Annotated in this window: 53 protein-coding genes and 1 tRNA gene (2 of these 54 running past the window's edge); 36 read left to right on the forward strand and 18 right to left on the reverse strand. The window is 68.4% G+C overall.

Going from position 1 to position 56,930, the window contains the following annotated elements:
- The 15 genes from mraY to BIX52_RS09805 all read left to right on the forward strand — a co-directional run.
- Window positions 1–436, forward strand: partial view of a phospho-N-acetylmuramoyl-pentapeptide-transferase gene (mraY, locus tag BIX52_RS09735; protein ID WP_075220884.1) — the end only. It extends 650 nt beyond the left edge of the window; only the last 436 of its 1,086 coding nucleotides appear in the window; its start codon lies off the left edge, out of view; the stop codon is at window positions 434–436.
- Window positions 433–1,827, forward strand: a complete 1,395-nt coding sequence (gene murD / locus BIX52_RS09740) for a UDP-N-acetylmuramoyl-L-alanine--D-glutamate ligase (RefSeq protein ID WP_075220885.1) — start codon at window positions 433–435, stop codon at window positions 1,825–1,827. The genes mraY and murD overlap by 4 nt, the downstream gene beginning before the upstream one ends.
- On the forward strand, window positions 1,827–2,975 hold the full coding sequence (gene ftsW / locus BIX52_RS09745; RefSeq protein ID WP_075220886.1) for a putative lipid II flippase FtsW: 1,149 nt from the start codon (window positions 1,827–1,829) through the stop codon (window positions 2,973–2,975). Before murD ends, ftsW begins: the two co-directional genes overlap by 1 nt.
- Window positions 2,975–4,054, forward strand: coding sequence for an undecaprenyldiphospho-muramoylpentapeptide beta-N-acetylglucosaminyltransferase (murG, locus tag BIX52_RS09750; protein WP_075220887.1), 1,080 nt, complete (start codon window positions 2,975–2,977; stop codon window positions 4,052–4,054). Before ftsW ends, murG begins: the two co-directional genes overlap by 1 nt.
- An 8-nt stretch (window positions 4,055–4,062) precedes the next feature.
- On the forward strand, window positions 4,063–5,457 hold the full coding sequence (murC, locus tag BIX52_RS09755) for a UDP-N-acetylmuramate--L-alanine ligase (RefSeq protein ID WP_075221181.1): 1,395 nt from the start codon (window positions 4,063–4,065) through the stop codon (window positions 5,455–5,457).
- Complete coding sequence (gene murB / locus BIX52_RS09760; RefSeq protein WP_425426672.1) at window positions 5,454–6,419, forward strand: UDP-N-acetylmuramate dehydrogenase; 966 nt, start codon at window positions 5,454–5,456, stop codon at window positions 6,417–6,419. The genes murC and murB overlap by 4 nt, the downstream gene beginning before the upstream one ends.
- A complete protein-coding gene (locus tag BIX52_RS09765; RefSeq protein ID WP_075220889.1) occupies window positions 6,416–7,327 on the forward strand; it encodes a D-alanine--D-alanine ligase in 912 nt (303 codons plus the stop codon). The genes murB and BIX52_RS09765 overlap by 4 nt, the downstream gene beginning before the upstream one ends.
- Window positions 7,315–8,199, forward strand: a complete 885-nt coding sequence (locus tag BIX52_RS09770) for a cell division protein FtsQ/DivIB (RefSeq protein ID WP_083660152.1) — start codon at window positions 7,315–7,317, stop codon at window positions 8,197–8,199. Before BIX52_RS09765 ends, BIX52_RS09770 begins: the two co-directional genes overlap by 13 nt.
- On the forward strand, window positions 8,196–9,506 hold the full coding sequence (ftsA, locus tag BIX52_RS09775) for a cell division protein FtsA (RefSeq protein WP_083548756.1): 1,311 nt from the start codon (window positions 8,196–8,198) through the stop codon (window positions 9,504–9,506). Before BIX52_RS09770 ends, ftsA begins: the two co-directional genes overlap by 4 nt.
- A 135-nt stretch (window positions 9,507–9,641) precedes the next feature.
- Entirely contained in the window at window positions 9,642–11,279 is a 1,638-nt protein-coding gene (gene ftsZ, locus BIX52_RS09780; RefSeq protein ID WP_075220891.1) for a cell division protein FtsZ, read from the forward strand.
- Window positions 11,280–11,332: 53 nt separating this feature from the next.
- Window positions 11,333–12,184, forward strand: a complete 852-nt coding sequence (lpxC, locus tag BIX52_RS09785) for a UDP-3-O-acyl-N-acetylglucosamine deacetylase (RefSeq protein ID WP_075220892.1) — start codon at window positions 11,333–11,335, stop codon at window positions 12,182–12,184.
- A 109-nt stretch (window positions 12,185–12,293) separates the two neighbouring features.
- Window positions 12,294–13,115: an outer membrane protein assembly factor BamD gene (locus tag BIX52_RS09790; RefSeq protein ID WP_075220893.1), complete on the forward strand. Its 822-nt coding sequence runs from the start codon at window positions 12,294–12,296 to the stop codon at window positions 13,113–13,115.
- A gap of 87 nt (window positions 13,116–13,202) precedes the next feature.
- The gene (gene recN, locus BIX52_RS09795; protein ID WP_075220894.1) at window positions 13,203–14,900 is read left to right on the forward strand and encodes a DNA repair protein RecN; all 1,698 of its coding nucleotides are present in this window, start codon (window positions 13,203–13,205) and stop codon (window positions 14,898–14,900) included.
- Between the two features lie 46 nt (window positions 14,901–14,946).
- The gene (ligA, locus tag BIX52_RS09800; RefSeq protein ID WP_075220895.1) at window positions 14,947–17,160 is read left to right on the forward strand and encodes an NAD-dependent DNA ligase LigA; all 2,214 of its coding nucleotides are present in this window, start codon (window positions 14,947–14,949) and stop codon (window positions 17,158–17,160) included.
- A gap of 104 nt (window positions 17,161–17,264) precedes the next feature.
- Window positions 17,265–17,340, forward strand: a tRNA-Lys gene (locus BIX52_RS09805).
- Window positions 17,341–17,501: 161 nt separating this feature from the next.
- Here the strand turns inward: BIX52_RS09805 and BIX52_RS09810 are convergent.
- Complete coding sequence (locus tag BIX52_RS09810; RefSeq protein ID WP_075220896.1) at window positions 17,502–17,990, reverse strand: cytochrome b; 489 nt, start codon at window positions 17,988–17,990, stop codon at window positions 17,502–17,504.
- Window positions 17,991–18,233: 243 nt separating this feature from the next.
- Between BIX52_RS09810 and BIX52_RS09815 the strand changes: the two genes are divergently transcribed.
- A complete protein-coding gene (locus BIX52_RS09815) occupies window positions 18,234–19,133 on the forward strand; it encodes an acyl-CoA thioesterase (RefSeq protein ID WP_075220897.1) in 900 nt (299 codons plus the stop codon).
- 31 nt (window positions 19,134–19,164) lie between these two features.
- On the opposite strand, the gene BIX52_RS09820 is transcribed toward BIX52_RS09815, so the two are convergent.
- Complete coding sequence (locus BIX52_RS09820; protein ID WP_157956239.1) at window positions 19,165–19,842, reverse strand: HAD-IA family hydrolase; 678 nt, start codon at window positions 19,840–19,842, stop codon at window positions 19,165–19,167.
- Window positions 19,843–19,976: 134 nt separating this feature from the next.
- On the opposite strand from BIX52_RS09820, the gene BIX52_RS09825 reads away from it, so the two are divergent.
- The 5 genes from BIX52_RS09825 to BIX52_RS09845 all read left to right on the forward strand — a co-directional run bounded on the left by BIX52_RS09825 (window position 19,977) and on the right by BIX52_RS09845 (window position 24,921).
- Window positions 19,977–20,489, forward strand: coding sequence for a DUF2059 domain-containing protein (locus BIX52_RS09825; protein WP_075220898.1), 513 nt, complete (start codon window positions 19,977–19,979; stop codon window positions 20,487–20,489).
- 4 nt (window positions 20,490–20,493) lie between these two features.
- Window positions 20,494–21,879: a glutathione-disulfide reductase gene (gene gor / locus BIX52_RS09830; RefSeq protein WP_075220899.1), complete on the forward strand. Its 1,386-nt coding sequence runs from the start codon at window positions 20,494–20,496 to the stop codon at window positions 21,877–21,879.
- Window positions 21,876–22,424, forward strand: coding sequence for a gamma-glutamylcyclotransferase family protein (locus tag BIX52_RS09835; RefSeq protein WP_075220900.1), 549 nt, complete (start codon window positions 21,876–21,878; stop codon window positions 22,422–22,424). The genes gor and BIX52_RS09835 overlap by 4 nt, the downstream gene beginning before the upstream one ends.
- 73 nt (window positions 22,425–22,497) lie before the next feature.
- Complete coding sequence (locus tag BIX52_RS09840) at window positions 22,498–23,367, forward strand: hypothetical protein (protein ID WP_139312747.1); 870 nt, start codon at window positions 22,498–22,500, stop codon at window positions 23,365–23,367.
- Window positions 23,368–23,523: 156 nt separating this feature from the next.
- A complete protein-coding gene (locus BIX52_RS09845) occupies window positions 23,524–24,921 on the forward strand; it encodes a class II 3-deoxy-7-phosphoheptulonate synthase (protein ID WP_075220902.1) in 1,398 nt (465 codons plus the stop codon).
- A gap of 397 nt (window positions 24,922–25,318) precedes the next feature.
- Here BIX52_RS09845 and BIX52_RS09850 read toward each other — a convergent pair whose 3' ends face one another.
- The 4 genes from BIX52_RS09850 to BIX52_RS09865 all read right to left on the reverse strand — a co-directional run bounded on the left by BIX52_RS09850 (window position 25,319) and on the right by BIX52_RS09865 (window position 29,595).
- On the reverse strand, window positions 25,319–25,921 hold the full coding sequence (locus BIX52_RS09850; RefSeq protein ID WP_425426673.1) for a PQQ-dependent catabolism-associated CXXCW motif protein: 603 nt from the start codon (window positions 25,919–25,921) through the stop codon (window positions 25,319–25,321).
- 185 nt (window positions 25,922–26,106) lie between these two features.
- Window positions 26,107–27,123: a substrate-binding domain-containing protein gene (locus BIX52_RS09855; RefSeq protein WP_083660153.1), complete on the reverse strand. Its 1,017-nt coding sequence runs from the start codon at window positions 27,121–27,123 to the stop codon at window positions 26,107–26,109.
- Window positions 27,104–27,628 carry a c-type cytochrome, methanol metabolism-related gene (locus BIX52_RS09860; protein WP_083548744.1) on the reverse strand — a complete coding sequence of 175 codons (525 nt, stop codon included), beginning with the start codon at window positions 27,626–27,628 and terminating at the stop codon, window positions 27,104–27,106. The genes BIX52_RS09855 and BIX52_RS09860 overlap by 20 nt, the downstream gene beginning before the upstream one ends.
- 125 nt (window positions 27,629–27,753) lie before the next feature.
- Complete coding sequence (locus BIX52_RS09865) at window positions 27,754–29,595, reverse strand: methanol/ethanol family PQQ-dependent dehydrogenase (protein ID WP_075220903.1); 1,842 nt, start codon at window positions 29,593–29,595, stop codon at window positions 27,754–27,756.
- Window positions 29,596–29,965: 370 nt separating this feature from the next.
- Here BIX52_RS09865 and BIX52_RS09870 point away from each other — a divergent pair, with 370 nt between their 5' ends.
- Both BIX52_RS09870 and BIX52_RS09875 read left to right on the forward strand, forming a co-directional pair.
- The gene (locus BIX52_RS09870; RefSeq protein WP_075220904.1) at window positions 29,966–30,922 is read left to right on the forward strand and encodes a quinoprotein relay system zinc metallohydrolase 2; all 957 of its coding nucleotides are present in this window, start codon (window positions 29,966–29,968) and stop codon (window positions 30,920–30,922) included.
- A 44-nt stretch (window positions 30,923–30,966) separates the two neighbouring features.
- The gene (locus tag BIX52_RS09875; RefSeq protein ID WP_075220905.1) at window positions 30,967–31,782 is read left to right on the forward strand and encodes a quinoprotein dehydrogenase-associated SoxYZ-like carrier; all 816 of its coding nucleotides are present in this window, start codon (window positions 30,967–30,969) and stop codon (window positions 31,780–31,782) included.
- An 18-nt stretch (window positions 31,783–31,800) separates the two neighbouring features.
- Here the strand turns inward: BIX52_RS09875 and BIX52_RS09880 are convergent, their stop codons facing one another.
- The gene (locus BIX52_RS09880) at window positions 31,801–32,184 is read right to left on the reverse strand and encodes a hypothetical protein (RefSeq protein WP_075220906.1); all 384 of its coding nucleotides are present in this window, start codon (window positions 32,182–32,184) and stop codon (window positions 31,801–31,803) included.
- A 112-nt stretch (window positions 32,185–32,296) separates the two neighbouring features.
- On the opposite strand from BIX52_RS09880, the gene BIX52_RS09885 reads away from it, so the two are divergent.
- The 7 genes from BIX52_RS09885 (at window position 32,297) to BIX52_RS23460 (ending at window position 39,769) form a co-directional block, all read left to right on the forward strand.
- Window positions 32,297–33,409 (forward strand): S-(hydroxymethyl)glutathione dehydrogenase/class III alcohol dehydrogenase, encoded by a 1,113-nt coding sequence (locus tag BIX52_RS09885; protein ID WP_075220907.1) that lies wholly within the window; start codon window positions 32,297–32,299, stop codon window positions 33,407–33,409.
- On the forward strand, window positions 33,409–33,813 hold the full coding sequence (locus BIX52_RS09890) for a hypothetical protein (protein ID WP_075220908.1): 405 nt from the start codon (window positions 33,409–33,411) through the stop codon (window positions 33,811–33,813). Before BIX52_RS09885 ends, BIX52_RS09890 begins: the two co-directional genes overlap by 1 nt.
- Entirely contained in the window at window positions 33,810–34,649 is an 840-nt protein-coding gene (gene fghA, locus BIX52_RS09895; RefSeq protein ID WP_075220909.1) for an S-formylglutathione hydrolase, read from the forward strand. The genes BIX52_RS09890 and fghA overlap by 4 nt, the downstream gene beginning before the upstream one ends.
- A 139-nt stretch (window positions 34,650–34,788) precedes the next feature.
- Window positions 34,789–35,169 (forward strand): c-type cytochrome, encoded by a 381-nt coding sequence (locus BIX52_RS09900; protein WP_075220910.1) that lies wholly within the window; start codon window positions 34,789–34,791, stop codon window positions 35,167–35,169.
- 590 nt (window positions 35,170–35,759) lie between these two features.
- Entirely contained in the window at window positions 35,760–36,407 is a 648-nt protein-coding gene (locus BIX52_RS09905; protein ID WP_075220911.1) for a hypothetical protein, read from the forward strand.
- A 309-nt stretch (window positions 36,408–36,716) separates the two neighbouring features.
- A complete protein-coding gene (ilvC, locus tag BIX52_RS09910; protein ID WP_483860499.1) occupies window positions 36,717–37,754 on the forward strand; it encodes a ketol-acid reductoisomerase in 1,038 nt (345 codons plus the stop codon).
- Window positions 37,755–37,960: 206 nt separating this feature from the next.
- Entirely contained in the window at window positions 37,961–39,769 is a 1,809-nt protein-coding gene (locus tag BIX52_RS23460; RefSeq protein WP_139312748.1) for a calcium-binding protein, read from the forward strand.
- A 36-nt stretch (window positions 39,770–39,805) separates the two neighbouring features.
- On the opposite strand, the gene BIX52_RS09920 is transcribed toward BIX52_RS23460, so the two are convergent.
- The 3 genes from BIX52_RS09920 to BIX52_RS09930 all read right to left on the reverse strand — a co-directional run bounded on the left by BIX52_RS09920 (window position 39,806) and on the right by BIX52_RS09930 (window position 42,559).
- Window positions 39,806–40,813 (reverse strand): zinc-dependent alcohol dehydrogenase family protein, encoded by a 1,008-nt coding sequence (locus tag BIX52_RS09920; RefSeq protein ID WP_075220913.1) that lies wholly within the window; start codon window positions 40,811–40,813, stop codon window positions 39,806–39,808.
- A gap of 73 nt (window positions 40,814–40,886) precedes the next feature.
- Window positions 40,887–42,236, reverse strand: a complete 1,350-nt coding sequence (locus BIX52_RS09925; RefSeq protein WP_075220914.1) for a DNA polymerase IV — start codon at window positions 42,234–42,236, stop codon at window positions 40,887–40,889.
- Entirely contained in the window at window positions 42,203–42,559 is a 357-nt protein-coding gene (locus BIX52_RS09930; RefSeq protein WP_075220915.1) for a DUF3572 domain-containing protein, read from the reverse strand. The genes BIX52_RS09925 and BIX52_RS09930 overlap by 34 nt, the downstream gene beginning before the upstream one ends.
- 99 nt (window positions 42,560–42,658) lie before the next feature.
- On the opposite strand from BIX52_RS09930, the gene BIX52_RS09935 reads away from it, so the two are divergent.
- The gene (locus BIX52_RS09935; protein ID WP_075220916.1) at window positions 42,659–43,027 is read left to right on the forward strand and encodes a response regulator; all 369 of its coding nucleotides are present in this window, start codon (window positions 42,659–42,661) and stop codon (window positions 43,025–43,027) included.
- Here the strand turns inward: BIX52_RS09935 and rpmG are convergent, their stop codons facing one another.
- From rpmG to BIX52_RS09970, 7 genes are all read right to left on the reverse strand, one after another.
- Window positions 43,028–43,195, reverse strand: coding sequence for a 50S ribosomal protein L33 (gene rpmG / locus BIX52_RS09940; protein WP_075220917.1), 168 nt, complete (start codon window positions 43,193–43,195; stop codon window positions 43,028–43,030).
- A gap of 102 nt (window positions 43,196–43,297) precedes the next feature.
- Entirely contained in the window at window positions 43,298–44,482 is a 1,185-nt protein-coding gene (locus BIX52_RS09945) for an MFS transporter (RefSeq protein ID WP_205647792.1), read from the reverse strand.
- Window positions 44,483–44,750: 268 nt separating this feature from the next.
- Window positions 44,751–45,494 carry an NUDIX hydrolase gene (locus tag BIX52_RS09950; protein WP_075220919.1) on the reverse strand — a complete coding sequence of 248 codons (744 nt, stop codon included), beginning with the start codon at window positions 45,492–45,494 and terminating at the stop codon, window positions 44,751–44,753.
- Window positions 45,495–45,530: 36 nt separating this feature from the next.
- The gene (locus tag BIX52_RS09955; RefSeq protein ID WP_208990400.1) at window positions 45,531–45,989 is read right to left on the reverse strand and encodes a DUF983 domain-containing protein; all 459 of its coding nucleotides are present in this window, start codon (window positions 45,987–45,989) and stop codon (window positions 45,531–45,533) included.
- Window positions 45,986–46,405, reverse strand: coding sequence for a DUF983 domain-containing protein (locus tag BIX52_RS09960; protein ID WP_075220920.1), 420 nt, complete (start codon window positions 46,403–46,405; stop codon window positions 45,986–45,988). Before BIX52_RS09960 ends, BIX52_RS09955 begins: the two co-directional genes overlap by 4 nt.
- On the reverse strand, window positions 46,402–48,597 hold the full coding sequence (gene rnr / locus BIX52_RS09965) for a ribonuclease R (RefSeq protein WP_075220921.1): 2,196 nt from the start codon (window positions 48,595–48,597) through the stop codon (window positions 46,402–46,404). The genes BIX52_RS09960 and rnr overlap by 4 nt, the downstream gene beginning before the upstream one ends.
- A 185-nt stretch (window positions 48,598–48,782) precedes the next feature.
- Window positions 48,783–49,040 carry a hypothetical protein gene (locus BIX52_RS09970; RefSeq protein ID WP_075220922.1) on the reverse strand — a complete coding sequence of 86 codons (258 nt, stop codon included), beginning with the start codon at window positions 49,038–49,040 and terminating at the stop codon, window positions 48,783–48,785.
- Window positions 49,041–49,248: 208 nt separating this feature from the next.
- Between BIX52_RS09970 and topA the strand changes: the two genes are divergently transcribed.
- From topA to crcB, 5 genes are all read left to right on the forward strand, one after another.
- On the forward strand, window positions 49,249–52,038 hold the full coding sequence (topA, locus tag BIX52_RS09975) for a type I DNA topoisomerase (RefSeq protein ID WP_075220923.1): 2,790 nt from the start codon (window positions 49,249–49,251) through the stop codon (window positions 52,036–52,038).
- A 324-nt stretch (window positions 52,039–52,362) separates the two neighbouring features.
- Complete coding sequence (locus BIX52_RS09980; RefSeq protein WP_075220924.1) at window positions 52,363–53,781, forward strand: Do family serine endopeptidase; 1,419 nt, start codon at window positions 52,363–52,365, stop codon at window positions 53,779–53,781.
- Window positions 53,782–53,819: 38 nt separating this feature from the next.
- On the forward strand, window positions 53,820–55,130 hold the full coding sequence (locus BIX52_RS09985; RefSeq protein ID WP_075220925.1) for a replication-associated recombination protein A: 1,311 nt from the start codon (window positions 53,820–53,822) through the stop codon (window positions 55,128–55,130).
- A gap of 165 nt (window positions 55,131–55,295) precedes the next feature.
- Window positions 55,296–56,123 (forward strand): sterol desaturase family protein, encoded by an 828-nt coding sequence (locus BIX52_RS09990; protein WP_075220926.1) that lies wholly within the window; start codon window positions 55,296–55,298, stop codon window positions 56,121–56,123.
- A complete protein-coding gene (gene crcB / locus BIX52_RS09995) occupies window positions 56,120–56,494 on the forward strand; it encodes a fluoride efflux transporter CrcB (protein WP_075220927.1) in 375 nt (124 codons plus the stop codon). Before BIX52_RS09990 ends, crcB begins: the two co-directional genes overlap by 4 nt.
- A gap of 25 nt (window positions 56,495–56,519) precedes the next feature.
- On the opposite strand, the gene BIX52_RS10000 is transcribed toward crcB, so the two are convergent.
- A protein-coding gene (locus tag BIX52_RS10000; RefSeq protein WP_075220928.1) for a hypothetical protein crosses the window boundary here: on the reverse strand, window positions 56,520–56,930 show its 3' portion. The gene runs 369 nt beyond the window's last position; the window shows 411 of its 780 coding nt (coding positions 370–780); the start codon falls outside the window, past its right edge — the gene reads right to left on this strand; its stop codon occupies window positions 56,520–56,522.

Consider the following 56,930-nt stretch of genomic DNA (forward strand, 5'->3'; position numbering starts at 1 on the left):
CTACCTGTCGGGTAACGCGGTGTTCGCGGACTACCTGCAGATCCACAACGTGGTGGGCGTTGGCGAGATCGCGGTGGTCGCGGGAGCCGTCATCGGCGCCGGGCTCGGGTTCCTGTGGTTCAACGCACCGCCCGCGGCGATCTTCATGGGCGATACCGGCTCGCTCGCGCTGGGCGGCATGATCGGCGCCATCGCCGTGGCGACGAAGCACGAGATCGTGCTCGCCATCATCGGCGGCCTCTTCGTGCTGGAAGCCGTGTCGGTGATCATCCAGGTCGCCTCGTTCAAGCTGACGGGTAAGCGCGTCTTCAAGATGGCGCCCATTCACCACCATTTCGAGCAACTGGGCTGGACCGAGCCGCAGGTGGTCATCCGCTTCTGGATCATCGCCTTCGTGCTGGCGCTGGTCGGCCTGTCGACGTTGAAGCTGAGATGATCCCTGTCACCACATATGCCGGCCGCAAGGTCGCGGTGTTCGGGCTCGGCGGGTCGGGGCTGACGACGGCGCACGCGCTGACGGCGGGTGGCGCGCAGGTCATCTGCTACGACGACAAGCGTGAGCGGGTGGAGGCGGCGGACGCTGCGGGGCTGCCGACCGGCGACCTGCGCGTGGCCGACTTCGCCGGGTTCGATGCGCTGGTGCTGTCGCCGGGCGTGCCGCTGACGCATCCCGCGCCGCACTGGACGGTGGAGCGGGCGCGCGTGGCGGGCATTCCCGTGGTCGGCGATGTGGAGCTGTTCGACGGCGAGAGGCGGGCGGCGAACGCCGGGCTGCGGCTGGCGGCGATCACCGGCACCAACGGCAAATCCACGACCACGGCGCTTCTCGGACACCTCTTGGCCGAACTGGGCGAGGCGGCACAGGTGGGCGGCAATATCGGCCGTCCTGTCCTCGATCTGGATCCGGTGCCGGGCACCGCGGTCGTGGAGTGTTCTTCGTACCAGATCGACCTTGCGCCGGGCTTGGCGCCGGAGGTCGGGTGCCTCCTGAACCTTTCGCCCGACCACATCGACCGGCACGGCACCTTCGAGGGCTATGCGGCGGTCAAGGCGCGGCTCATCGCCGGAAGCCGCCAGGCTGTGATGGGCGTGGACGACGAGACCACGGCGGCCATGGCCGACCGTTTCGCCGCGCACGGCAAGCCGGTCCTGCGCATCGGCGCGTTCGACAACGAGACCGAGCTGCACCGCCTCGGCGGGGCAGGGGTCGGCGCGGTCGGCCCGGTGCTCTACGCGGTGGAGGCGGGGGGCGTGCGCGAGGTCGGCCGGCTCACCGGCATCGCCTCGCTGCGCGGGCGCCACAACGGCGAGAACGCGGCGGCGGCGCTGGCGATGGCGAAAGCGCTCGGCTTCGCGCCGGAGGATGCCGCGCGGCATCTCGCCACCTTCCCTGGCCTTGCCCACAGGATGGAAGAGGTGGGCCGCGCGGGCGACGTCCTGTTCGTGAACGACAGCAAGGCGACGAACGCGGAATCGGCGCGCCAGGCGCTGGCTTCGTTCGACAACATTCACTGGATCGTCGGCGGTGTGGCCAAGGCGGGCGGCGTCGAGAGCCTGACCGGCTTCGCGCCGCGCATCAAGGCGGCCTACCTGATCGGCGAATCCTCCGAGACCTTCGAGCGCCAGCTGAAGCATCACATGCCCACCGTCAGGTGCCGCACTATGGATGCCGCGCTCGACATCGCCGCCCGTTCGGCGGCCTCCGGCGGGGGCGTTGTGCTGCTCTCGCCCGCATGCGCCTCGTTCGACCAGTTCCGGTCGTTCGAGCATCGCGGTGACGTGTTCCGGGACCTCGTTCGGGCCCGATTGTCGAAGGAGACGGCCTAATGGTCAGCAGAGCCGAAACCACGGCCTTCGCACGCTGGTGGTGGACCATCGACAGGACGCTGCTGTTCGCGCTTCTGGGGCTGATCGCGCTGGGGCTGGTCCTCTCCTTCGCCGCATCGCCGCCGGTGGCCGAACGCAACGGCTACGGCACCTATCACTTCGTCATCCGCCACTTCGTGTTCGCGGTGCCGGCGGTGATCACGCTGATCACGGTGTCCTTCTTCACCCCGCGCCAGGTCCGGCGCGCGGCGCTGATCCTGTTCGCCGTGGCGCTGGTGGCGATCATCCTGACGCTGTTCATCGGCCACGAGGTGAAGGGCGCGCGGCGCTGGCTCGGTTTTGCCGGTCTCACCGTGCAGCCGGCCGAGTTCATCAAGCCTGCCTTCGTCGTCATCGTCGCGTTTCTTCTGTCTGAAGGGGCGAAGCGCAACGATCTGCCGGGGCGGCTCTTCTCGGTGTTCCTGCTCGCCGTCGTCATCGCGCCCCTGGTGGCGCAGCCTGACTTCGGTCAGGCGATGCTGGTGTCGATCACCTGGAGCGCGATGATCTTCCTCGCCGGCCTGCAATGGCGCTGGGTGTTCGCGCTGGGGGCGGCCGGCGTCGGCGGTATCGTCTCGGCCGTCACCTTCCTGCCCCACGTGCAGCAGCGCGTGCATTCCTTCCTCAACCCCGACGTCGCCGACAACTACCAGGTGGACCGCTCCATCGAGAGCTTCCTGCGCGGCGGGTGGTTCGGGGCGGGGCCGGGTGAAGGCATCGTCAAACGCTCGCTGCCGGACAGCCATACGGACTTCGTCTTCGCCGTCACGGCGGAGGAGTTCGGCATCGTCATGTGCCTCGTCATCGTGGCGCTGTTCGCGACCATCGTTCTGAAGGGCCTGTCGCGCGCCTTCCGCGAGGAAGACGAGTTCGTGCGGCTGTCGCTCTCTGGTCTCATCCTGCTGTTCGGCGGGCAAGCGTTCATTAACATGGCGGTTAATTTGCAGCTTATGCCGGCGAAAGGAATGACGCTTCCCTTCGTCTCCTATGGCGGCTCGTCGCTGACGGCGGTGGCGATCGGCATGGGATTCGCGCTCGCTCTGTCGCGGCGTCGTCCTGGCCATGTGCGCTTCACCGAGCGGCGCCATGTGGCGGAGGCGTTCGCCTGATGCGGGCACTTCTGGCAGCGGGCGGAACGGGCGGGCATCTGTTCCCGGCGGAGGCGCTGGCGGCGGTGTTGACGGCGCGCGGCCACACGGTCGAGCTCGTCACCGACGACCGGGCGAAGACGCTGGTGGACACCTTCCCCGCGGCGCGGGTGCATTTCGTGCCCTCGGCCACGCTCGCCTCGAAGTCGCCGCTGGCGGTGGCGCGGATGGCGGTGGCGAACGGGCGGGGCTATCTCGCCTCGGCGCGGCTCATCAGGGCGCTGCGGCCGGACGTCGCCGTGGGGTTCGGCGGCTATCCGACCTTGCCGCCCTTGTCGGCGGCGCGGATGGCCAAGGTGCCGTCCATCGTTCACGAGGCGAACGCGGTCATCGGCCGGGCGAACAAGACGCTGGCGCCCCACGCCCATGTGGCGACGAGCTTTCCGGACGTGAAAGGCCTTCCGGCTGCGCTGTCGGTGACGCATGTCGGCATTCCGGTGCGCGCGGCGGTGCTGGCGGCGGTGGCGCCCTTCGCGGCGCCGGACGGCACCGTGCGGCTTCTCGTCTTCGGCGGCAGCCAGGGCGCGCGCGTCTTTTCGGACGTGGTGCCGCCGGCGATCGCGGCGCTCGCCCCCGAGGTGCGGGCGCGCCTTGCCGTGACGCAGCAGGCCCGTCCCGAGGACGCGGCACGCGTGACGGCCGCCTACGAGGCGATGGGCGTCTCCGCCGAGGTGGCGCCGTTCTTCAAGGACCTTCCGGCGCGCATCGCGGCGGCGCACCTCGTCGTGGCGCGCTCGGGCGCGTCGACGGTGGCGGAGCTGTCGGTGATCGGCAGGCCCGCCCTTCTGGTGCCGCTGCCGGGGGCGCTGGACCAGGACCAGGCCCACAATGCCGCCGCGCTCGAAGCACTCGGCGGCGCGGTGATGCGCCTGCAGGCCGACATCACGCCCGAGAGCCTGACCGCGGACCTTTCCGCCCTCGTCACCGACCCCGCACGCCTGGCCGAGATGGCCGAGAAGGCGCGCGGCCTTGCCAAGCCCGACGCCGCAGAGCGCCTCGCCGACCTCGCCGAGCGCATCGCCGCAGGAGACAGACCATGATCGCCCCCCTGAAGATGACCACCGCCATCGGCCCGGTCCACTTCGTGGGGATCGGCGGCATCGGCATGTCGGGGATCGCCGAGGTGCTGCACAATCTCGGCTACGTGGTGCAGGGGTCGGACATCGCAGAGAGCGCCAACGTGCAGCGGCTGCGCGACAAGGGCATCGCCGTGTCCATCGGCCATGCGGCGGAGAATCTGGGCGAGGCGACGGTGATCGTCGTGTCGTCGGCGGTGAAGCGGGACAACCCGGAGCTGATGGCGGCGCGGGCGCGCCTGCTGCCGGTCGTGCGCCGGGCGGAGATGCTCGCCGAGCTGATGCGCCTGAAGCAGGCGATCGCGGTCGGCGGCACCCACGGCAAGACGACGACCACCTCGCTGGTGGCAACGCTCTTGGAGGCGGGCGGCCTCGACCCGACGGTGATCAACGGCGGCATCATCAACGCCTACGGCACCAACGCGCGCCTCGGCGCGGGCGACTGGCTCGTGGCCGAGGCCGACGAGAGCGACGGCACCTTCGTCAAGCTGCCGGCGGACATCGCCATCGTGACGAACATCGACCCCGAACATCTCGACCACTACGGCGATTTCGACGGGGTGAGGGCGGCGTTCCGGCAGTTCGTCGAGAACGTGCCCTTCTACGGCTTCGCGGTGATGTGCATCGACCATCCCGAAGTGCAGGCGATGGTCGGGCGCATCGAGGACCGGCGCATCATCACCTATGGCGAGAACCCGCAGGCGGATGTGCGCTTCATGAACGTGCGGCCCGGCCCGCGCACGGTGTTCGACGTGCGCCTGACCGACCGCGTGACGGGCAAGGTGGGACTCATCGAGGGTCTCAGCCTGCCGATGCCGGGGATCCACAACGTGTCCAACGCTTGCGCGGCGGTGGCGGTGGCGGACCGGCTCGGCATCGGCGCCGACGCCATCAAGGAAGGGCTCGACGCCTTCCGCGGCGTGAAGCGGCGCTTCACCCACGTCGGCGAGTGGAACGGCGTCAACATCTACGACGACTACGGGCACCACCCGGTGGAGATCCGCGCGGTGCTGGCGGCGGCGCGTCAGGCGGCGACAGGCCGCGTCATCGCCGTGGTGCAGCCGCACCGCTACACGCGCCTGCAGTCGCTGTTCGACGATTTCTGCGTCTGCTTCAACGATGCGGACGTGGTGATCGTCGCCGACGTCTATGCGGCGGGCGAGAAGCCGATCCCGGGCGCCGACAGGGACGCGCTGGTGGCCGGGATGGCCGCGCGCGGTCACCGTGACGTGGTGCCGCTGGAGGGCCGCGAGGCGCTGGCCGGGCTGATCGCCGAACGGGCGCAGCCGGGCGACATGGTGGTGTGCCTCGGCGCCGGGTCGATCACCCAGTGGGCGGCGGCGCTGCCGGGGGAGCTCGCCACGTGAGCCTTCCGGACCTTCTGCCCCTCTTTGACGGTGCCGGGATCAGGGGCCGTATGGAGCCGAATCAGCCGCTCGCGGACCTGACGTGGTTTCGTGTCGGCGGTCCGGCGCAGCTTCTGTTTAGCCCGGCGGACGAGGCCGACCTTGCCGCCTTCCTGAAGGTGCTGCCTGCCGAGGTGCCGGTGCACGTGATGGGGCTCGGCTCCAACACGCTCTTCCGCGACGGCGGCGTTCCGGGGGTGGTGATCCGCCTTTCGGCGCGCGGCTTCGGCCAGGTGGCGGAGGTCGGCGGCATGCTGGTCGCCGGTGCCGCGCTGCCGGACGTGAAGCTGGCGCGGGCGGCGGCGGATGCGTCGCTTGCGGGGCTCGCCTTCTACCGCGGCATTCCGGGTGCGCTCGGCGGCGCGCTGCGCATGAACGCGGGCGCCTACGGCACGGAGACGAAGGACGTTCTCGTCTCCGCCCGCGCGGTGGACCGGGCGGGCGAGGTGCACGTCCTGACCAATGCCGACTTCGGCTTCGCCTACCGCCACTCGTCTGTGCCGGCGGACTTCATCTTTACCGAGGCGACCTTCGCCGCGGAACCGGGCGATCGCGAGGCTATCCTGGCCGAGATGGAGGGCATCACCAATCGGCGCGAGGAGACGCAGCCGGTGAAGTCGCGCACCGGCGGGTCCACCTTCAAGAACCCGCCGGGGGCGAAGGCGTGGCAGCTCGTCGACGCCGCCGGGTGCCGCGGCCTCGTCGTCGGCGGGGCGCAGATGTCCGAGCTGCACGCCAACTTCATGCTCAATCTGGGCGAGGCGACCGCGGACGATCTTGAGCGGCTGGGCGAAACGGTGCGCGGGCGCGTGCTCGAAACGTCGGGCATCGCGCTCGAATGGGAAATCAAGCGAATCGGCGTGCCGGCCGGGGCGGCAGTGCCCGCCTTCATGGGGCAGGGCAGCGCGGGAGGCACGGCATGACGCACGTCGCGGTTCTGATGGGCGGGCAGGCGGCCGAGCGGCCGGTGAGTCTGGCGACCGGCAAGGCGTGCGCCGATGCGCTGGAGCGCGCCGGTTACCGCGTGTCGCGAATCGATGCCGGGCCGGATCTGGTCGACCAGCTCACGGGGCTGAAGCCGGACGTGGTGTTCAACGCGCTGCACGGGCCGATGGGCGAGGACGGCGTGGTCCAGGGCATCCTGGAATATCACAAGATCCCGTACACCCATTCGGGCGTGCTCGCCTCGGCGCTGGCGATGAACAAGGACCGCGCCAAGGCGGTGATGGCCCGCGCCGGTGTGCCTGTGGCCGAACATGTCAGCGCCAGCCGATTCGAGGCGGCCGAGAAGCACCTGTTGGAGCCGCCTTATGTGGTGAAGCCGGTGAACGAGGGGTCGTCGTTCGGCATCCTCATCGTGCGCGACGGGGCGAACCGTCCGCCTGCGGAACTCACCGGGCCGGAGTGGACCTTCACCGACCGGGTGATGGTGGAGAAATACGTCGCCGGTCATGAACTGACGTGCGCTGTTTTTGGGGATACGGTCTACGATATTATTGACATCGTTCCGAAGGCCGGAAGCTTTTACGGCTACGATGCCAAGTATCAACCGGGTGGTTCAGAGCACATCCTTCCGGCTCGGCTTAAACCAAATATTTACCAGAATATACAAAAGTTCACTCTGTTGGCTTACCAAGCCTTGGGGTGTCGTGGAGTCGCTCGCGCAGACTTCCGATATGATCCGGATAAAGACGAACTCGTGTGTCTCGAAGTGAACACTCAACCAGGAATGACGGAGACGAGCCTCGTGCCGGAGATGGCCGCGCACGCGGGGGTCTCGTTCGAGGCGTTCGTCTCCGCCCTGGTGGAGGACGCCTCATGCCTAAGGTAGCGGGAACGAGGCGCACGGGTCTCGCCGGGCCGTGGCCGACGCGGCTGATGACGGCGGCGGTGCTCGTCGGCTCCGGCGGTGCTGGCCTTGCCTATTCGCAAGACCCGACCCACGCGATCGACGCGGTGGGCCGCGCATCCGGCTTCGAATTCAAGGGTCTGACGCTGACGGGGCAGAAAGAGACCTCGATCAGCTCCATCGTGGCGAGCGCGGGTCTGGCGCCCGGCGCGTCGATCTTCACTATCGACGGTGAGGACCTGCGTCGCCGTGTCGAAGCGCTGCCGTGGGTCGAGCATGCCACGGTGCGCAAGATCCTGCCGGGCACGGTGCAGCTCAGCATCAGCGAGGCCGCTCCCTTCGCGCGCTGGCGCAGCGAAGAGGGCATCAAGCTGATCGGCGAGGACGGCACGGTGCTGTCGGACACGGTTCCGCCGTCCGCGCTGGAGCTGCCGATGGTGGCCGGTTTCGGTGCCAACGCGCGGGCGAAAGACGCGGTGGCGCTGCTCGACGCGAACCCGCTCTACCAGATCCGCACCCGCGCGGCCGTCCTCGTCGGCGAGCGGCGCTGGGACCTGGTGCTCGACACCGGGGCGACGGTGATGCTGCCGGAGGAGGGCGCGTCCGCCGCGCTCGACCGGCTCGCCGAGCTCGAGATGGCCGGGCCGATCACCATGCAGCCGGTCATCGTCGACATGCGTCTGGCGGACCGCACGGTGATCGAACTCGACCCGAAAGACGCCAACGAACTCTACATCGCCCCCGAAGAGGAAAACGGCTTCGACGAGCCGGCGGACCTCCTGGCGGCGGCGATCGCTGAATCCAAGCGTGCCGACGATCCCTTGGCCGCGGCCATCCGGGAGGCGATGCAATGACCGTCATCGATATGCCGCGCCGTGTCGATCAGAGCCGATGCCACGTGCCGCAGGGGCGCTCGTCGACCGTCTGCGTGCTCGACGTCGGCTCCACCAAGGTGGCGTGCCTCATCGCCAAGCTGCGTCCGGCGCCGGAAGAAGAGCTTCTGACCGGTCGCACGCATGCCATTGAAGTGATCGGTTATGGTTACCAGCAGTCGCGGGGCGTGAAGTCCGGCGCGGTGGTGAATTTGGACAAAGCCGAACATGCTGTGCGCCGAGCGGTGGATTCCGCTGAGCAAATGGCTGGTTTGACTGTCGAATCGCTTATCGTCGCTCAAACCGCGGGTCGACTTTCTTCCGAAAGCTTCGGCGCCAAGGTGGATCTCGACACAGGGACGGTGCGAGAGGCCGACATCCGCAGGGTGCTCGCCGCCTCGGGCCGTCACCAAATCCCAGACGGACGCACCGCTTTGCACGCCCTTCCCATCGGCTACACCCTCGACGGACAGGATGGCATCCGCGATCCGCGCGGGATGGTCGGCGACACGTTGGGCGTGGACGTCAATCTCGTCACCTCCGACCGGGCGGCGCAGGACAACCTCGCCCTCCTGGTCAACCGCTGCCACCTCGACGTGTCGGCGATGGTGGCGACGCCCTACGCCTCCGCGCTCGCCTCTCTGGTGGACGACGAGGGCGAACTGGGCGCGGTGTGTGTCGACATCGGCGGCGGCACCTCGTCGATCGCCATCTTCGCGGACGGCAACCTCGTCCATGTGGATGCGATCGCCGTCGGCGGCCATCACGTGACGATGGACATCGCGCAGGGGCTGTCCATCCGTCTGGAGGAGGCCGAGCGGCTGAAGACGCTGCAGGGCTCGGCCATCGCGTCGGGCATCGACGAGCGGGCGATGCTGACGATCCACCCGGTCGGGGAGGAGGAGGGGACCAACCCGGTCCAGATCCCCCGGCTGCATCTCAACACCATCATCCGCCCCCGCGTGGACGAGATCCTGGAGATGATCCGGGACCGTCTGGTGGCGTCGGGTTTCTCCGGCCGCATCGGCCGGCGGATCGTCCTGACCGGCGGCGGCAGCCAGCTCACGGGCATGACCGAGGTCGCCCGTCACGTGTTCGGGCGGCCGGTGCGGATGGGGCGTCCGCTCGGCGTGAAGGGTCTGCCCATCGCAGCGCGCGGGGCCGCCTTCTCGTCGGTCATCGGCCTGCTCATCTACCCGCAGCTCGCTCCGGCGGCGCTGTTCGAGGCCCCGTCCATGCGGTCGGGCACCTTCGCACGGCTCGGCCGGTGGCTGCGGGAGAGTTTCTGACGCGCCCGCCTCAGAGGCGCGCCAACCATAAACGTCCGGTTCGCCGGGCTTTGTCGAAGAGATCGCGCCGGCCGCATGGCCGGACACACCGAAGCGCCCTGTTTGCGGGCATGGGACGAACGACGGGAGACACACATGTCGTCCATTAACCTTAAGACGCCCGATCTGACCGAGCTGAAGCCGCGCATCATGGTGTTCGGCGTCGGCGGTGCAGGGTGCAACGCCGTCAACAACATGATCGAGTCCGGCCTCGACGGCTGCGACTTCGTGGTGGCCAACACGGACGCGCAGTCGCTGAACCTGTCGAAGTCCGAGCGGGTCATTCAGATGGGCATCGCCGTGACCGAGGGTCTCGGCGCCGGCTCGCAGCCCGACGTCGGCCGCGCGGCCGCCGAAGAGGTCATCGACGAGATCGCCGACCATCTGTCCGGCTCGCACATGGTGTTCATCACCGCGGGCATGGGCGGCGGTACCGGCACGGGTGCGGCGCCGGTCGTTGCCCGTGTGGCGCGCGACCAGGGTATACTGACCGTTGGCGTGGTCACCCGGCCTTTCCAGTTCGAGGGTATGCGCCGTGCCCGTCTCGCCGAAGCAGGCATCGAGGAGCTGGCGCAGCACGTCGACACGCTGATCGTCATCCCGAACCAGAACCTCTTCCGCATCGCCAATGCGCAGACCACCTTCGCCGACGCCTTCGCGATGGCCGACCAGGTGCTCTATTCGGGCGTTGCCTGTATCACCGACCTGATGGTGAAAGAGGGCCTCATCAACCTCGACTTCGCCGACGTGCGCTCCGTCATGCGCAACATGGGCAAGGCGATGATGGGCACCGGCGAGGCGTCGGGCGACAACCGCGCGATGCTGGCCGCCGAGGCCGCGATCTCCAACCCGCTGCTCGACGAGACCTCGATGAAGGGCGCGCGCGGCCTTCTCGTCTCCGTCGTCGGCGGCAAGGACCTCACCCTGTTCGAGGTGGACGAGGCGACGACCCGCATCCGCGAGGAAGTGGACGACGACGCCAACATCATCTTCGGCGCGACCTTCGACGACTCTCTGGAGGGGATCATCCGCGTCTCCGTCGTCGCCACCGGCATCGACCAGGAGCCGGGCGAAGAGGAAGACGACGAGCCGATGGACACGCGCGTTCTCTCCTTCGCCGGCCGCGCTGCGAAAGGCAAAGAGAAGGCGCCGGGTACCGCCGCCGCAGCGCTCGCCGCGCCGGTCGAGGCCCCGCGTGCCGGCCCGGTGGAACTCGACCTCGACGAATTCGAGGCGAGCCTCGAGCCGATCGAGCATGCGGACGTGATCGAGGACGAGGCGATGGACGCCCCGCTCGAGGAGATGGACGACTACGCCGAGCCGGCCCCGGCGCAGCTTCCGGCGCCGCGCGCTCCGGCCCGCGCCGAGGAGGAGCCCTATGAGGGCGGCAAGAACCGCTCGGTCGGGATCCTGCGCAGCCTGATGGGCCGTTCGCGCCGTGACGAGGGTGCGGCCGAGGAGTTCGAGCCGGTCGAGCCGCGCGCACAGCGCCGCCGCCAGCAGCAGCAGGCCCGTGGCCAACGTCCCGAGGCGCCGCGTCTGCCGGCTCCGTCCCAGGCGGAGTACGAGGACGAGGAACCCCGTCAGCGCCGCGCCCGTGGCCGCGCCGCCGATGCTCAGCCGCGCCGTCCGCGCCGCGACGAAGAGCCGGTGTCCCGTCAGCGTCCGGCCCAGCGCCCGGCGGATGACGACCAGCTCGAGATCCCGGCCTTCCTGCGTCGTCAGGCCAACTGAGAAAAGCCGGGCGTGGCTTTCGCCCGCCCTCTCCTCTGGGGTAGGGGGATGCGATGACGACAACCATCGCACCCCCCTTCCGCCGGCTCACCCGTGCGGTGTCTTTTTCTGGCGTCGGTGTCCATTCGGGCGCCGGCGTTTCTTGCGTCGTGGGGCCGGGCGACGACGGCATTCGCTTCCGCCGAACCGATACCGGCGGGGTGGTGAAGGCGTCCTGGCGCGGGGTCGGGGCGACGCGGCTGCAAACGGTGATCGAGGGGGAGGGGACGTCCGTCGCCACCGTCGAGCATCTGATGAGCGCGCTCGCCGCGCTCGGCGTGTGGAATGCCGAGGTGGAGATCGACGGCGCCGAGGTACCGATCCTGGACGGGAGCGCCGCGCCCTTCCTGGCGCCTCTGGCGGAGGCGGTGGAGCCTGCCGAGGCGGGCCCGCACATCGAGGTGCTGCGCCCGGTCTCGGTGCGCGAGGGGCGGGCCTTCGCGGCGCTCCTCCCGTGGCCCGGGCGGCGGTTCGATGTCGGCATCGAGTTCCCGGACGCGATCATCGGCAGCCAGCGCATGGTGTTCGACGTGGAGACGGGAGACTACGGGGCCGAGATCGCCCCGGCACGCACCTTCGGGCGGCTGAAGGACATCAAGCGCCTGCGCCGCCGGGGCTATGGGCGCGGGGCGTCGCTAGACAATGCCGTCGCGGTCGACGGGGCGCGGGTGGCGAACCCGGACGGTCTGCGCTTCGCCGACGAGTTCGCGCGGCACAAGCTGCTCGACGCGATCGGCGATCTGGCGCTGGCGGAGGCGCCCATCCGCGGCCTCTACCGCAGCCACAGGGGCGGGCACCGGCTGAATTATGCGCTGCTGCGCGCTCTGTTCAGCGCGCCGGAAAACTTTCAATTGTTGCTAAATTGAGACAATTGACGCAGGAGAGCAGCGAGGCATGGCCGCCGCCCCGGCAGGCTGTGGCGCTTGTCCGCTCACCTTGGTATCAGGACCGCTGTAGAGGTGTGGAGTTCTACACATGGTGATGCGTTTCGCTCAGGCCGCTTCGGCCCTTGTTCTCGTGATCGGTCTCGGTGCCTGCGGCAACCGGGTGACCGAGTTGGGATTTGACGAGCGTCCCGCCGACGAGCTCTACAACGAGGGCCTCGTCCTGATGAACTCGGGCGACTACCAGACCGCCCAGCTGAAGTTCGAGGAAGTCGACCGGCTTCACCCTTATTCCGAATATGGCCGCAAGGCGCAGGTGATGCAGGCCTTCGCCAGCTACTCCCGCGGACGCTATACGGATGCGGCGGTGTCGGCCAAGCGCTTCCTGGCGCTGCATCCGGGCGATGCGGACGCGGCCTATGCGCAGTACATCCTGGCGATGTCCTACTACAAGCAGATCCCCGACGTGACGCGCGATCAGGACGGGACCGAGCGCGCCATGGAAGCGTTCAAGACGCTGATCGACAAGTATCCCGATTCCGAATACGCGGACGAGGGACGGCGTCGCTATCGTGCCGCGCAAGATCAGATCGCGGGCCACGAGATGGAGATCGGCCGGTACTATCTGGAGCGCAAGGAGAACCTTGCGGCGATCAACCGCTTCCGGGTGGTTGTGGAGAAGTACCAGCGCACGAACCAGATCGAAGAAGCGCTGTTCCGCCTCACCGAATCCTATTATGCTCTCGGGCTGACGCAGGAGGCGCAGACAGCGGCCGCCGTCCTGGGCCACAACTTCCCGCAGAGCCGCTGGTACAAAGACGCCTATTCCCTCCTCGAGACGGGTGGTTTCCCGCCGGAGGAAAACAAGTCGAGCTGGATCAGCCGCGCGTTCGACGGATTCAACGTCCTCTGACGTGCCGCGGGCCGGACGCCTTGGGCGAACGGCGATGATGTCAACCGGGCGCCCTGTGTACGCGGTGCCTGTGCCACGAGGACACGTGTGCTCTCACGGCTGATCGTTCGCAATATCGTCTTGATCGAGGCGCTCGATCTGGATTTGGCGGCGGGCTTCACCGTTCTGACCGGCGAGACCGGCGCCGGTAAATCCATCCTGCTGGATGCGCTGGCCCTCGCTCTCGGCGGCAAGGCGGACGGTAAACTCGTGCGCAGCGGCGAGGAGCAGGGTTCCGTCGCCGCCACCTTCGCGATCCCCCCCGGCCACCCTGCGTTCGAGGTGCTGGACGAGGTCGGCATCGAGCGCGAGGACGTTCTCATCATCCGCCGCACCTTGACCAGCGACGGCCGGGCGCGCGCCTTCGTCAACGACCAGCCGGTCGGTGTCGGCGTATTGCGCCAGCTCGGCCCGCTGCTGGTGGAGGTTCACGGCCAGCACTCGGACCGGGCGCTGATGTCGCCCACCTCGCACCGCCGCCTGCTGGACGCGTTCGGCGGGCTGACCGGCGAGGCGAACCACGTCGTTGCCCTTTGGCACCGGCTGAAGAGCGCGGAGGCGGCGCTGGCCGAGCACGAGGCCGCGTTGGAGAAGGCGCGCGAGGAGGCCGACTTCTTGCGCGCCTCGGTGGAGGAGCTGAGCAAGTTGGACCCGGAGCCGGGCGAGGAGGAACGGCTTTCCTCCCACCGCCAGGCCATGGGCGCGGCGGAGAAGGTGGCGACCGACCTCGACGAGGCGGCCGGCGCGCTGGAGGGGCCGAAATCGCCGATCCCGAGCCTTGCGGGTGTCCTGCGCAAGCTGGAACGCAAGGCCGCGGGCGCGGAGGAGCAACTGAACCCGGTGATGGATGCCATCGCCGCCGCGCTGGACGCGCTGGAGGATGCACGCGCCACCATCGCCGACGCGCAGAGGAGCCTGGACTTCGACCCGGCGCAGATGGTGGAGGTCGAGGAGCGGCTGTTCGCGCTGAAGGCCGCGGCCCGCAAATACAAGGTGCCGGTGGACGATCTGGCCGACCTCGCCGCGCGCATGGCCGACGAGCTGACCGACCTCGACGCCGGCGAGGCCAAGTCCGACACGCTGACCCAGGCCGTCGTCGCCGCCGAGAAGGCGTACCGCGACGCCGCCGAGACGTTGTCCGACAAGCGCGCCGCCGCGGGCGAGGCGCTGGAGGCGGCGGTTGCGGCCGAGCTGGCGCCGCTGAAGCTGGAAAAGGCGCGCTTCATCGTCCGCCGCGAGACCGCGGCGCCGGGGCCGGAGGGTCTCGATTCCATCGCCTATCACGTGAAGACCAACCCCGGCTCGCCCGAGGGGCCGATCATGAAGGTCGCGTCCGGGGGCGAGCTGTCGCGCTTCCTCCTGGCGCTGAAGGTGTGCCTGGCGGACAAGGGCTCGGCCTCCACGCTGATCTTCGACGAGATCGACACCGGCGTCGGCGGCGCGGTGTCGGACGCGATCGGCGCGCGCATGGCCCGGCTGGCGGACACGCTGCAGGTGGTGTCGATCACCCACGCGCCCCAGGTGGCGGCGCGGGCGGGGCAGCATCTGCGCATCGCCAAATCGTCCAGCGGGACGACCACGGCGACCAGCGTCGCCTTGCTGGACCTGCCCGAGCGGCGCGAAGAGATCGCCCGCATGCTGGCCGGCGCCACCGTGACCGACGAGGCGCGCGCCGCCGCCGACCGCCTTCTCGTCGCCCGAACCGCGCGTTGGATGGCGCCGCCGCGCACGGGACGGAGCGGCTGAAACGCGCTATCTGACCCTGAGGCGGGGCCTGCAGGGAGGGGCGCAGATGGCAGCGGGCAAGGACAAGGCATCGCAAAAGGATCCCAAAGCGCGGCACGATGCGCTGGCGGCCGAGATCGCCGCCCACGACGTGCGCTACTTCCAGGACGACGCCCCCACCATCTCGGACGGCGACTACGACGCTTTGCGGCGCGAGCTGGAGGATCTGGAGAAGGCCCACCCCGAGCTCGCCGACGGGTCGACATCCGGCATCGGCGCCGCCCCGTCCGGCGCCTTCGCCACGGTGGAGCATCCGGTGGACATGATGAGCCTCAACAAGGCTCTCACCGATGACGAGGTGGTCGAATTCCTCGCCCGTGTGCGCCGCTTCCTGAAGCTGCCGGACGACGAGACGCCCGCCACCACGGCCGAACCGAAGATCGACGGCCTGTCGATCTCGCTGCGCTACGAGAACCGCAAGCTAGTGGTTGCGGCGACGCGCGGCGACGGGCGCACGGGCGAGAACGTGACCGCCAACGTCGCCCATGTGGAGGCGATCCCGCAGACGCTGCCGAAGGACGCGCCGGACGTGTTCGAGGTGCGCGGCGAGGTCTACATGACCCACGCCCGGTTCGAGGCGCTGAACGCGCGGCTGGTGGAGGAGGGTAAGAGCCCCGTCGCCAACCCGCGCAACGCCGCCGCCGGATCGCTGCGCCAGGTGGACCCGGCCAAGACCGCCGAGCGCCCGCTGGACTTCTTCGCCTATGGCTGGGGCGAGGTGTCGGCTCTCCCGGCGGAGACGCAGATGGGCATGATCGCGGCGCTGAAGTCGTTCGGCATGCCGGTCAACGACCTGACCCGCGTCTGCCACGGGCTGGACGAGATGCTGGCCGCCTACGCCGCCGTCGCCGAGGAGCGGGCGCACCTTCCCTACGACATCGACGGCCTCGTCTATAAGCTCGACCGGCTGGACCTGCAGCGCCGGCTCGGTGAGCGCGAGAGGCGGCCGCGCTGGGCCGTCGCCCACAAGTTCCCCGCCGAGCGGGCGATCACCACGCTGGAGGGCATCGAGATCCAGGTCGGCCGCACCGGGGCGCTGACGCCGGTGGCGCGGCTGGAGCCGATCACCATCGGCGGGGTGGTGGTGCGCAACGCCACCCTCCACAACGCGGACGAGATCGCGCGGCTCGACGTGCGCGTCGGCGACACGGTGGAGATCCAGCGCGCGGGCGACGTGATCCCCCAGGTGCTGCGCGTTCTGACCGACAAGCGCCCGGAGGGCGCCACGCCCTACGTCTTCCCCGACCATTGCCCGGTGTGCGGCTCGAAGGTGGAGCAGGAGGTGAACCCCGGCTCCAACGAGAAGAGCGTCGTGCGGCGCTGCACCGGCGGGCTGATCTGCCCGGCGCAGCAGTTCGAGCAGTTGCGCCACTTCGTGTCCCGCGCCGCCTTCGACATCGAGGGGCTGGGCGCCAAGCAGGTGAAGGCCTTCCACGACGAGGGGCTGATCGACACGCCCGCCGACATCTTCACCCTGCAGCGGCGCGACGCTGAGCGGCCGGAGGGAAGCCGCATCATCGACCGCGAGGGCTACGGCGAGACGAGCGTCGCCAACCTGTTCGCGTCGATCGAGGCGCGGCGGACGATCGCGCTGCGGCGGGTGATCTACGCGCTCGGCATCCGCCGCGTGGGCGAGGTGTCGGCGCGGGTTCTGGCGCGGCATTTCAAGACCTGGGCCGCCTTCCGCGAGGCGATGGGTGCGCTGGCGGCGGACGTGGACGCGCGGGCGGACCGGCGGCGTGTTCTGCGCGCTGCGGGGCGGCGCAAGAAGACGGCCGAGGCCGCCGCCGAGGTGCTGGCGTTGCCCGACGTGGCGCCGGAGGCCGCCCGCGCGGAGGAGCTGCGCGAGGAGCTGACGGTGATCGACGGCATCGGCGAGGTGGTGGTGGACGCGCTGGAGGCCTTCTTCGCCGAGCCGCGCAACATGGCCGCCGTCGACGCTCTCGCCGCCGAAATCACCATCGAGGACGATGTGGACCGCGCCGTGTCCTCGCCGATCGCCGGCAAGTCGATCGTCTTCACCGGCTCGCTGGAGGAGATGACGCGGGACGAGGCGAAGGCGCGGGCCGAGGCGCTGGGGGCGCGTGTCGTGGGGTCGATCTCGAAGAAGACGGACATCGTCGTGGCCGGTCCGGGGGCGGGGTCGAAGCTGACGAAGGCGCAGGAGCTGGGGCTCACCGTGTGGGACGAGGCGGCGTGGATGGAGGCCGCCCGCGGCTGACGCGCCGCGCTGTCGACGGGGCGGGCCGGAAATCACAGCTTTCTCGGCCCGTTTCCCTTCCGGTCTTGATCCACCGGCCGGAACGAAGTAGGTCAGACCCCGAGGCGCCTGTAGCTCAGCTGGTAGAGCATTCGACTTTTAATCGAACGGTCTCGGGTTCGAGTCCCGACGGGCGTACCAAATTCCCCATCCGCCGTGCGGCGCCAGAGTAGAGCTGCCCCGGCATAAAGCGTCGACGAGGCGGCCTCTATTCCGGCCGCCCTTTGCCGCGTCTCTCACCAGTGACGGTTGTCAGTGAGGGTGAGACGTAGCGGATCGCGATCCGAGGACGAAAAGCGGCCTTAGATCATCCGGCGGATGAGGCCGTCCTTCCACCAGAATTGATGCACCAGCGCTCCGGCCACATGCAGTCCGGCCAGGGCGAGAAGCACATTCGTGCCGACCTCGTGCACTTCGCCGAAAATTTCGGACGGGATGAAGTAGGCCGCGAGCCCGCCGAGCGGCAGCAGGATCAGCACAGCATAAAGGCCGATGTGCACGGCCTGGGCGAGGAGGCGCAGAGGAAGAGGTTCGTCGGCAGGGGCCTCGGGCGCTCCCACTTTGGCCCGCAGGCCCAGCCGCACCAGCGCCAGGACCAGCACCAGGACGCCGATCGCGATGTGTGCGGTGGAGGTCAGATTGAAGACGGGCTGACCCGTCTGCAGCGTCGCGTCGAACGCGTCGCCCATCTCCTCCTCGAAGACGAGATATTGGGCGAGAAGAAGAGCGACGACGGCCCAGTGCAGCACCTTCTGCAGCGCCGTGTAGGCTTCGGCCGGATGGTTGGACATGGTGGACCCTCTCTGTCAGCACCGCCTGATGCATCGGTGTGCGGCGGGCGGTCGCAGTGTCTTTTCCGCCCTAATCCCATTTTTAGAAGTCTTCCAGTTACAAAGTATGATCGTTTCGTAATGTTGCGCGCGGCCGATCATCATGCGCATTGCCCGGCCGCCGCGGGTCGACGGCGGCGTCCGCTGCCCATAATCACTCAGCCTGAAGGCCGGCGGTCCGGTGAGCGAGCAGGGGAGAGCGATATGGCGGGCGCAGAGACGGCGGGCGTGCAGGCGGCAGCGGATCGGTCCGGCGAGGCGGGCCTCGTCGACACGCACAAAGGCTTCGTCGAGCGGTGGGAGTGCGACACCAACGATCACCTCAATGTGCGCTTCTATGCCAAGCGGTTTGACGAGGCGCTCGACATGCTGGCCGCGCTCCAGGGTGCCGCGCCGGTGAGGGTCACCTGCCGCCACGTCCGTTTCCACCGCGAGATGCGCGCCGACATTCTGACCCACGTGCGCAGCGCCCGCGTGGCCGGCGGCCCGGCGGACGGGCGCATCGTCCACCTGTTGGAAAATGCAGAGACGGGCGCAGTGGCGGCCGCCGCGCTCGACGATGTCGCGGCGCAGGACGGCGCGGGCGGCGGCGCGGCGCTGGCGGCGACGCCGCGCGTGGCGGCCGATATTGTGGCGGCGGCGATGCCCCGCAGCATCGGCCTGGCGCCCGCGGCACCGGAGGACGCGCTCGCCCGGCTTGCGCGCGGCGCCGCGACGATCTCCAACGTGCGCGTGGCCGATCCGCGCAGTTTCGACGCCGGCGGATCCTACCGGGCGTTCGAATATATCAGCGGGTTCAGCGACGGGGCGGCGCATGCGTGGTCCTTCGCCGGACTCACCAACGCCGTGCTGGCCGAGAAGAACTGGGGCCGCGTCGCCGTGGAGAGCAAGGTGACGGTGTTCAACCCGCCTCAGCCGGGCGCGGTCCTGCGGCAAATCTCGTGGGTGTCGGCCGTGGCGGAGAAGACGCTGCAGATCGTCCACCAGGTCGACGATGCGCGCACCGGCACCATCGTCGCGCGCGGCGACTTCATCGGCCTCATCCTCGATTTTGCCACGCGCCGGGCAGCGCCCATGCCGGAGTTCGTGACCGCACCGGCCTGAGGCCCTGCTCCGGCTCGAGGTTTGCCGCCGCTCAGACGGTGAGGCAGCCCATCAGTTCCAGGATCGCGGCGCCCACATCGTCGCCGCGGTTGAGCAGGCGATCGGGGTCGAGCGCGGTCATCGGCACGTCCGTATAGCCGTAGGTGACGCCGACGATGGGGACGTTCGCCGCCCGCGCCGTCATCACGTCCACCCGGCTGTCGCCGACGTAGACCGTGCGATCCACCGTGCCGCCCGCGTTGTCGATCGTCATCGTCAGGTGGCCGGGGTCGGGCTTGGAGACGGCGAAGGTGTCGGCCCCGGCGACGAAGCGGAACCGGTCCAGGAGGCCGAACGCGCTCAGAAGCGCCTTGGCGTTCGCCTCGCGCTTGTTGGTGCACACGGCAAGGCCGACGCCCGCCCCCTCCAGCGTGGCGAGCGCGTCCAGCATTTCGGGAAAGGGGCGGCTCAGCTTGGCGATCCGCTCGCCATAGTGGGAGAGGAATTCGGCGTGACAGGCGTCGATCTCGGCGTCGGGGAGGGTGATGCCCGCCGCCAGCAGGGTCGCGTCGATCATCGCCCGCGCGCCCAGGCCGACATGGGGGAGAAGGTCGGCCGCCTTCATCGCGGGCACGCCGCGGCGGGCCAGAACCACGTTGGTGGTGTCGATCAGATCAGGGGCGGTGTCCACCAACGTTCCGTCGAGGTCGAAGACGGCCAGTCCGTTCACAATGAATTTCTCCCGTGCGATTCCGGGATAAACGTGGCAGACGGTCACGCCAAGAGCGTGGACGGCTTGCAAGTTGCGCCGTGACTTGCTTCAAGCGCGACGATATCGCCAGTAGACCGTTAGGGGTCCCCACGATGCGTGTTCCCGCAATCGCCGTTGCCATCGCCATGTCCTTCGCCGCACCGGCGGTGTACGCGCAGACCGGCACACCACCGAGCACGGAAGACAACTTCACGCCCGAGCATCTCGCTCTGGCGCAAGACGTGGTCGACGCGACCCAGTCCGCCGCCACCTTCGACGACATTCTGCCGCGCGTCGCGCAGCAGCTTCAGGGCATCTTCACCCGCTCCAACCCGGCCATCGCGCCGCAGGTGGAAGAGGTGGTCTACGAGGTGGCGCTGGAGTTCGCCTCCCGCCGCGTCGAGCTCGCGCGCACCATTCAACTCGTCTGGGCTCGCCGCTTCACCGTAGAAGAGCTGCAGGAGCTGAAGGACTTCTTCACGTCGGGCACCGGCCAGAAGTTCGTCGCGCTGACGCCGTCGATCACCGCGCTCAGCGTCGGCGCCGCGCGCCAGTGGGAGCAGGAGCTGTCGCAGCAGATGCTGGACGAAGCGCGCAACCGGCTGGTCGCTTCGGGGGCGCTCTGATCCCGTGACCGACTTCGACTACGATCTCTTCGTCATCGGTGCGGGGTCGGGCGGCGTTCGCGCGGCCCGGATCGCGGCCGGTTATGGCGCCAAGGTGGCCATCGCCGAGGAACACCGCGTCGGCGGCACCTGCGTCATCCGCGGGTGCGTGCCGAAGAAGCTCATGGTCTACGCCTCGCAATTCTCCGAGGCCTTCGAGGATGCGGAAGGCTTCGGCTGGAGCGTCGGTGAGACGAGCTTCGACTGGTCGCGCCTCATCGCGGCGAAGGATCGCGAGATCGATCGGCTGAACGCGATCTACATCCGCAACCTCACCAACTCGGGCGTGGAGCTGTTCCAGAGCCGCGCGGTGGTCGAGGGGCCGCATGAGGTGCGCCTCAGCGCCGAGGACCGTGTCGTCACCGCGCGGCTCATCCTGGTCGCGACCGGCGGCACACCCTGGCTCGACACCGAGCTGAAGGGCATCGAGCACGTCATCACCTCCAACGAGGTGTTCTACCTCAAGGACATGCCGAAGCGCGTCGTGATCGCCGGCGGCGGCTACATCGCCGTGGAGTTCGCGGGCATCTTCGCCGGGCTCGGGGCGGACACGACGCTGGTCTATCGCGGCTCCGAGATCCTGCGCGGCTTCGACGGCGAGGTGCGCACCTTCGTGCGCACCGAGATGGAGAAGCGCGGCGTCAAGTTCGTGTTCAACGACGTGTTCACCGCCATCGACAAGGGGCCGGACGGCCTCACCGCCACCCTGCGCGGCGGCACGACGCTGGAGGCCGACCAGATCCTCTTCGCCACCGGCCGCCGCCCGGCCGTCGAGGGCCTGGGGCTGGAGGCCGTCGGCGTGGAGATGGACGCCGTCGGCGCCGTGAAGGTGAACCACGAGAGCCGCACCAACGTGCCGTCGATCTACGCGATCGGCGACGTGACCAACCGCGTGAACCTCACCCCCGTGGCGATCCGCGAGGGGCATGGGTTCGCCGACACCGTGTTCGGCGGCAAGCCGGTCCATGTCGACCACACGCTGATCCCGACGGCGGTCTTCTCGCAGCCTGAGATCGGCACCGTGGGGCTGACCCAGGAGGAGGCGGTGGCGGCCTTCGACGAGGTCGACGTCTACCGCTCCTCCTTCCGGCCGATGCTGGCGACCCTCTCGGGGCGCGACGAGCGGATGTTCATGAAGATCCTCGTCGATGCCGAGACGGACAAGGTGCTGGGCGTCCACGTCGCCGGGCACGGGGCGGGCGAGATGGCGCAGCTTCTGGGCATCGCCGTGAAGATGGGCGCCACCAAGGCCGACTTCGACCGCACCGTGGCTGTCCATCCGACCGCGGCCGAGGAGCTCGTCACGATGCGCACCCCCTCGGAGCGCCTGCGCAGGGACGCCGCGGCTTGACCTTCTCCGTTTTCGGCTACGGCTCGCTCGTCAATCGCGGTACGCTGCCGCCGCACGTCTCTGCCGAGCCGGTGACGCTGAAAGGATGGCGCCGCGCCTGGCGGGCGACCAGCGTCGCGCATGCGGGCGGCGTGTGCGCCATGTCGGTGGTGCCGGCCGAGGGCGAGGCGATCGACGGGCTCCTCGTCACCTTCGAGGACGATGTTCGCCCGGTGGTGGACGCGCGGGAATATCGCTACGACGCGCTGGATGCGCCGTCGCTGGGCGACACCGCGATCATCTACCGCGCGAGCGCCGGCGTCGACCGCTTCGGCGATGCCGAGAATCCGATCCACCTGACCTATGTCGACGTCATCGTTCAGGGCTTCCTGACAGAGTTCGGCATGGCCGGGGTGGAGCGCTTCATGGCCTCGACCGACGGCTGGCACGTGCCCGTGCTGAACGACCGGGCCGCGCCGCGCTATCCGCGCGCGCAGCAGTTGACGGCGCAGGAGACGGCGCTTGTCGACCGTCTTCTGGCCGATGCCGGCGTGACCTTCCTCTGATCTTTACCCGTCGTTAAGGCTATTCCGGCAGCGCCGATTGACGGCGGCCGCCTTCGGCATGAACAGGTGATTCATGCTGTGGAACAAAAAGCGTACTCGTCGCCGTCGACGTTCCAAGAAGTCAGGTCTTCTGAAGACCGCCGGTGTGGTGGTGCTGACCCATATCGCGGCGGTGACGCCCTCGCCCTTGGGCTGGCTGACAGCGGCCCAATGGACACCGGAGTGGACCCCTGAGTGGGCGGCGGCGCTTCCCGCGCTGAGCCGCGCCGGGCCGTCGTCTCGCCCGGCCGCACGGGCCTCCGGCGCGCCTGTGCGAACGGCGGCCGCCACCCGCACCGTTCCTCGCAACGTGCCTCGGCCGAAGCCGTGGGGCGGGCTCCTCGGCGCGCCCATCGGCGGCGGCGTGCGTGCTTCGGGGCGGGCGGAGTGCCTCACCGGCGCCGCCGCGACGGCGAAGGCCCAGCAGGCCGGCCGCCGGCCCTTGCGCGAGAGGTTCCGCTACGAGGAGGCCGACCTCAGCCCCTTCCTCGCCGCAAATCCGCGCCTTCTTGCGATGGTGACGGGGCTCACCTTCAAGGTGACGGCGCTGGAGCACCGCGTCGGCCGGTTCGAGGCGGACATCCTGGCGGCCACCCGCATGGGGCCGCTGGTGATCGAGAACCAATTCGGGTCCAGCGACCACGACCACCTCGGCAAGCTCTTGACCTACATGGCCGGGACGGGGGCGCGTGACGGCATATGGGTGGCCGAGCGCTTCCGGCCGGAGCATCTGGCGGCGCTGAGGGCGTTGGAGCATTTCCGCATCCACGCGGTGGCCCTCTCTTATGTGAAGGGGGCGCGGCGCGGGCCTGTGGTGGTCGCGCGATCGGCCTACAGCCCCGGCGGGCGGCCTGCGTGCCGGGCGGCGCGCATCGGCGCAGGCGGCGGTCTTGCGCTGCGTTAGAGCCGGCCGGTCCGGCGCGCGCGCCGCTGCACCGTTACCGCGCAGCCACGCTTAGTGCAGCCTAAAGTGAAGGCAAGTGCTTTTTATGGCTCCATGGTTGACGCCAGATGATTTGCAGCGGATGAAGCCCGTCCCTGAACGTGTTGGGTAAGCGCCATGACTGAGACACCGCTTCGCCACAGCGCGCCGGGCTGGTCCCCGTCCAGCTGGCGCTTTAAACCTGCGGCTCAAATTCCCGAATATCCTGACCAGGCGGCCCTCGAGGCTGTCGAAAAGCGCCTTGCTTCCTACCCGCCGCTGGTGTTTGCAGGTGAGGCACGCGCGCTCAAAGCCGAGCTGGCCGAGATCTGCGAAGGCCGTGGTTTCCTGCTCCAGGGTGGTGACTGCGCGGAGGCCTTTGCCGAGCACCATCCGGACCTCATCCGCGACTTCTTCCGCGTCTTCCTGCAGATGGCCGTGGTGCTGACCTACGGGTCGGCCTCGTCCGTGACCAAGGTCGGGCGCATCGCCGGCCAGTTCGCCAAGCCGCGCTCCTCGCCGATGGAGAAGCGCGACGGGATCGAGCTGCCCTCCTACAAGGGCGACATCGTCAACGACATCGCCTTCACCGAGGAGGGGCGCATCCCCGATCCGCGCCGGATGGAGGACGCCTACCGCCAGTCCGCGGCGACCTTGAACCTCCTGCGCGCCTTCGCCCAGGGCGGCTATGCCAACCTCGACAACGTGCATTCGTGGATGCTCGGATTTGTGGAGGACTCGCCGCAGGGCCATCGATACCGACAGCTCGCTGACCGTATCACCGAATCGCTGGAGTTCATGCGCGCGTGCGGCGTGTCGCCGGTCTCCGTCCCGCAGCTTCAGACCACCGAGCTCTACACCTCCCACGAGGCGCTTCTGCTCGGCTACGAGCAGGCCTTCACGCGCGTCGATTCCATCACCGGCGACTACTACTCGACGTCGGGTCACATGATCTGGATCGGCGATCGGACGCGCCAGCCGGACCACGCCCACATCGAGTTCTGCCGCGGCGTGCAGAACCCGCTGGGGCTGAAGTGCGGCCCGTCGCTGACGCCCGACGGCCTGTTGGAGCTGATCGACATCCTGAACCCGAAGAACGAGCCGGGGCGGCTGACGCTGATCTGCCGGTTCGGCGCGGACAAGGTGATGGACCACCTGCCGCAGCTGATCCGTGCGGTGGAGCGCGAGGGGCGCAAGGTGGTGTGGTCGTGCGATCCGATGCACGGCAACACGATCACCGCGGCCGGGTTCAAGACGCGTCCGTTCGACCGGGTGCTGAAGGAGGTGCAGGCCTTCTTCGCGGTGCACCGGGCCGAGGGGACGCACGCCGGCGGCATCCACGTGGAGATGACCGGCAAGAACGTGACCGAGTGCACCGGCGGTGCGCGCGCGGTGACGGAGGACACGCTGTCGGCGCGCTACCACACGCACTGCGACCCGCGCCTCAACGCCGAGCAGGCGATCGAGCTCTCCTTCCTGATGGCGGAAAACCTTCAGGCCGAGAAGCGCGACCGCGGCGCCCGCAAGGCCGCCTGAGCCGCCTTGCGTCCGGGCCGATCCGCGCGCAAGCGTCGGGGCGGCAGAGGCATAAGGAGGCGGCTGGCTTGGTCCGGCCGCCGCGACGATCGAAAGCCCGGTGCACTGCGCCGGGCTTTTTCTTATGAGGCGTGATGCGCCCGGCGATCGGCCGACCCGCGCGGGAGCGTCGGGATCGGCGAGCCAGGCGGAGACAGTCGGAACGATCCAGACCGCCGCGACAAACGGAACCCCGGTGCGCTGCGCCGCGCTTTCCGCGGCCCGTGGCGCCTGGCGTTTGGGCGGACCCGCGCGGGGGTGTCGGAATGGGTGAGCCATGCGGACGCAGTCGGAACGGGCCGGACCGCCGCGACAAGCGGAAGCCCGGTGCACTGCGCCGCGCATTTTCGTGGGCGGTTCAGTCGGGGAATTGCGGGGTGCGTGGCTCCAGAGAGCGGCCTTCGGCGGCCCAGCCGTCGGTGCCTTGCGGGTACCAGTGGACGTTGGAATAGCCGTAGCCGAGGGCCCGCTTGGCGGCGTTCCACGACATCCAGCAGTCGGCGAGGCAGTAGAAGACGAGGGGGGCGGCGGTGTCGCCCTCCGCCGCGTCGTCGAGACGGGCGCGATACCAGGCGTCCATCGCGTCTGTCAGCCTGTCGTAGCCGGTGTTGGGCAACCAGATGCTGCCTGGAATGTCGGACCGGGGCGGCGTGCGCCAGAGCGTGCCTGCGGGCAGGTTCGCCGGGCGAGGCGGAACGGGCAGCACGTCGATGAAGGTGGCGCCGCTTTCGTAGAGGGAGGCGGCCGTCTCGGTGGTGACCACCGTGGCGCCGGTGAGGGTGGCCGGGACCGGGGCGCGGTAGGGTGCGCTACGGAAACCTGCGGGTTCGGCCACCGAGGTCTCGCCGCCGATGGGCGTATTGGGGGCGGCTTGGGCCGGCGCTCCGGCGTCGGCCACCACGACCCACGGTTCGGCCTGCAAAGGCGGCACGGTCGTGACGTCCGCGGCTGCGATCGTCACGCCCGCGTGTGCGCTTGGCGCGCGAGTCGCCGCGCCGGGTGCGGAAGCGGTGGCCGACGACATGCAGGCGCCGAAGAAGGCGAACGCCACCAGGGCCGTGAGGTGCGCAACGGCCTGGTGCCGCGTTACCAGGCGTCCGGCCGTGGCACGCCGCGCTGGGCGGGTCGGGGGCGGTCGCCGCTTCATCAGCCGGGCGTCCGCGTGATCGGCTGGTCCGCCTCGTCGATCAGCGGCACGCCATAATCGAGCAGGATGGCGTTGATCGCGTCCTGATTCTCGCGGATCGCGGTGTTGAGGCTGCGCTTGAACTCCTGGTCCGACGGGCGCACGCCCATCGTGATCCGGTAGGACATGCGCGGCCCGCCGGCCTCGTGGGTGAGGGGGATCACGACGTGGTGCGGTTCGGCCTTCTGCGCGTACCATCCGGCCATAGGGCCCCAGGCGAGCGCGCCGTCGATCTCGCCGGCTTCGAGATCGGCGAACATGTCCGCGTTCGGATGTTCGACCCTCGTATCCACCATCAGGTGGTAGGGGCGCGCCTTCCCGATCAGGCCGCGTTTGGCCAGCGTGGTCGCGGGCGGGGTGCCGGCGACGACACCCAGGCGCGCGTCATCGAGCCGCGGATCGGCAAGGGATGTCACGTCGGCGAGCGGCGAGTCGGCCGGGACGACGAGGGCGTAGGTGGTGCGGAAGTAGGGGTTGGTGTTCTGGACCAGCTCGTTGCCCTGGGCAAAACCCATGATCACGTCGCACTGGAAGGCGCGCAGGGTGTTGCGCACGAAGCCGACGCCTTGCGGGAAGAAGGTATAGGTGACCCCTTCGCGCCCGGTCTTTTCGGCGATCAGCTCGGCGATCTTGTTCTCGTAGCCTTCGCCCGCCTCGTTCGACAGGGGCATGTTGTTGGGGTCGGCACAGACCCTCAGCATGACTGGATCGACCAGTTCGAGGTCGGCGGCGAGGCTTTGATTCTGGGCCGCCGCCGCGCCGGGGTGGCCGATCGCGCCGAAGCCACATGCGGCGACGGCGATCGCGGCGAGGCGCAGACCGGCGAGCCTCAGCGCGGACCGGCCTGAGGTGCGATGGCCCGTGGCGCTGAGCGAAACGGCCGCGTGGTCGGCGCCGCCCCGCGCCGAGGCTGAGCGCTCGCCGCAGCGGGAGAGGGCGCGCGAGGGCGCCCCGGTTTCAACCTCCCATGCAGGCATCTTCGGCCTCGACGAAGGCATCGGGCTTGGCGTCCTTTTTGGCGGGACGTCCGCGGGGAAGGTCGCCCTGGGCGCGGGCGCGCAGGTAGATGTAGACGTCGTCGAGGTAGCACATGACGTTGGGGTTGGTGCCGAAGGCGGGCATGACCTGGTTCGCCTGGCCGGACCCCACGTCCTGCTTGCCGTTCACGACGACCTCGTAGAACTCGTAATAGTCCATGTTGGCGACGCTTTCGGCGAGGGCCGGAGCGTAGCTCGATCCCATGCCGTCGGGCCCGTGGCAGACGTGGCACTCGGCGTGGTAACGGCGGAAACCCGAGTAGGTGTACCAGTCGACCGTGCCGTCTTCGGCGATGGTGTAGGTGGGGACGCCGTCCGCGTCGAAATGCTTGCCGTCGACATCTTCGGCCGAGGACGGATCGCCGGGGCCGACCGCGTAGGCGGCGGTTGCGGCGGCGGCGGTTGCGGCGATCAGAGCGGCGCCGATCAGATGGCGTCTGTTCATAGGTTGCACCTTTGAAGGATACTGTGCGCTGCAAAAGGGTGGCCGCGAGAGCGCCACCCTTTCTGGTGCATCGTCATCGATGGGGAGCCGCCGGCGCGGGTCAGGCGCCGGCGGAGAGGTCCCGTTTACTGGGTGGCGCTGTCCGGCAGGGTGAAGACGGTCAGCTGGCCACCGAGGTCGGTGTAGGCCTTCAGGCCCGCATAGCCGCCCACGGCGCCGAGGCCGGCGTTCGGGTCCGTGAGGCCCGCGGCGAGACCGATGCCGGCCCAACCGCCGATGCCCGACAGCACGCCGACATATTGCTTGCCGCCCTGCTCGTAGGTCATCACGTTGCCGATGATGCCGGACGGGGTCTTGAACTTGTAGAGTTCGTCCCCGTTCTCCATGTCCACCGCCTTCAGATACCCTTCCAGGGTGCCGTAGAAGACGATGTCGCCGGCGGTGGCGAGAGCGCCCGACCAGACCGAGAACTGCTCGGGGATCGACCAGACGATCTCACCCTTCGCCGCGTCCCAGGCGATGAAGTTGCCCATGCCGCCGTGGCTTTCCGGCGCGGGGTACATCGACAGCGTGGCGCCGACATAGGGCTGGCCGGCGGTGTAGGACACGCGGAAGGGCTCGTAGTCCATGCAGACGTGGTTGGTCGGAATGTAGAAGAGACCGGTCTTCGGCGAGTAGGCCGAGGGCTGCTGGTCCTTCGTGCCGAGCGCGGCGGGGCAGATGCCGGTGGTGTTGACGTCTTCGCCGTTCTGCTCGGTGGAATATTCCGAGACGACCTGCGGGCGGCCATACTGGTCGCTGTTGGGGTCCATCTCCACGTGCGTCGCCCAGTTCACCGCGGGATCGAACTTCTCGGCCACCAGCAGCTCGCCCGTTTCGCGATTGAGCGTGTAGTTGAAGCCGTTGCGGTCCGGGTGAACGAGGGCGGGGACGGTCTCACCGTCGATGTCGAGATCGGCGAGCATCATTTCGTTGACGCCGTCGAAGTCCCACTCGTCGTGCGGGGTCATCTGGTAGACCCACTTCGCCATGCCGGTGTCCGGATTGCGGGCGAAGATGGTCATCGACCAGCGGTTGTCGCCGGGGCGCTGGGACGGGTTCCAGGTCGACGGGTTACCGGTGCCGTAATAGATGAGGTCGAGCTTGGGATCGTAGGAGTACCAGCCCCAGGTGGTGCCGCCGCCGATCTTCCACTGGTCGCCTTCCCAGGTCGCGGTGCCGGAATCCTTGCCCACGGGCTTGCCGAGGTGGGTGGTGTTTTCCGGATCCATCAGGGTCTGATCGTCAGGCCCGGTGGAGAAGCCGCGCCAGACCTGGCTGCCGTCGGCGAGGCTGTAGGCGGTGATGTGGCCTTGGACGCCGTACTCGCCGCCGGAGATGCCGGTGATCACCTTGTCCTTGACGATCATCGGCGCCATCGTCGCCGTCTCGCCCTTGGACGGGTCGCCGTTCTGGACTTCCCAGATCACCGAACCGTCGTCGGCATTGAGGGCGACGAGGGTGGTGTCGGCCTGCTGCAGCAGGATCATCGCCGGATGGCCGTCGGTCGCCGGCGCATAGGACACGCCGCGATAGACGGTGTCGCAGCACATCACGCCGATGACGTTGGAGTCCTGCTTCGGCTCGTACTTCCACTTGATCTTGTTGTCGTCGGACAGGTCGACGGCAAAGACGTTGTTCGGGAAGGGGGTGGCGAAATACATCATGTCGCCGATGACGATGGGCGAGCCTTCGTGGCCGCGCAGGACGCCGGTCGACATCGTCCATGCGACCTGGAGCTGGCCGACATTGTCCTTATTGATCTGGTCGAGTTCCGAGTAGCGCCAGTTGGCGTAGTTGCCGGTGGGCATCACCCAGTCGGCCGGGTTCGCCTCCATCTCGGTCAATTTTTCGTTGGCGAGAGCCGCCGTGGACGCCACTGCCAGTGCGATCACACTGCACGCCGATTTCAAGATCAGCCGCTTCATCCTTATCTCCCTAGCGATCTGTCCGTGGGTGAGCCCCCGCGGTTAGAGGACTCACTCCACCATGATCGCCGCGAAGAATGCAATGGCGACTGAAGTCGGGGAAACCTTCACACGCATACGACCAAAGTCGAAATGCTGTATTCCGGGGTGATTATTAGGTTAGCAACGGAGATTTTGCGCTTTGACTTTGTGCACATTGGTGCATGTCCAGCGCCGCCGCGGACGTCGTCCTCATCCGAAAGAGGGCGAGGCAGGACAAGGTCTTGAAAATTATTGCGACCAAAGGCGTAGATGAAACAATCCGCCGCAAGCATGCGCCCTTCGTCGCGGTTGCGCGGCGGAGGCGAACCAGCAACGGGCAGCAGGTGCGATGATGGGACCGGCCCGCCGCGTCACCGTGGCGCACCTTTGGGTTGCTGCGATGGTGCTGGTGACGCCCGTCTCGGCCGGCGCCCTTCACGTTGAGGAGGTTGCGCCGGGGGTCTTCGTCCATGTGGGGCAGGTCGCGCTGGCGGCGGCGGACAACGGCGGCGACATCGCCAACCTCGGCTTCATCGTCGGGGAGGAGGCGGTCGCGGTGGTCGACACTGGAAGTACGCCGGCGATCGGGAAGGACCTTCGCGCGGCGATCGAGGCCGTGACGGACCGTCCGGTGCGCTACGTCATCAACACGCACATGCATCCGGACCATGTGCTCGGCAATGCGGCCTTTCGGGGCACCGGGCCGGGCGGGGGCGATCCATTTGTGGTCGCCCACCACAAACTGGCGCGGGCGCTCGCCGGGAGGGCTGCGCATTATGTCGCATCGACCGACGCGGCGCTCGGGCCGGGGCACGTGACGGCGGGCGATGTCGTGTTGCCGGACGAGGAGGTCGAGGATGTGCGCCGGCTCGATCTGGGCAATCGAACCATCGTGTTGAAGGCCTGGCCGACGGCCCATTCGGACAACGACCTCACCGTTTTCGATCCGGCGACGGGAACCCTCTTTGCAGGCGACCTCCTTTTCATGCATCATCTTCCGGTTGTGGACGGGAGCATCGCCGGTTGGCTCGGCCTCACGCTGGAGGCGGCCGCCAGCGATGGGGCTCCGGTGCGCCGCGTCGTACCGGGACACGGCCCGGCGATCGGCCACCTGCCGCAGGACGAGGACGTGCAGCGGGACTATCTGGCCGCAGTCGCGCAGGAGGTGCGTGCGGCGATCGCGGACGGTGTGCCGCTGGGGCGGATGGTGAGGGACGCGCGCATTCCATCCGGCCGCTGGGCGCTGGCGGAGGACTTTCACAGGCGCAACCTGACGGCGGCCTTCGCGGAGCTTGAATGGGAATAGGCCCCGCCCGGAGCGGTGGCCGTAGAACAGGGGGGGGGCGACCTATGGACTTCGCACAGAAAAGCTCGGCCACGGCGGGGCGCGGCCTCGCGGCATTGGCGCTTGCGGCGCTCTTGACCCTGCCCGCCGCCGCGGCGGAGCCGACCGCGTGGGACGACATCCGCGCCAACCTCTATGGCGAAGCGCCGCTGGTGGAGGACGGGCTCATCACGCTGGAAGCGCCCTACCGGGCCGAGGACGCGGCGATCGTGCCGATGACGATCCGCACCGCCCTCCCGGACGGCGACACGCGCCACGTCGCCAAGATCACGCTGGTGATCGACGAGAATCCGTCGCCCGTCGCGGCCGCCTTCACGCTGGGCGAAAGCGCCGGGGTGACCGCCATTTCCACCCGCGTGCGCGTCAACGCCTATAGCGATGTCCACGCCGTCGCCGAGCTTTCGGACGGCTCGTTGCACGTGGCGGCGCGGTTCGTGAAGGCGTCGGGCGGCTGCGCGGCGCCGATGGCGAAGGACCCGGACGCTGCGATGGCGAGCCTCGGCAAAATGAAAATGCGCTGGTTCGATGCGCCGGAGACGTCGCCAACCCATGCCAGCGCTCAGCTGATGATCCGGCACCCCAACAATTCGGGGCTGCAAATGGACCAGCTCACGCGCTTCTACATCCCCGCCCATTTCGTCTCGACGCTCACCATCCGCCAGGGGGATGCGCTGGTGCTGCGGATGGAGGGCGGGATCTCCATCTCGGAGGATCCCAACTTCCGTTTCGACTTCACCTCCAACGGTGCGCCGCTGACCGTCGAGGCGCAGGACACCGAGGGCAACCTCTTCGGCCAGAGCTTTCCGGCCGGCGGAGCCTGAGGCGCGGCCGGCAGGGCCTCAGAAGCAGCGCAGCTCGGCCTCGACCTGGGCGCGCCTCAGGTCTTGAACCGCGGCTTTCGATTCCTCGCTGGTGCGGAAAATCACGCCGCGCTCGCCCGAGATCTGGCCGAGGCTGAGGTAGGCTTCGGCTTCTTCGTAACGGCTATAGGGGATCAGCGTCGTGATCACGTCGATCGAGCAGGAGCACTGTTCGAGGACGTGGCGCGATTCACCGCTCGCCTTCATGCAGGCCAGCACATAGTCGGCGAGGACCACGGTGGGATAATCCTCGCCCCGTCGCACACCGTCGACAGCGCCGGCCGGGGCGACGCACGCGAGCGTGGTCAGAGCGACCGCTGCGCCCTGCAACGCCCCGCGCCACAGGCTTCTGCTTTTTCGCATTACGACTTTCCTCCACCTTGCGTCTTATGGCCCGTCCTTGCCGTAGTTGGACCCGTTGTCCTGCCGCAGCACAAGCGGCGCAACTGAGACGAACGGACGGGGGAACTTCCTAATGCAAACGCGCGCAGCGGTCGCCACGGCAGCCGGCAAGCCGCTTGAGGTGATGACGGTCGAGCTCGACGGGCCGAAGGCCGGCGAGGTCCTCGTCGAAGTGAAGGCCACCGGCATCTGTCATACGGACGAATTCACCCTCTCCGGCGCCGACCCGGAAGGCATCTTCCCGGCCATCCTCGGCCACGAGGGCGCGGGCGTCGTGGTCGATGTCGGCCCGGGCGTGACGTCGCTGAAGAAGGGCGACCACGTCATCCCGCTCTACACGCCCGAGTGCCGGGAGTGCGAATATTGCCTCAACCCGAAGACCAACCTGTGTCAGAAGATCCGCTCCACCCAGGGGCAGGGCCTGATGCCGGACGGCACGAGCCGCTTCCGCATCGGCAACGATCCGATCTTCCACTACATGGGCTGCTCGACCTTCTCGAACTACACGGTGCTGCCGGAGATCGCGCTCGCCAAGGTGCGTGAGGACGCCCCGTTCGACAAGATCTGCTACATCGGCTGCGGTGTGACGACGGGCGTCGGCGCCGTCGTCAACACGGCGAAGGTGGAGCCGGGCTCGACGGTTGCGGTGTTCGGCCTCGGCGGCATCGGCCTCAACGTGATCCAGGGGGCCCGCCTCGTCGGCGCCGACAGGATCATCGGCATCGACCTCAACCCGTCCAAGGTGGAGCTTGCCCGGAAGTTCGGCATGACCGACTTCATCAACCCCGACGAGGTGGGCCACGACAAGGTGGTTCAGGCGATCATCGACCTCACCAATGGCGGCGTTGATTATTCGTTCGAGTGCATCGGCAACGTGAACGTCATGCGCCAGGCGCTGGAATGCGCCCACAAGGGGTGGGGCGAAAGCGTGATCATCGGCGTCGCCGGTGCCGGCAAGGAGATCGCGACGCGCCCGTTCCAGCTCGTCACCGGCCGCGTGTGGCGCGGTTCGGCCTTCGGCGGCGCCCGCGGGCGGACCGACGTGCCGAAAATCGTCGACTGGTACATGAACGGTAAGATCAATATCGACGATCTCATCACCCACACGATGCCGCTGGAGGAGATCAACACGGGGTTCGACCTGATGCACGCGGGCAAATCCATCCGCGCGGTGGTCGTCTACTGATGATCGGCCGCAACGGGCGACGCGGCGTGGCGGCACTCGCCGCGCCGTGGTGTCGGATGATCGCCGTCGCGGCGCTGTTCGCGGCGGGCCCCGCCGCGGCGGCGGCCGAGGCGCTGACCTTCAGCGTCGGCGAGGATCGCTACACCGTTCCCGCCGACGGGTTCCTCAGCGTGGAGGAGAAGGAAGGCCTCACCTTCTGCCTCACGCCGGAGGTGGAAACCGCGCTCACCGCCTTCACCGCAAGCCACATCGACGAGACGGTCGCGATCGCCATCGGCGGGGAAAATGTCTTTTACCTCAAGATCGTGAAACCCTATGGCGGGGGCTGCATCAACTGGCCGCTGCATCCGGTCATGGCCAAGTCATACCGTGAGATGCTGACAGGAGAGGGCCCCGCATTATGACCGTCGACATCGTTTCGCGCTTCACCGCCCACGGCGGACAGCAGCTTGTCGCCAAGCACCGCTCGCGTTCGACCGGCACGGAGATGACCTTCGCGGTCTACCTCCCGCCCGCGGCGACCGAGGGGCCGTGCCCGGTCCTGTGGTATTTGTCCGGTCTCACCTGCACCCACGCCAACGTCATGGAGAAGGGCGAATATCGCAAGGCGGCGGCCCAGGCGGGGCTCATTGTCGTGTGCCCCGACACCAGCCCCCGCGGCGAGGACGTCGCCGACGACGAGGCCTACGATCTTGGCCAGGGCGCGGGCTTCTATGTCGACGCCACCGAGGCACCATGGGTGCCGCACTTCAAGATGAAGACCTATATCGAGAAGGAGCTGCCGGAGGTGGTGGCGTCCGCCTTCCCGGTGGACCTGACGCGCCAGGGCATCTTCGGCCACTCGATGGGCGGCCACGGCGCGTTGACGATCGCGCTGCGCAATCCTGCGCGGTTCGCGTCGGTCTCGGCCTTCTCGCCGATCGTGGCGCCCTCGCAAGTGCCGTGGGGACAAAAGGCCTTTCCCGCCTATATCGGCAGCAACACCGCGCTGTGGCGCCAGCACGATGCCGTGGCCCTCATCGAGGACGGGGCGCGTGTCGGCGACATCCTGGTCGACCAGGGCGACGCGGACAACTTCCTCGCCGAGCAGCTGAAGCCGGACCTTCTGGCCAAGGCTTGCGCCGATGCGGGGATCGACCTGACGCTGCGCATGCAGCCGGGCTACGACCACTCCTACTACTTCATCTCGACCTTCATGCCCGATCATATCGCCTGGCATGCGGCGCGATTGAAGCGGTAGGGCGGGCCTCGTCGAGGCGGCGTCGGGCAGAGCGGTGCAGCCGTGAGACATCGCCCTGTGGCGCCGAGGGCACTGGCCGCGACACGCCACCTGTGCCATGCCAAAGTGAAACTATAAAAGATCTGGACTGGAGGATGACATGACGAAGTTTGGGCTCGGGCTGCTCGTCGCAGCAGCGGTTGCTTCGGTGACGCCCGCAATCGCGCAGGATGCAGCGAAAGGCGAAAGAGTCTTCCGCCAATGCCAGGCCTGCCACGCGATCGGCGAGGGCGCGGAGAACAAGATCGGCCCGGAGCTGAACAACATCATTGGGCGCGTCCCCGGCACCCATGCGGACTATAAATATTCGCCGGCAATGGTGGCCTATGGTGAAGAGCATGTGTGGGACGAGGCGACGCTGGACGCCTATCTCGAAGCCCCGCGCAAGGTCGTGAACGGGACCAAGATGGCCTATGGCGGGCTGCGCCGGCCTGAGCAGCGCGCCGATCTGATCGCGTACCTGAAGACCTTCTCTGAATAATCCACAACTTAAGAGCGTGAAGCGCCCCTGATGATCCGGCTGTAAAGCGCGGGTCCAGGAGGGCAAATCGCGACCGGCGGCGGCCACCCAGCGGCCCCGGTCGAGCATCCCGCCAATCGAAATCGGAACGCCCGGCCCGGCACGACGCCGAAGCCGGGCGTTTCTGCGTTCGGCCCCGGTGCGACGCGCACCTCGCCTCTTAGCGGCGTGGCGCATGCTCCGGCTGTGGGCGCTTTCCTGAATGGCGTCAACATGTTGCAAGACGATCGACGCTGCGGGTGCAGGTGCCGGACGACGCGTTCCGCGGTGCATCGTCGTTGCCATCCGCAATCCAGCTACACAGTCGAGCATCCGTCGATCTGGGGTCCTCGTGGCTGGGGAGGCGTATAAATGCAAATGTCCCGGTTTATTCGATGGCGCCGGCGCATGACGATAGCCAGCAAGAGCACGGCACTACAGTGCAGCGCCCCAAGATGTCGATGAAAAATCAGCGGATGAAAATGCTTTAGGAGTCGTCAACACTTTCCAACCAAAGTGGCAGCGTCGGAGGGACAGGATATCCCTCGCCACTCCAATGGAGGTGGACAACAATGTGGTTCTTTACTGAGTTCCTGGAGCGTTACACCCGCAACATCGCACGGTCCATCGTTCGCGTTGCGACGGCCGAGGTCGAAGCCAACCGGCGAGTTCTAGCGAACGCCTTCAGCCGCGAACAGATTAATCGCCTGATCCTTCCCGAGCGGGACCTGACCGTGCCCCCCGCCTTCGTGGCCGAGCGCCGCGCCGTCCACGGCGCCGAGGTCGCCCCGCCCGAACTCGCTCATGCCAGCGGCGCGCTGGATGTCGCCAAGGCGGACGCGGCGCTGCGTGACGCGGACGAGGCCAAGGTCGCCAAGACACTGATCGCGCTGGACGAACTTCCCGTGGGCGTGCGCGGCGACCTGGTGCTGAAATATGTCGAAGCCTTCGCGGCGGCGCCCGCGGTGGAGGCGGCCGCACTGATCGACAAGCTCAGCCGGGACAAGAAGGTCCGCGTCGCCGAGCTGCAGATCATTTCCGCGCAGGTGCTGGGCGAGGCGGTCACGCGGCGCACCAAGTCCGGGCACTATGATGCGATTCGCGAACACCTGGTGCCGCAGGACGGGGCGGGGGTGGACGAGGCCGCCGAGAGGGCGGTGACGCATGACACCGTGCGCCATCTCGTCCGGCCGGCCGCCCCGGACCTCCACATCAACTGACGCCGGTCCCGCGCGGCCCGAGGACCGTCCGCGCAGAAAGCCCGCATCCGGCGCCTGGCCACAGCGGCAAGACGAGCGCTGCGCGGAAACACCGAGGCCCCGAGCCGCGACCGCGGCGCCGGGGCCTTGCCGCGTCGGCGTCAGCGCCGCGGGTACACGCGAACAGCCTTCTCGTGCCGCATGTCACATCATGACCACCGCGGCGGCAATTTTGGGCTATTCGAGAAGCAAATCGCTCAAGCCATTCACAATCGTGTTGCAAACCGTCTATGAGAGGCGCGACGGGAGGTTTCGCTCCCAGATCCATCGATATCTCAGGGAGCTTTTATGCGCGTCTATTATGACCGCGATGCCGACATCAACCTGATCAAAGGCAAGAAGATCGCCGTTGTCGGTTATGGCAGCCAGGGCCACGCCCACACGCTGAACCTGCGCGATTCCGGGTGCCCGGAGATCGTCGTGGCGCTGCGTCCCGGTTCCGCGTCGGCCAAGAAGGCCGAGGCCGAGGGCATCAAGGTCATGACCGTGGAAGAGGCCGCCCAGTGGGCCGACGTCGTCATGATGCTGACGCCGGACGAGCTGCAGGCCGACATCTACAACGACCAGCTTGCCGCCAACATGAAGGAGGGCGCTGCGCTCCTCTTCGCGCACGGCCTCAACGTCCACTTCAACCTGATCGAGCCGCGCAAGGACCTCGACGTGCTGATGGTCGCCCCGAAGGGCCCCGGCCACACGGTGCGCTCTGAGTACCAGCGCGGCGGCGGCGTGCCGACGCTCATCGCCATCGCCCAGGACGCGACCGGCAACGCCCATGACCTCGGCCTCGCCTATGCCTCCGCCATCGGCGGCGGGCGCGCCGGCGTCATCGAGACCACCTTCAAGGAAGAGTGTGAGACCGACCTCTTCGGCGAGCAGGTGGTTCTGTGCGGCGGCCTCGTGGAGCTGATCCGCGCCGGGTTCGAGACGCTGGTGGAAGCCGGCTACGCGCCCGAGATGGCCTACTTCGAGTGCCTGCACGAAGTGAAGCTCATCGTCGACCTCATCTACGAGGGCGGCATCGCCAACATGAACTACTCGATCTCCAACACGGCCGAGTATGGCGAGTACGTCACCGGCCCGCGCATCATCACGCCGGAGACGAAGGCGGAGATGAAGCGCGTCCTGACCGACATTCAGGCCGGCAACTTCACCCGCAACTGGATGCTGGAAAACAAGGTCAACCAGACCTCGTTCAAGGCGGTGCGCGCGAAGAACAACGCCCACCAGATCGAAGAGGTCGGCGAGGCTCTGCGCGCGATGATGCCGTGGATCAAGGAAAAGGCGCTGGTCGACAAGGCCAAGAACTGAGCCGTCCGGCTCCGCGCGAAAAGCCGCCCTCCGGGGCGGCTTTTTTTGTGCGCCGACGGCGGATGACCGGCGGTCTGATCCTTGCCGGCGGCGATGGACTATTGGGCGCGCCGGGCCGATGGTGAGGCCTATGGCTGATGGAGAGACCTGTGTTCGGTCGGGTTGATATCGTTGAAGTGAGCCGGGACGAAGCTCACCCTTTTCTCATGAGTTACGGCACGCCGATCACCTATGACGGCGGCAATTATGACACGATTTTTCGGCACACTTTCGTGGATGTGGGCGGGTCCAACCTGCTGACGAAGCCGCTCAGCCCGAACGGCGCCCCGGTGCCGCTGTTTCACGCGATGCCCGATGGCGGCCGGCTGACCCTGACCGAGGTCGAGGGCCAGACGCTGCTCCTCTACCGCGCGCACGCCGAGGGCACGAGCGTTGAGCAGCACGCCTTTGCGATCGGCTCGCACGACGACGCGACGCTCCTCGGCGTCAGCCGCACGCAGGGCTGGACGGAGGGGGCGGACGAGGCCGGAACCGCAGCGTTCGGCACCGCGCGTTACCTCGTCACGCTGGCCGCGGAGACGGGGAACGGGGGGCCGCTGCGCCTCGTCTCCAGCGCGCTCGACGCGGACGGCTCGCTCGACCGCGTGGATCACGTGCGGGCGCCGGACGGCGCTTCGGAAGTCGCCGTGGTCCAGCAGGGCGATCGCGCGCTCGTCTTCTCTGGTGGGTCGTCCTATGCGGTGCTCGGCCGCGACGGATCCTTCGGCGCGAACGTCCCCGTGACGGCGGCCGGGTTCGCGGATCTGGCGCAGATCCAGGTGGTGCGCACGGGCGGTCTGGACCTCCTCTATACGGCCGCCGCGGACGGGACGCTGGGCGGCTACGTCGTGCGGGCGAACGGCGTCGTCGCCCCGGTCGCCCTCGGCGTCGCGGAAGGTGGTGTCGTCGACATCGCCGCGGCCGAGGTACGGGGCCGCACCGTGCTGATGACGCTGGCGGACACCGGCTCGGCGGAGGAAGCGCGCCTGACGCTCTACGAGGTGGCGGAGGACGGTTCGCTCGGCCAGCGCGGGATGGCGACCCTCCCGCTCGAGATCGACAGGTACAGCGAAGGCGGGCTCATCCTGGCGGTGGCGGGGCCGACGGTGATCGCATCGCTGACCGGCGCGGTCGACGCGATGCCCCAATGGGGCACGCAGGGCGAGACCGAGCAAATCATCACCCTGCGTCTCGATGGCCTGATCGCCGAAAGGCCGGCGACGAATCAGGACGATCGGCTCACCGGCACGGACGGGGCGGATTTCCTCGAAGGGCTCGCGGGCGACGATACGCTGAGCGGCGGTGATGGCGATGATCGTCTGCTCGGCCGCGGCGGGCTGGACCGCATCATCGGCGGGGACGGTGACGACGCGATGTTCGGCGGGCGCGGCATGGACACGCTCATCGGCGGCGACGGCGACGATCTGCTGCTCGGCGGTGACGCGGCGGACCAGCTCGCGGGCGGCAACGGGGACGATGCACTGTTCGGCGAGGCGGGCTACGACATGCTCGCCGGCGGCAACGGTGACGACACGCTGGACGGCGGCGGGGGCCACGATGTGCTGGACGGCGGCGGCGACCACGACAGCCTTCTCGGCGGCGATGGGATCGACACGCTGATGGGTCAGACGGGCGACGACACGCTGAACGGCGGCGCTGGGGCGGACCGGCTGGACGGAGGGCCGGGCGCCGACATCCTCACCGGCGGGGCGGGGGCCGACGTGTTCTCCTTCGCCCAGCGCGACGCGGTGGACACCATCACCGACTTCCAGGTCGGGCGCGACGTGATCGACGTGTCGGGCGCGGCCTTCTTCGGCGATCCGTCGAGCGACCGCTATTTCTTCATCGAAGCGTCGGGCGCGGACGACACCCTGGTGACCGCGAAGGGCATCGAGATCCTGCTGCTGGATGTCGCGCCGGACGAGGTGAACATCGCCGACTTCCAGTTCGACCCGCTGCCGGTGCCGTTCGGTTGAGCCGGGGCGGCCGGGCGCAAGGCCCGGCCGGTTCGGTCAGATGGTGATGGCGATCTTGCCGAAGTGCGCGCCGGCCTTCTGGTGCAGGAAGGCGGCCTTCAGGTCGGCGAGGTCGAAGGTGTCGCCGATCACGGGGCGGATGCCGGTGGCGTCGAGCGCGCGGACGAAATCCTGCTGGTGCTCGCGCGCTCCGACGATGAGGCCCTGCAGGCGCTGCTGGCGCCGCATGAGGTTGCCGGTGGGAATATCGCCGCTGCGCCCGGTGAGAACGCCGATGAGCGCGATGTGGCCGCCCACCTTACCGCCGATAATCGACTGGGCGAGGGTGCCCGGCCCGCCGACCTCGATGACATGGTCGGCGCCGCGCCCGTCCGTCGCGTCCAGCACGGCCTCGCCCCACTCGGGCGTCTCGCGGTAGTTGATGACGTGGTCGGCGCCGAGGCTCTTGGCGCGCTCCAGCTTCTCGTCCGACGAGGAGGTGACGATCACGCGCGCGCCCATCGCCTTGGCGATCTGCAGCGCGTAGATGGACACGCCGCCGGTGCCGAGCGCCAACACCGTCTCGCCCGCCTTCAACGGTCCGTCGACGGTGAGGGCGCGCCAGGCGGTCAGACCTGCGGTGGTGATGGTCGCCGATTCGGCCGCGCTCCAGCCCTTGGGGGCGTGGGTGAACCAGGTGGCGGGCATGGTCACCGTCTCGCGGGCATAGCCGTCCACGCCGTCGCCGGGCACGGTGGCGAAGCTGGACGGGAGCGCATCGCCCGACAGCCACAGCGGGAAGAAGCCGGAGACGACCGAATCGCCCGCCGCAAATTCGGTGACGCCCTCGCCGACAGCGTCGACCGTGCCGGCCCCGTCCGCGAGCGGGATGCGGCCGGGGGCGGTGGCGCCCTCGGTCATGGCGACGCGCAGGTCATGATAATTCAGCGAGCTGGCGGCGATGCGGACGCGAATCTCGCCAGGGCCGGGGGCCGCCGCGTCGGGCGCCTCGCCGAGCGTCAGGTTGGAAAGGCCGCCGGACCCGGCGATGGTGACTTGGCGCATGGAGGTCTCCGAAGTTCATCTATGGTTGCTATGGCACATAGATGATGGTCCGCCAATGCGACAGGCGCGACCTTCAGCGGCGGCGGCCCCGGCGCGGGTCGTCCAGCGACAGGCCGGTGATGACGGCATCGTCGCCGAAGCGGGCGCGCAGGGCGTCCATCGCGCGTTCGGCCTTGCCGAGGCGAGTGCGGGCGGGATCGAACAGAAGCTCGGCGTCCGCGGCGGCGAGAGGGCCGAGGCCGGAAATGCCGATGCCGATGAGCCGATAGCGCCGCCCCTCCGGCTCGGCCATCAGCAGCGCCTTGCCGACGGCGAAGATTCGGTGGGCCATGGCGGTCGGCCCGTCGAGGCTTTCCGATCGGGTGATGGAGCGAAAGTCCGGCGTCTTCAGCTTCAGCGTGATGGTGCGTCCGGCCATGTCGGCGGCCTTGGCGCGGGTGGACACCTTCTCGCTGAGGTGGCGCAGCACGGCGAGGAGCGTCTGCCGGTCGCTGATGTCGGTGTCGAAGGTGGTTTCGGCCGACACGCTCTTGCGCTCGCTGGACGGGTCGACGGGGCGGTTGTCCTCCCCGTGGGCGAGGCGCTTCAGGCGCTGTCCGGTTTCGCCGAAGCGGCGCATCAGGTCGGCGAGGTCGGTGCGCTGTGCGTCGCGCACCAGGGTAACGCCGCCTTCGGCGAGGCGACGGGCTGCGGCGGGGCCGATGCCGGGGAGGCGCGTCACCGGCTCGTCCGCCAGGCGCGCCACGGCATCGCTGCGGCCGATGACGGTGAAGCCGCGCGGCTTGTCGCAGTCGGACGCATATTTGGCGAGGAACTTGTTGGGGGCGAGGCCGACGGAGACGGTGATGCCGACCTCGTCCTCCACCTTCTTGGCGAAGCGCGCCATGACGACGGCCGGCGGCGCCCCGTGCAGGCGCTGGGTGCCGGAGAGGTCCAGGAAGGCCTCGTCGATCGACAGCGGCTGCACCAGCGGCGTGAGCGCCTTCATGCGCTCGCGCACCTCGCGCCCGACGGCGACGTACTTCTCGAAGTTCGGGCGCACGACCACGGCGTCCGGGCAGGCCTGCAGCGCCTTGAACATCGGCATGGCCGAGCGCACCCCGTGGATGCGGGCGAGGTAGCAGCAGGTGGAGACGACGCCGCGCCGTCCTCCGCCGACGATGACCGGAACGTCGCGCAAGGACGGGTCGTCACGCTTCTCCACCGCGGCGAAGAAGGCGTCGCAATCGACATGGGCGATGGTGAGGCGGGTCAGCTCGGCGTGGGAGACGAGGCGCGGCGAGCGGCAGTGCGGGCAGCGGGCGCGGGCCGAAGCGGCCACAAGGTCGGCGGAAAGAAGGGCCGAACAGTCACGGCAGAGCGCGGCCGCGGGTGTCGCGGCGGCCACGGTCAGGCCCAGTCGTCGTGCGGGCGGGGGGGCCATCCGTCGTCGACCGCGGACGGGCCGTCCTCCACCGGCGGAGCGGAACGGCGGCGCTCCAGCGCTTGGCGGGCGCGCACGATGGCGTCCGGCGTCGTCTCCTGCGCCGCGGCAACCGCGAGCAGCACCTTCTCGTCGGCGAGGACGAAGTCGAGGACCCCGGCGAGGAAGGAGGGGGAGGCGGCCGCATCGCGCAGCGTCGTAGGGTCCAGACCTGTGAGCGCGAAGAATCGGCTCATCGTCTTGGGCTCGGTGGCGAAGTAGGATAGCGCGGCGATGGCGATGGTCCCCGCGTCCGGCTCGTCCTGACCACGGCGCTGACGCACGGTGGGGCCACGCGGGATGCGACTTGACGGCACGCTCATCGCCCCACACACAACACGCCAAGGCGCCGCGGGTGTGGCGCTGGACCGAATGGAGTTGGCATGGCCCACAGGGTGCTTATCGTGGAAGACAACGAGCTCAACATGAAGCTCTTCCACGATCTTCTCGAGGCGAGCGGGATGGAAATCCTGGAAACGCGCAACGGGATCGATGCCTTGAAGGTGGCCAAGAGGGAGCGGCCTGATCTCATCGTCATGGACATCCAGTTGCCCGAGATGTCCGGATTGGAAGTGACGGAGCGGATCAAGTCGGATCCCGATTTGAAGCCGATCCCCGTCATCGCCGTCACGGCCTTCGCGATGAAGGGCGACGAGGAGAGGATCCGCGCCGCCGGTTGCGAGGCTTATCTGTCGAAGCCGATCTCGATCGATCGGTTCATTTCGACAATAAAGTCGTTCTTGCCGAAGTAATTACTTGATTTTCGCTTCGCGGAATTCGACGTGCTTCTTCGCGATCGGGTCGTACTTCGTCTTGTTCATCTTGTCGGTCATGGTCCGGGTGTTCTTCTTCGTGACGTAGAAGTAGCCGGTGTCGGCGGTGGACACGAGTTTGATCTTGATGGTGTTGGCCTTCGCCATGGGAGCCTCCAGCGCCGCCCGGCGGCGCTTACGATTGAACCGGAATAAACCTTGCCAATGGGGGTGCGGCGCCGCCCTGTCAAGCGTTACCTGACGCGGCGGTCAGGCGCCCACGCCATCCTTCATCACCCTCAGAGAACCGAGAACGACATAGATGGCGAAGATCGCCGCGATCGCAATGGCAAAACCATGCGGCGGGAAAAGGTCGAGCCCGGCCCCCAGCGAGATGGGGCCGACCAGCATGCCGAAGGCGTACATCATCACGAAGGCGGCGTTGGCCGAGGCAAGATCGGCGCCCTTGTAGCGCGCGCCGAGCTGGGTGAGGCCAATGGTGTAGAGCCCGGTGACGATGCCGCCGGTGATGAACAGCACCCCGAGGAGGACCAGGAAATGGTCCGACACGAAGGGGATGATGAGCGCGCCGCCGACACCGACCGCGGCCGAGACGATCAGCATGATCCGCTTGTTCACACGGTCGGCGAGGTAGCCGATGGGGACCTGCGACAGGATGTTGCCGAGCGCCACGGCGCTGACGAGGATCACCGAATGGTTGGCCGCAAGGCCGATCGCCGTGCCGTAGAGCGGCAGGATGGCCGTGCCGCCCGATTCGACAGCGCCGAACACCAGCGCCGCGAAGAGGGCGAGCGGGGCCAGCGCCACATAGTGGAAGAGGTTCTTCTGCCCGCCCGAGGGGAGCAGCGGCTCACGGCCAGATACGAACAGCACGGGCACCGCTGCGGCCAAGATGGCGAGGGAGCCGATGAGGAAGGGCTGTACCCCCTCAGTGCCGACGAGAGCCAGGATCAGCGGCCCGATGGCGATGCCGATGGACAGGAAGGCGGTGTAGACGCCGACGATGAAGCCGCGCCGCCCCGGCGGTGCGAGACAGCCGATCCAGAACTCCGTCAGCGCGAAGATCAGTGTGACCGAGGCGGCGAACACGAACCGCATCGGGAACCAGAAGGCGAACGGGTGGACGACGTAGAACCCCATCAACGTCACCGCCATGGTGACGAAGGAGAGGACGATGATGCGCGCCGTTCCGAAGCGGTGGGCGAGGCGGGTGACGAACGGCAGGATGGCGATGGCCGCGATGCCCGCTGTCGCGGTGTTGATGCCGACGAAAATGGGCTCGATCCCGCGCCGTTCCAGCACGATGGAGAGCAGCGGAAGGCTGAGCGACAGAGCCGCACCGACGCCGGTGATCCCGCTAATCACGGCGGCGAGCGCCCAATAATCGGTCGGCCGGCCGCAAGGTGGCACGGAATGAGGGGGGGTGTTGGACACGGGACGTCCGTAGCCGGCAGCAAGCTGATCCGCAGCGACCGGGTGGGACATCGAGGCCACTGTCTGGCGAGACGTCTGGTCCATGGCTCCGACGAAGATACGCGCGACGCGATGTGTGTGACTGATAATGCCGCCGAATACCAGACGGCATCGACCTTTGGATCAGGCCAGGTGCAAGCCTGACCCGACGACTGTGACGTGCGTGCGACTCGCATCGCCGCGCGCCAGGATGCCGCAGAAGGGAAAAGGCGGAGGTGAGAAGAGGTGGCTAGAGGACGACCATCGTCCGCTCGCCGCGCACCATGCGGAAGAAGGGGACAGGACCGCCCGGCGGCAGTTCCGGCGTCTCTTTCAACCGCTTGGCGAGAGCGTCGATCACCGTGTGAGTGATACCGGGAAGCTCAAGCTTGCGCGCGTCGTCCAGCGTAACCCAGGCGATCTCTTCCAGTTCGGCATCGTCGCCGACGCGGCTGGGATCGATCTCGGCAATCGCGTCGTGCGGCACGGCGAAGAAGCGCGTGTCGAACCGGCGCGGGCGGCCGGGCGGGGTGATGGCGCGGAAGACGAAGCGCAGGCGAGAGAAGTCGAGGCCGACGCCGCGATCGCGGAAGGCCTGCCAGGCGGGGCCGTCCGGCAGCGTCTCGGCGCCTTGGCGGCCGACCAGCACGCCGGTCTCCTCGTAGACTTCGCGGATCGCGGCAGCGCCGAGCGCACGGGCGCGCGCTTCGCCATGCTTGGCGCGGGTCTGCAGCGTCAGCTTGGTCAGCGTGGCATCATCGTAGGGCGCGTCGAGGCGGACGCGCGAATCGGTCGGATCCACGCGGCCGCCCGGAAAGACGTAGCGGCCGGGCATGAACACGTGCTTCATCGAGCGGCGACCCATGAGAACGGACGGGCCCTTGGGGTCGATCAGGATCAGGGTGGCCGCATCGCGGATCGTCACCTTGCGGTGGCCGGCATGGCCTTGCTCCGCGTCACGCTTCAACCGCTCGGCGGCCGTCAACTCGCTCATACGTCTGAGGTCTCGCTCATCGATCGCCGCAGGTGCTCATACGTCGCCCCCGGCATAGGTCGGATCGAACCCGTGCATCAGGTTCGCCCATTGCAGCCCCACCAGGGCGCCCTTCACCGGCCGCATCAGACAGAGCGACATGACGACGGTGAGCGGCAGGAAGATCGCGGCATGAAGCCACAGCGGCGGGGTCATGGCTATCTCGTAGACGAGCATCACCGCGACGACAACGTGTCCGACGATCATCATCGTGATGTAGGGCGGGGCATCGTCCGCCCGGTGGTGGTGGAGCGCCTCGCCGCAGGCGCTGCACGTGTCGGCGACGGTGAGGAAGCCGGCGAAGAGGGAGCCCTTGCCGCATGCGGGACAGCGGCACAGAAGACCGCGGCCCATGGCGCGCCACAACGCCCGCTTGGGGAGCGGCTCGTCCTCCGGCGACAGGAAGCGGCTCACCGACGGGTTGGCGGACGGTGCGGCGGGGGCCTGGTCGATCATGAATCGCCTCCGGAATGGCGCGGGTTGAAGCCGTGCATGCGCTTGGCCCATTGCAGCGCGACCATCATCCCCTTGGTCGGCCGCAGCAGGGCGAGCGACATCACCACCGTCAGCGGCAGGCCGATCACCGCGTGCACCCACAAAGGCGGCGCATAGGCGATCTCCATCCAGAACATCACGCCGATGACGGCGATGCTGACGATCGACATGACGATGTAGGGCGGCGCGTCGTCCGCCCGGTGGTGATAGAGCGCCTCGCCGCAATGGGGGCAGTTGTCGTTGACCGCGAGGAACCCGTCGAACAGCGGACCGACGCCGCAATTGGGGCAGCGCCCCATCATGCCGCGCATCATCGCGGCCATGGGATCGCGGTCGCTGAGGAGGCTGCTCCCCGCGGACGATTTGGGGACTGTCATCGGCGGCGTCCTTTCGCTGGGCCTCGCGTCGGCCTCTTGTCGCGCCCGCGGCCCATCGACGTCGGTCGGCGTCCGCGGCGCGGCAGTTTGGCCGTCGGCGTGTGGTCGACGATGTCGAACCGCAGCGCACCGGAGAAGGGCGCCGCCTCCATCAGCCGCACGGTGACGTCGTCGCCGAGCCGGTAGGCGGTGCCGGTCGCCTCGCCGATGAGCGCCTGGGCGTCCTCGTCGTAGATCATGAACTCGTTGGCGAGCAAGGAGATGGGGATGAAACCGTCCGCGCCCGAATCATACAAACGGATGAACAGCCCCGCCTTGGTGACGCCGGCGATCCGCCCCTCGAAGGTGGCGCCCACCTTGTCGACAAGCCAGCCGGCGATCAGCCGGTCGATGGTCTCGCGCTCGGCCAGCATCGAGCGGCGCTCGGTGGCGGAGATGTCGGCGCCGATCTGCGACAGCTCGGCCATCTCGTCGTCGGTCAGCCCGTCCTTGCCGAGCCCCTCGCTGCGGATCAGCGCGCGGTGGACGATGAGGTCGGCATAGCGGCGGATCGGCGAGGTGAAGTGCGCATAGCGGCGCAGCGACAGGCCGAAGTGGCCGATATTGTCCGGCGCATATTCCGCCTGAGCCTGGCTGCGCAGGATCACCTCGTTGACGAGCTGGGCGTTCTGCGTGTCCGCCACCTTGGCGAGGATGCCGTTGAAGTCGCCCGGCCGCACGCCCGCGCTTTGCGCCAGTTTCAGGTCCAGCGTCGCGAGGAACTCCTTCAGGCCGTCCAGCTTTTCCAGGCTCGGCTGGTCGTGGATGCGGTAGAGGAGGGGGAGGCGCTGCGCCTCGCACGTCTCCGCCGCGGCCACGTTGGACTGGATCATGAACTCTTCGATGAGCTTGTGCGCGTCGAGCCGTTCCGGGACGATGACGCGGTCCACCTGACCATCGGGGGTCAGGAGGATCTTGCGCTCCGGCAGGTCGAGCTCCAGCGGCTCACGCGCCTCACGCCCCTTGGAGAGGCAGCGATAGGCGGCCCACAGATTGTCGATCAGCGGTTTGACGTCGCTGTTCAGCACACCATCGGCGATCTTCTGCGCGTCCTGATAGGCGAGGCGGCGTTCCGAGCGCATCAGCACGCGGTGGAAGGTGTGGCGCTGCTTGCGCCCGTCGCGGGCGAAGATCATGCGCACCGCCATCGCCGGGCGAACCTCGCCCTCGCGCAGGGAGCAAAGGTTGTTGGAGATGCGCTCCGGCAGCATCGGCACGACACGGTCGGGGAAATAGGTGGAGTTGCCTCTGAGCCGCGCCTCCTGGTCCATGTAGGATCCGGTGGTGACGTAATAGGCGACGTCGGCGATCGCCACGGTGACGATGTGGCCGCCCTCGTTGTGCGGGTCCGGCTCGGCGAACACCGCGTCGTCGTGGTCCTTGGCGTCTGCGGGGTCGATGGTGAGGAAGGGGATGTCGCGCCAGTCCTCGCGGCCGGCCAGGGTCGCGGGCTCGGCGGCCTCGGCCTCGGCGAGAACGCGCTCGGGGAACTGGTTGGGGATGCCGTGGGCGTAGATCGCCAGCATCGACACCGCCTGCTCGGACCCGGCCGGGCCGATCACCTCGACGATCCGCGCCCCGCGCCCGCGGTCCACCTCGATGCGCACCAGCGTGTCGTCGGGGATGTGCTTCGCCGCGTCAGGGCTGACGAAATAGGTGTCGCGGTCCTTCTTGGACGTGGGCGAGAGCTGAGGCTTGCCGCCGATGCGCTCCAGCACCGCGAGCTGCGAGGCCGGGCGCCGCTCGATCACCTTGATGACCTTGCCGGAGGGGCGGCCCTCGTCGTCGTAGTGGATGCGGGCGAGAAGGCGGTCACCCATGCCCGGCGCCGGCTTGGTGTTGGCGAGGATGACCTTGGGGCGCGGCTCGTCGAAGTCCCAGCTCGTCGGCTCGGCGTAGAGGTCGCCGTCCTTGGTGCGGCCGGTGACGGCGAGGAGGGCGACGCGCGGCAGCTCGCCGGGGCGCGACAGGCGCTTGCCGGACTTGGCGAGCAGCCCTTCGTCAGCCATGTCGGCCAGCAGCGATTTCAGCTCGATCCGCTCGGCGCCTTTGACGTTGAAGGCTTTGGCGATCTCGCGCTTGCCCACGCGGCCGGGACTGTCGGCGACGAAACGGAGGATCTCTTCGCGCGTGGGAACGGGTTTGTTTGACATACGGCCGTATGTGGAGGCGCAGGGCGCCCCCGTCGAGCGGAAAGGTTGTCCACCCACGGTGCGGTGAGCGGAATGCGAGGACTCGCACCTTTCTTATGCGCGTTCGGCGCCCGCACTTCCAGTCCGCCGCATGGTGCCCGGCCCGGCTTGTGCGCGGCGGCGTCTTCGACCGACCTGCGGGACCTTCAGCGGACGCTCGGGACCGGAAGTTCGCCGTGCATCTCGCGCCGGGTGGGTTGCTGCGGCGCGCGGTGCAGCGCTGCCTCTTCGCGCGCCACCTCCAGGAGATAGGCGAGGAAACCGAGACCGCTCTGCTCGGCCAGCGAGACGAGCTCGGCGGACATCTGCTCGATATAATCGGCCACTTCACGGGGGGATTGGCCGAGTTGGCTGGCCGGAACGACCTTGGTACCGGCGGCCATCGTTTCGCTCAGGCTTGGCATGGAACTCTCCTTGCACGTCGGACCTGTGGGACGGCATGAGGAGCTTGCATCGCGTGGCTTTCTTCAACCTTGCGGGGCAAACAATCAAAATTTTAAATTGCAAAAGCCGCTGTCGGAAAGAGTCCTTTTCGGCGGATCGTGCGTTGTCCCCCTTTGCGTTGAAGGCCAACCGCCTCTATGTGCGGGACGGCTCAAGGGGGGGCCAGGAATGAACGTCGTCGTCGTCGAGTCTCCGGCCAAAGCGAAAACCATCAACAAATACCTGGGGTCCGACTACCATGTCGTGGCCTCCTACGGGCACGTGCGCGATCTGCCGCCCAAGGACGGATCGGTCGATCCCGACCAGGACTTCGCGATGCTCTGGCAGGTCGATGCCAAAGCCGCCAAACGCCTCAACGATCTCGCCAAGGCGGTGAAGGATGCCGACCGGCTGATCCTCGCCACCGACCCGGATCGCGAGGGTGAGGCGATCTCCTGGCACGTGCTTCAGGTGCTGAAGGAAAAGAAGGCGATCAAGTCGCAGCCGGTGCAGCGCGTGGTGTTCAACGCCATCACCAAGCAGGCCGTCCTGGACGCGATGGCCGCACCGCGCGACATCGAGGACCACCTGGTCGACGCCTACCGGGCCCGCCGCGCGCTCGACTATCTCGTCGGCTTCAACCTGTCGCCGGTGCTGTGGCGCAAGCTGCCGGGCTCGCGCTCGGCGGGCCGCGTGCAGTCCGTGGCGCTGCGCCTGGTGTGCGACCGTGAAGCAGAGATCGAGCGCTTCACCGCGCAGGAATATTGGTCCGTCATCGCCACGTTGACGACGCCCGCCGGCGACCAGTTCGAGGCCCGTGTCGCGGTGCTGGACGGCAAAAGGCTCGACCGGCTCGGCATCAAGACCGAGGCGGACGCGAAGGCGATCGTCGACCACCTGAAGGCGGCCGCCTTCAAGGCGATCAGCGTCGAGGCAAAGCCCCAGAAGCGCAATCCGTCGCCGCCCTTCACCACGTCGACGCTGCAGCAGGAAGCCTCGCGCAAGCTCGGCTTTTCGTCGGCACGCACGATGCAGACGGCGCAGAAGCTCTACGAGGGCATCGAGCTGGACGGCGAGACGACCGGCCTCATCACCTATATGCGGACCGACGGCGTGCAGATGGCGCCGGAGGGGATCGCCGCCATCCGCCGCCTGATCGGCAAGGACTATAACGACGTCTACCTGCCCGAGAAGCCGCGCTACTACGCCACCAAGGCGAAGAACGCGCAGGAGGCGCACGAGGCGATCCGCCCGACCGACCCGTTCCGCCGCCCGGCGCAGATGAAGCGCTATCTCGGCGAGGACGAGTTCCGGCTCTACGATCTCATCTGGAAGCGGGCGATGGCCAGCCAGATGGAATCAGCCGAGTTCGAGCGCACCACCGTCGACATCGACGCGGCGGCCGGGGGCAAGTCCATCGGCCTGCGCGCCACCGGCTCGGTGATGCTCTTCGACGGGTTCCTCTCGGTCTACATGGAAGGCCGCGACGACGATCCGGAGGACGACGATGACGGCCGTCTGCCGAAGATTGCCCAGGGCGACGCCTTGAAGCGCGAGGCGGTGAAGCCCGCCCAGCACTTCACCGAGCCGCCGCCGCGCTACACCGAGGCGACGCTGATCAAGAAGATGGAGGAACTCGGCATCGGCCGTCCCTCCACCTACACGGCGACGCTCTCGACCCTGCGCGACCGCGAATATGTCGAGCTGGACAAGAAGCGCCTGGTGCCGGGGTCCAAGGGCCGGATCGTCACCGCGTTCCTGGAAAGCTTCTTCGAGCGTTACGTGGAGTACGGCTTCACGGCGGATCTCGAAGAGAAGCTGGACGCGATTTCCGACGGCAAAGCGGACTGGCGTCAGGTCCTGCGCGATTTCTGGCAGGATTTCTCGCGCCAGATCGGCGAGGTGATGGAGGTGCGCACGGCGGCCGTCCTCGACGCGCTGAACGAGGATCTCGCCCCGCTCATCTACCCGCCGCGGCCGGACGGGTCGGACCCGCGCGTCTGCCCGGTGTGCCACCAGGGCAACCTGTCGCTGAAGACGAGCCGCTACGGCGCCTTCATCGGCTGCTCCAACTACCCGGAGTGCAACTATACGCGCGAGTTCGGCGACGATCCGAACGCCGATCCGAAGCCCACGGGGCCGCAGGTTCTGGGCGTCCATCCGGACACGGGCGCGGAGATCTCGCTGAAGACCGGGCGCTTCGGCCCCTACATCGAGCTCGCCGCGGAGGAGGGGGAGAAGCCGCCCCGCTCGTCGCTGCCGAAGGGGTGGAAGCCGGAGGAGATCACGCTCGACAAGGCGGTGGCGCTCCTGTCGCTGCCGCGCGAGGTGGGACAGCATCCCGAGACGCAGGAGACGATCCAGGCCGGTCTCGGCCGCTACGGGCCGTACCTCCTCTACGGGGGCAAATATTCCAAGCTCGACTCGATCGACGACGTGTTCGAGATCGGCCTGAACCGTGCGGTGGCGTTGATCGCCGAGCGCAAGGACGGCGGCCGCGGCCGCACGCCCGCCGCGCTGAAGACGCTGGGTGAGCATCCGTCCGGCGGTGAGGTGACGGTGCGCGAGGGCCGCTACGGACCTTACGTGAACCACGGCAAGGTGAACGCGACGCTGCCGAAGGGCACCGACCCGCAGGCGGTCACCCTGGAAGAGGCGCTGAAGCTGATCGAGGAACGCGCCGGTAAGGCCAAGGGCGGCAAGACCACCAAGGCGGCGGCGAAGAAACCCGCGACGGCGAAGGCGGGGGCGAAGAAGGCCGCCACCAAGAAGCCCGCCGCGACGAAGGCGAAGGCCGCGAAGGCGGACGACGGCGCATTGGTGGACAGCGACGACGACGCCGCCCCCGCCAAGGCCAAGAAGCCCGCCGCGAAGAAACCCGCGGCCGCCAAGAAGCCGGCTGCCACGAAGAAGCCGGCCGCCACCAAGGCCAAGCCCAAGGCCGACAGCGGCGACGACACGCCGCCCTGGGAAGAGTGACCGGGGACCGCGGCCGCGTCATGCCGCCGCGGTGCCGCCCCTCCCGCATGGGCACGGCGGCCCCCAGCCTGTTGTCCGGAGCCAGCCGTCGCTGAAGCCCGATCGGAGGCGGTCGGCGCTGGTCTGCAAGGGTTCAAGCGACGCGGCCCTTGCGGACCGGCGCCGACTGCCTCAGGGCTTCATTCAGCGACGTCTGGCTCCGGCCGACAGGCGGCCCGCCCTGTTGTTCGGTGAAGTCCAGAGCGCCTTCGCGGATCTACTGGCCGCGCGCTCGCAGTGGGTGCCATGGCACGATAGAGCCGGACCGTCTAAGAGGGGATCGTCATGATCAATCCACGCTTCCCCCACATCAGCGTCCGCCCGGTGGCGGGCATGGCCCTCGCCGCGGCGGTGCTGGCCACGTTGGCATGCACGCCGCCCGCCGCGGCCCAGGACGTGCCGCAGTCCCGCGCTGAAATCTCGCTCTCCTTCGCCCCGGTGGTGAAGGCGGCGGCGCCCGCGGTCGTCAACGTCTACTCGCTGCAACGGACGGTCGACCCGTTCTATTCCGACGATCCGATCATGCGCCGCTTCTTCGGTGGCGGCGCACCGCGTCAGCGCGGTGGCTCGGCGCTCGGATCAGGCGTCATCGTCGACCCGTCCGGGCTCATGGTCACCAACGCCCACGTGGTGAAGAACGCGACCGAGATCCGCATCGGCTTCAACGACCGGCGCGAGGCGCCCGCGCGGCTCCTCCTGAAGGACGAGCGGACCGACCTCGCCGTGCTGCAGATCGAGGGAGACGGACCCTTCCCCTCGCTCGGTTTCGCCCCGTCCGAGGCGCTGGAGACGGGCGACCTGGTGCTCGCCATCGGCAACCCCTTCGGAGTCGGCCAGACGGTGACGCAGGGCATTGTCTCCGCCAAGGCGCGCACCAATGTGGGGGTGGCGGACCACCGCTTCTTCATCCAGACGGACGCGGCCATCAATCCCGGCAATTCGGGCGGCGCGCTGATCGACATGGCGGGGCGGCTCGTCGGCATCAATACGGCGATCTATTCGCGCTCCGGCGGGTCCAACGGCATCGGCTTCGCGATCCCCGCGGAAACGGTCGAGCTCGTCGTGGCGGCGGCGAAGGGTGACGGTGTGGTGCGCCGCCCCTGGCTCGGCGCCAAGCTCGACAATGTGACCCGCGACCTCTCCCGCCAGCTCGGCCTCGACCGTCCCGCCGGGGCTGTGGTCGTGGAGCTGGTGGACGACGGGCCGGCGCGGCGGGCGGGCATCCGCGTGGCCGACGTCATCACCGCGGTGGACGGCGCGCCGGTGAGCGATGTGGACAGCTTCGGGTTCGTCTACGCCACGCGCGGCATTGAGGGTGAGGCGAAGATCACCGTCCAGCGGGCCGGTGAGGCGCGCACGGTCACCGTGGCGCTGGAGGCCCCGCCCGAGACGACGCCGCGCGATACCCGCGTCATCACCGGCCGCTCGCCCTTCGGCGGGGCCACGGTGAGCAACCTCTCGCCCGCCGTGGCGGACGAGATCAACGTGGACTTCGCCGCCGAGGGCGTCGTCATCGCCGACGTGGAGCCGGGCAGCTTCGCCGCCCGCGTCAACCTTCGGCGCGGCGACATCGTGCGGCGGGTCAACGGGCGCGCGATCGGCTCCACGGAGGAGCTCGAGGCGGCCACGAGCCGGCGCGCGCGCTATTGGAACCTCGACATCGAGCGGGACGGGCGCCTCTTCAGCGTGACATTGAACGGGTAGGGCCGGCCCGGCCCGCCATAACCTCGGATCGGACCCCAGTGAGCGACCTCTTCGCTGCCTCAGGACTTGAGCGTTCGGCCCCACGCCCGCTGGCGGACGAGCTGCGGCCGCAGACGCTCGGCGACATCGTCGGCCAGCCCCACCTCCTCGGCGAGGACGGGCGGCTGACGCGCATGCTGAAGGGCGAGCGCATCGGCTCGCTGATCCTGTGGGGGCCGCCGGGCACGGGCAAGACCACCCTGGCGCGGCTTCTCGCCCATCATGTGCGGCTGGAGTTCGTGCAGATCTCGGCGATCTTCTCCGGCGTGGCGGACCTGAAGAAGGTGTTCGAGACTGCGCGTGGCGCCCGCAGCGTCGGCCGCGGCACGTTGCTCTTCGTGGACGAGATCCACCGCTTCAACCGCGCCCAACAGGACGCCTTCCTGCCGGTGGTGGAGGACGGGACCATCACGCTCGTCGGCGCCACGACGGAGAACCCGTCCTTCGAGCTGAACTCGGCGCTCCTGTCGCGCGCCCAGGTCCTGGTGTTCAAGCCGCTGACGGAGGATGCGCTGGCCGCGCTCCTCACCCGCGCGGAGGGCGTGCGCGGGCCGCTGCCCGTCACCGCCGACGCGCGCGCCAGCCTCATCCGAATGGCGGATGGGGACGGGCGGGCGATCCTGACCCTGGCCGAAGAGGTCTACCGTGTCGCTGCGGCTGGTGAGACTTTGGATGCCGAGGCGGTGCAGGCCATCCTGCAGCGCCGCGCGCCGGCCTACGACAAGGACCGGGACGGCCATTACAACCTCATCTCGGCGCTGCACAAATCGGTGCGCGGGTCCGACCCGGACGCGGCGCTCTACTACCTGATGCGCATGCTGGAGGGCGGCGAGGATCCGATGTACCTCGCCCGCCGACTGACGCGGATGGCGGCGGAGGACATCGGCCTCGCCGACCCTCACGCGCTGACCTTGGCGATATCCGCGCGCGACACCTACGACTTCCTGGGAACACCGGAGGGCGAGCTGGCGCTGGCGGAACTCACCGTCTACCTGGCGCTCGCGCCGAAATCGAACGCGCTCTACAAGGCGTTCAAGGCGGCGCGGCGCTTCGTGAAGGAGACGCCCTCGCTGAACCCGCCGAAGACGATCATGAACGCCCCCACCAAGCTGATGCGCGAAGAGGGCTACGGCGACGGCTACGAGTACGACCACGACGTTCCGGGCGGCATCTCCGGCCAAAACTATTTCCCCGACGGTCTGCCGCCGCAACGCTTCTACGAGCCGACTGACCGCGGCCGCGAGGCGGCTTTGAAGAAGGCGCTCGAGGCGGCTGACGCGGTGCGCGCGCGGCGCCGCGGGGAGGGGTGAGTGACCCCGATGTCGCCGACGCAGCGCTGCGCTCCGGCGCCTCGGGCGCCGCGCCGAACTGATTTGGGATTGGAGCTGTTGCAACTCTGATCGGCGCCGCGGCGGTTGCCATCGGCGGTCTTGCGGGCCTAAGCCTGTCTGCGGCACTGAGACAGGATCAACGCGATGCGTACCTTGCTGGAGTTCCTCGCCGTTTGGGCCGCCGTCTATGCGGCGACCTTCGGCACCTATCTCGCCTTCGGCGCGCTCTTCAATTGGTACGCCTTCCGCCACCCGGAACGGCGCATCCAGAAGAACCGCGACGGGTTGAAGCGGCGCGGCAAGGAGATCCGTCAGTCCGCGTGGTCGCTGCTGGGCACCTGCTTCTGCCTCGCGGGCGGGCTTTACGCGCAGTATCGTGGGTGGACACTGTTCGCCCCGCTCGACCTCTCGTGGTGGTCGGTGCCGTTGATGGCGATCATCTCCATCTTCGCCTTCGACACATGGTTTTATTGGGGCCACCGGCTGATGCATTGGGGCCCGCTCTACAAGCATCACCAGTATCATCACCGCTCGGTCGCGCCGACCGTGTGGTCCAACTACTCCGACACCATGCTCGACGCGGTGGCGATGCAGTCCTACTACCTCATCGCGCCGTTGATCCTGCCGATCCCGCCGATCGTCCTGATCGGTCAGCGGGTCTATGACCACTTCAACGGGATGATCGGCCACTCGGGCTTCGAATTCGCGGCGTCCAAATGGACGCGGGTGCCGTCGCCGATGGTGTGCACCCTGTTCCACGACCTGCACCACTCGAAGTTCAACTACAACTACGCGAACTTCTTCTCGTTCTGGGACCGCGTGTGCGGCACGCTGCACAAGGGCTATGACGAGGGGGTGGAGCGTTGGGAGGCGCTGCCGGACGGGGGCGTTCCCTACCGCACGCCGCGACAGGCGCCGGCGGCCACCTCGGCCGCGACCGCGGACGCGCCGCCCGCCGTCGCCGCCGAATGAACCCGGTCACCGCCAGCCTCTGCGTGGCGCTCGGCGGGGCGATCGGCGCGCTCGGGCGCTTCTGGGCCAATATCGTCATCTCCGGACTCGCCGGCGCGGCGCTGCCTTATGCCACCTTCGCGGTGAACGTGCTCGGCTCGTTCCTCATCGGTGTCCTCGCCACGCTGCTCGCCGGGCGCATGGCGCTGACGGCGCTGGTGGTCACCGGCATGCTCGGCGGCTTCACCACCTTCTCCACCTTCTCCATCGAAACGGTGCGGCTGATCGAGGCGGGGCGCTGGGCGGTCGGCCTCGGCTATGCCCTCCTCAGCGTCGCCTCGTGCGTGGTGGCGGCGGCGGGGGGAATCGCCGCCGTGCGCGCCGCCGTCTGACGCCGCCCGCTCGGCGGCAGCGACCTCATTCAGCGGGTGCGGGCTCATTCGGGGGTGCGGCATCGGGCGCGGCATCCTCGACGGCGCCGCGTTCGGGGATGGCCGTGCCGCCGCCGCCGGTCGCATCGGTCACGTCGAACGCGGCGAAACCGAACGTGCCTAACCCCGCCGCGACGATGCCGGTGGCGCCTTTGCCCACCGCGTCGAACTTCACCGCGCCGAGGCGGTTGCCGTTCAGCGACATTTCGAACTGGTCGCCCTGCTCTTGGATGGCGAGGCGATAAGGGCCGCGGCTGTTGGACTCGAACTTCAGCCCGACGATGCGGCGCATCTCCTTCGGGGTGCGCGCATAAAGGGCCACGCGGTCGCCCCCTTCGATGACCAGCATGAAATAGCTTTTCGTTTCCTTGTTGAACCCGTAGAGGAGACCGGCGAG

Origin of the sequence: Acuticoccus yangtzensis, assembly GCF_001927245.1 — a bacterium.
In the GTDB taxonomy this organism is placed as follows: Bacteria; Pseudomonadota; Alphaproteobacteria; order Rhizobiales; family Amorphaceae; genus Acuticoccus; species Acuticoccus yangtzensis.

Coding starts and splice junctions, on each gene's coding strand:
- murD (WP_075220885.1), top strand. CDS start 433: ATGATCCCTGTCACCACATATGCCGGCCGCAAGGTCGCGGTGTTCGGG.
- ftsW (WP_075220886.1), top strand. CDS start 1,827: ATGGTCAGCAGAGCCGAAACCACGGCCTTCGCACGCTGGTGGTGGACC.
- murG (WP_075220887.1), top strand. CDS start 2,975: ATGCGGGCACTTCTGGCAGCGGGCGGAACGGGCGGGCATCTGTTCCCG.
- BIX52_RS09765 (WP_075220889.1), top strand. CDS start 6,416: ATGACGCACGTCGCGGTTCTGATGGGCGGGCAGGCGGCCGAGCGGCCG.
- BIX52_RS09770 (WP_083660152.1), top strand. CDS start 7,315: ATGCCTAAGGTAGCGGGAACGAGGCGCACGGGTCTCGCCGGGCCGTGG.
- ftsA (WP_083548756.1), top strand. CDS start 8,196: ATGACCGTCATCGATATGCCGCGCCGTGTCGATCAGAGCCGATGCCAC.
- ftsZ (WP_075220891.1), top strand. CDS start 9,642: ATGTCGTCCATTAACCTTAAGACGCCCGATCTGACCGAGCTGAAGCCG.
- lpxC (WP_075220892.1), top strand. CDS start 11,333: ATGACGACAACCATCGCACCCCCCTTCCGCCGGCTCACCCGTGCGGTG.
- BIX52_RS09790 (WP_075220893.1), top strand. CDS start 12,294: ATGGTGATGCGTTTCGCTCAGGCCGCTTCGGCCCTTGTTCTCGTGATC.
- ligA (WP_075220895.1), top strand. CDS start 14,947: ATGGCAGCGGGCAAGGACAAGGCATCGCAAAAGGATCCCAAAGCGCGG.
- BIX52_RS09810 (WP_075220896.1), bottom strand. CDS start 17,990: ATGTCCAACCATCCGGCCGAAGCCTACACGGCGCTGCAGAAGGTGCTG.
- BIX52_RS09815 (WP_075220897.1), top strand. CDS start 18,234: ATGGCGGGCGCAGAGACGGCGGGCGTGCAGGCGGCAGCGGATCGGTCC.
- BIX52_RS09825 (WP_075220898.1), top strand. CDS start 19,977: ATGCGTGTTCCCGCAATCGCCGTTGCCATCGCCATGTCCTTCGCCGCA.
- BIX52_RS09840 (WP_139312747.1), top strand. CDS start 22,498: ATGCTGTGGAACAAAAAGCGTACTCGTCGCCGTCGACGTTCCAAGAAG.
- BIX52_RS09845 (WP_075220902.1), top strand. CDS start 23,524: ATGACTGAGACACCGCTTCGCCACAGCGCGCCGGGCTGGTCCCCGTCC.
- BIX52_RS09855 (WP_083660153.1), bottom strand. CDS start 27,123: ATGCCTGCATGGGAGGTTGAAACCGGGGCGCCCTCGCGCGCCCTCTCC.
- BIX52_RS09860 (WP_083548744.1), bottom strand. CDS start 27,628: ATGAACAGACGCCATCTGATCGGCGCCGCTCTGATCGCCGCAACCGCC.
- BIX52_RS09865 (WP_075220903.1), bottom strand. CDS start 29,595: ATGAAGCGGCTGATCTTGAAATCGGCGTGCAGTGTGATCGCACTGGCA.
- BIX52_RS09870 (WP_075220904.1), top strand. CDS start 29,966: ATGATGGGACCGGCCCGCCGCGTCACCGTGGCGCACCTTTGGGTTGCT.
- BIX52_RS09875 (WP_075220905.1), top strand. CDS start 30,967: ATGGACTTCGCACAGAAAAGCTCGGCCACGGCGGGGCGCGGCCTCGCG.
- BIX52_RS09880 (WP_075220906.1), bottom strand. CDS start 32,184: ATGCGAAAAAGCAGAAGCCTGTGGCGCGGGGCGTTGCAGGGCGCAGCG.
- BIX52_RS09885 (WP_075220907.1), top strand. CDS start 32,297: ATGCAAACGCGCGCAGCGGTCGCCACGGCAGCCGGCAAGCCGCTTGAG.
- BIX52_RS09890 (WP_075220908.1), top strand. CDS start 33,409: ATGATCGGCCGCAACGGGCGACGCGGCGTGGCGGCACTCGCCGCGCCG.
- fghA (WP_075220909.1), top strand. CDS start 33,810: ATGACCGTCGACATCGTTTCGCGCTTCACCGCCCACGGCGGACAGCAG.
- BIX52_RS09900 (WP_075220910.1), top strand. CDS start 34,789: ATGACGAAGTTTGGGCTCGGGCTGCTCGTCGCAGCAGCGGTTGCTTCG.
- BIX52_RS09905 (WP_075220911.1), top strand. CDS start 35,760: ATGTGGTTCTTTACTGAGTTCCTGGAGCGTTACACCCGCAACATCGCA.
- BIX52_RS23460 (WP_139312748.1), top strand. CDS start 37,961: ATGAGTTACGGCACGCCGATCACCTATGACGGCGGCAATTATGACACG.
- BIX52_RS09920 (WP_075220913.1), bottom strand. CDS start 40,813: ATGCGCCAAGTCACCATCGCCGGGTCCGGCGGCCTTTCCAACCTGACG.
- BIX52_RS09925 (WP_075220914.1), bottom strand. CDS start 42,236: ATGGCCCCCCCGCCCGCACGACGACTGGGCCTGACCGTGGCCGCCGCG.
- BIX52_RS09935 (WP_075220916.1), top strand. CDS start 42,659: ATGGCCCACAGGGTGCTTATCGTGGAAGACAACGAGCTCAACATGAAG.
- rpmG (WP_075220917.1), bottom strand. CDS start 43,195: ATGGCGAAGGCCAACACCATCAAGATCAAACTCGTGTCCACCGCCGAC.
- BIX52_RS09950 (WP_075220919.1), bottom strand. CDS start 45,494: ATGAGCGAGTTGACGGCCGCCGAGCGGTTGAAGCGTGACGCGGAGCAA.
- BIX52_RS09955 (WP_208990400.1), bottom strand. CDS start 45,989: ATGATCGACCAGGCCCCCGCCGCACCGTCCGCCAACCCGTCGGTGAGC.
- BIX52_RS09960 (WP_075220920.1), bottom strand. CDS start 46,405: ATGACAGTCCCCAAATCGTCCGCGGGGAGCAGCCTCCTCAGCGACCGC.
- rnr (WP_075220921.1), bottom strand. CDS start 48,597: ATGTCAAACAAACCCGTTCCCACGCGCGAAGAGATCCTCCGTTTCGTC.
- BIX52_RS09970 (WP_075220922.1), bottom strand. CDS start 49,040: ATGCCAAGCCTGAGCGAAACGATGGCCGCCGGTACCAAGGTCGTTCCG.
- topA (WP_075220923.1), top strand. CDS start 49,249: ATGAACGTCGTCGTCGTCGAGTCTCCGGCCAAAGCGAAAACCATCAAC.
- BIX52_RS09980 (WP_075220924.1), top strand. CDS start 52,363: ATGATCAATCCACGCTTCCCCCACATCAGCGTCCGCCCGGTGGCGGGC.
- BIX52_RS09990 (WP_075220926.1), top strand. CDS start 55,296: ATGCGTACCTTGCTGGAGTTCCTCGCCGTTTGGGCCGCCGTCTATGCG.
- crcB (WP_075220927.1), top strand. CDS start 56,120: ATGAACCCGGTCACCGCCAGCCTCTGCGTGGCGCTCGGCGGGGCGATC.